Source organism: Algibacter sp. L4_22 (genome assembly GCF_023473045.1).
GTDB lineage: Bacteria > Bacteroidota > Bacteroidia > Flavobacteriales > Flavobacteriaceae > Algibacter.
Genome location: NZ_JAMCOK010000005.1, coordinates 346,030 through 403,700 on the forward strand (window position 1 = coordinate 346,030; position 57,671 = coordinate 403,700).

Below are 57,671 nucleotides of genomic sequence, written 5' to 3' on the forward strand. Positions count from 1 at the left end.
TTCGTTTACAATGTTTCTAGCTTGTTCTACAATTTTTAGCCCAATATCGGTAAGTTCAATAGGTTTTTTACTTCTATCAAAAATTAGAATATCGAGTTGATCTTCTAATTTCTGAATTTGCATGCTTAAAGTAGGTTGCGTAACAAAACATTTTTCCGCCGCTTTTGTGAAATTTTGGTTTTCAGCAACAGCTAAAACATAGGATAATTGGGTAATCGTCATAGATATCAATTTTGACTATAAAAATATAACATCTATCAATAAAACTTATGATAAAAAAGCTTTTTTATAGATTAAATTTGTGTGAACAAAAAAACACATCAAAATGACTTTAAATACAATAGGATTAGACACAGTAAAAACACATGAGATAGCAAATGATTTAAACCATCTTTTAGCTAATTTTCAAATATATTATCAAAACTTAAGAGGTATTCACTGGAATATTAAAGGAAAACGTTTTTTCGATTTACACGTTAAATTTGAAGAATTATACACCGATGCTAATACAAAAGTGGACGAAATTGCAGAACGTATTTTAACTTTAGGAGCTACACCTTTACATACTTTTGAAGATTATGCAGCAAAAGCACAGGTGCCAGTAGGTAAAAATATTTCGCAAGATGATTTAGCTGTAAGATTGATAGTGGATTCTTTAGCTCAATTATTGAAAATTGAAAGAGAAATACTTGAAAAAGCTGGTGATGCTAGTGATGAAGGTACAGGTTCTATGATGAGCGATTTTATTACCGAACAAGAAAAAACAGTTTGGATGATGAAAGCTTGGTTGAATGAAACGGTTTAAATTAAAACATTTATTAGTAAAAAGAAGACGGTCTGAAAAGATCGTCTTCTTTGTTTTACACGACTATTTTAAAGTATAATGTTCATTTCTAAATCGGTATTTGTAACCTCAAATTTTGCATTAGCAAATTGAGGAGGGCCAAAACTCATTGAGTTGTTAGATGTTCCAAAGGCTTCTTTTGGTCTGCCTGTTTCTCCAAAATCCATTTTATTATTGTCGTTAGTATCATGAAGTACTAAAATGGCGTATGTTCCAGGAGTTACACCTTCAAATTGCACATCAACTTTGCCATCAATAATTTCAGCTTTAATATTTTTTAAACCAGCACCCTTCATAAAGGTTTGTTCATTGTGTAGTGTTAAAATAACATGGCCATCATGAGATGGTAATTTGTCTATTTTTACATTAATAAGTTGGGTTTTTTTAGCGCTTTCAGTGTTTTGAGCATTGGTGAAAGTTATAGAAAATAATAGAACGAAAATAAATAAAAAAGTCTTCATAGTAGTATGTGTTTATTTGATTAATACTTCAAATATCTAAAACAAACACAGAATTTAATAATACAGTTTACCGAAATGTAGAATTATAATGATGAACTGTAATAACACTTTAAAATATTACTTTATAGACTTCTTTTCGGCACGTTCTACAATAGTAATTGCGGCAATTAAATCATTGATTTTCATTTCTTCAAAATCCTCATCAACAATAAAAGGAGCTAGTTTATCTGTATTAAAGTTATAAATTTTCCAACGTTTAAACTGGTATTCCAAAGCCGTAAAATTTTCAACCCAATCTCCAGAGTTTAAGTACATGGTTCTCCCGTGTTTGTTTTCAATATACTCCATTTTAGGTTGGTGTATATGCCCACAAATTACATAGTCGTAACCTTTTTCTATCGCAAGTTCCGCAATTACTTTTTCGAAATCATTAATATATTTTACAGCACCCTTAACGCCATTTTTTACTTTTTTAGAAAGTGAATAGCGTTCTTTTCCACGTTTATCTAAATACCAATTTACACCGCGATTAATTAGCGTTAATACATCATAACCATAACCGCCCAATTTAGCCAGCCATTTAGCATTTTGTATAGAAACATCAAAAACATCACCATGAAAAAACCATGCTTTTTGTCCGTCTAAATCCAAAACAGCTTTATCTACAATAGAAATATTACCGATGGTTGTATCGCTAAATTTTCTAAGCATTTCATCATGGTTTCCAGTAATGTAAATAACTTCGACACCATTCGATGCCATCGTCATTATTTTTTTTATAACCTTTAAATGCGATTTCGGAAAATAACGTTTACTAAATTGCCAAATATCAATAATATCGCCATTTAAAATTAATTTTTTAGGGTCAATACTATTTAAATAGGTAAGTAAATGCTTGGCGTGGCATCCATACGTACCCAAATGTACATCAGATATAACAGCTATTTCTATTTTACGTTTTATTTTCAAAAGGAGCAGTGTTGTTTTTTGTAAATCTCTATTAATTAAGTCAGATTTATATTACTTAAAGTTTACCATATAATTAACTAATTATGAGGTAATTGTTAAGTCAATGTTACGCTGTTGTTAGAGCTTTTATTGGCTAGTAAAGCAATTCAAGGTAATCAAAATAACAGATTCCGTTAAATACGATTTATTAATAGAAACAGATTTTTTACTGAAAATAAACATTAATATATTTTTAATTTCAGGACTAAACCTTCTATAAACTTTTGTTTAACAAATTCAATATAATTTGTGAAATTCATGATAATCTATGTTTTCAGTAAAGATTTTATTCAACTAAATTCGTCAAATTCATGGCTATAGTTTAATTTAGCAAAAAATTGAAATCATGGCAGGTAACACCTTCGGAAAACTATTTACTTTAGCAACTTATGGCGAATCGCACGGTCCAGCATTAGGCGGTGTTATAGATGGCTGTCCATCAGGGATTGAGTTAGATTTAGATGAAATTCAAAACGAATTAAACCGAAGAAAGCCAGGCCAATCTGCTATCGTTACACAACGTAAAGAACCCGATACCGTAAAATTTCATTCAGGTATTTTCGAGGGTGTAACTACAGGAACATCTATTGGTTTTGTTATCGAAAACACCAACCAAAAATCTCACGATTATAGTCATATAAAAGACAGTTACCGTCCCAGTCATGCCGATTATACTTACGATAAAAAATACGGAGTTCGCGATTATCGTGGTGGTGGTCGTAGTTCGGCACGTGAAACTGCATGTCGTGTAGTTGCTGGTGCCATAGCTAAACAAATGCTAAAAGGAATCGAAATTACAGCCTACGTTTCTGGCGTTGGTACCATGAAATTAGATAAACCATATAACGAGTTAGATCTTACGCTAGTAGAATCTAATATTGTACGTTGTCCAGACAAAGAGATGGCAGCAAACATGGAAACTTATATTAAGGAAGTACGTGGAAAAGGGGATACCGTTGGTGGAATTGTAAGCTGTGTCATTAAAAATGTACCTGTTGGTTTAGGTGAGCCGGTTTTCGATAAGTTACATGCCGAACTTGGTAAAGCCATGCTATCCATTAACGCTGTAAAAGGTTTTGAATATGGTAGCGGATTCCATGGTAGCACCATGTATGGAAGTGATCATAACGATGCTTTTAATAGTGATGGAACTACTAAAACAAACTATTCTGGTGGAATTCAAGGAGGTATAAGCAACGGTATGGATATCTATTTCAACGTCGCTTTCAAACCTGTAGCCACACTAATTCAAAAATACGAAACCATCGATAAAGATGGTAATTATGTAGAAATGCAAGGTAAGGGCCGTCACGATCCATGTGTTGTACCACGCGCCGTACCAATTGTAGAGGCTATGGCAGCACTTGTTTTAGCAGATTTTAAATTAATAAATAAGCTTTATAATTAAATTTATTATTAGAAGCTATTTCCCGCTTTCAGCTATATCTTTTTATGTGCCGAACTTGTTTCTGTATTTAATAAGGATATAGCTTAATCAACCATTTTTACTAGTTTAATAACTTATAGGCTAAATACATAAAAAGGATGCCGCTTCAATCAGGGCTAACCTATTTGCCAACTTCTGTACTTTTATAAGTGTGCCATTTTACTTGTTTCTGCGGATGCTTTTATTATTAAAAAACACATTTAATTCACTTTTCGTTCGTTTATTCTGTAGAAATGTTCGAATTCGTAATTAAAAACTCAATAAAACTTCTTTTTTTTACAGTAAACTCATAGCGAATCTGCTTTTTTTCATACTAAAAATACTTATATTGTGTCAAAATTTTAAACACTTAAAAAGTATCCCTAGCTTATATGAAGAAACTTGCAATGCACTGGAAGATTATAATAGGAATGGTTCTCGGAATCATTTTTGGTTTTATTATGAATAACGTAACTGGTGGTCGTGGTTTTGTTGGCGACTGGATTGCACCTTTCGGGAAAATATTCATCAATCTTCTAAAACTTATTGCAGTTCCTTTAATATTGGCGTCTTTAATAAAAGGAGTCACCGATTTAAAAGATATTTCGAAAATAAAAAATATGGGTTTGCGTACCATTGGTATTTATGTAGCAACTACCGTTGTTGCTATTATTATTGGTTTAAGCATTGTAAATATTGTAAAGCCTGGGGTTGGAATGCCCGAGGAAACCATTGAAAAAATTAAATTAAGATACGCTAACGATGCAGGTGTTGCCGATAAATTAATGAAAGCATCTGCTCAAAAAGATGCCGGGCCACTGCAATCCTTAGTCGATATTTTTCCAAGTAATATATTTCAATCCTTTGTAGAAGCATCGATGTTACAAGTTATCTTTTTTGCGCTTTTTGTTGGTATCTGTTTACTTTTAATTGGCGAGAAAAAAGCAAAACCATTAATAGATTTCTTCGATTCTTTAAACGAGGTTGTTATGAAAATGGTAGATTTAATAATGCTTTTTGCACCATATGCCGTGTTTGCATTATTAGCTAATGTTATTATCGCTTTCGATGATACCGAAATTTTAATAAAATTATTATACTATGCGTTTTGTGTAGTTGGAGGCTTAATTTTAATGATTGGCTTCTACATGATTTTAGTAAGCGTTTATACCAAAAAATCACCATTATGGTTTTTAAAGCAAATAAGTCCGGCGCAATTATTAGCCTTTTCTACAAGTAGTAGTGCAGCAACCTTGCCAGTAACTATGGAGCGTGTAGAAGAACACTTAGGTGTAGATGGAGAAGTTGCAGGTTTTGTTTTGCCAGTTGGAGCTACAGTAAATATGGATGGTACAAGTCTTTACCAAGGTATTGCTGCGGTTTTTATAATGCAGGTTATTTGGCCCGAAGGCTTAACGTTTACAAACCAATTGGTTATTGTGGCAACCGCTTTATTGGCATCAATTGGTAGTGCTGCCGTGCCAAGTGCAGGTATGGTGATGCTGGTTATTGTTTTAGAATCCATCGGTTTCCCAGCCGAATTATTACCTATTGGGCTCGCATTAATTTTTGCAGTAGATAGACCTTTAGATATGTGTAGAACTGTTGTAAACGTAACAGGAGATGCTACGGTTGCAATGATTGTTGCAAAATCTTTAGGTAAGCTACATGATCCTAAACCTAAAGAATGGGACGATAATTATGAGGAAGTAAAATAAAAGTTTTTTATATGAAAGCTAACATATCTATAACAGATCCAATAGTTTCAGTAGAGTGGCTGGAGTCTCATCGGAATTCTGAAAATCTCATTATTTTAGATGGTACAATAAATAAAGTATTTGATGCTGCTTTAAAGCAAATTCCAAACACAAGACTTTTTGATATAAAAAAGAAGTTTAGTGATCTGTCTAACGAATTTCCGAGTGCTTTTCCTTCTGAAGAGCAATTTCAAAAAGAAGCTCAAAATTTAGGAATAAATAATAATAGTGCTATTGTGGTTTACGACGATAAAGGCATTTATTCTAGTGCACGCGTTTGGTGGTTATTCAAAGCTTTTGGATATACAAACGTGGCGGTGTTAAATGGCGGGTTTCCAGCTTGGTTAAAGGCAGAATTACCAACCGAGACTATGACGAATTATACAGGTGAAAAAGGTGATTTCACAGCTAAGCTTCAACCTGATTTTATGCAATTTTTTAATGATGTAAAAGCAGCTTCGAAAAACAAAACACATACTATTATTGATGCACGTTCGGCAGGGCGTTATAATTGCGAAGTTCCAGAACCTCGCGAAGGTTTGCGTATGGGGACTATTCCTAATTCTGTTAATTTACCTTTTACAGATTTATTAATCGATGGCGTTTTAAAACCTAGAGTAGAGCTAGAAAAAGCTTTTTATATGCTAGCAGAAAAAGATGATGCTATTATCTTTTCTTGTGGATCTGGTTTAACAGCGTGTGTCTTAGCTTTAGGAGCCGAAATTTCTGGATATAAAAACCTATCAGTTTATGATGGTTCTTGGACAGAGTGGGGGAGTTTGGTAGAAGCGTAGAACGTTTTAACTTAGTACTTACATTTATAGAGTGAAAAGTGAATTCTTTCCCTTTTTATTTATTTCTTTTAAAAGAAATAAATAGCTTATTCTCGAATTTAATATCCAAGTAACCTTAATTTAAAACGTGTTTTTTAAGATAAAGGTCTAAATGAAATATTAAACCTTGAATATTTAGAAGAAGCTCAAAGAGATTTTATGAGAGATAAATGATGTAACAAAATTTAATTAAGGTAGTTACTCATAATTTATAAAAAAAATATAGGCTTGTGTACTCAATCCAAGGTTCTATTTTTTATAAAATCAGCTAAATATAAAATACGGGATTTAAGAGATAAACAAACTCAAAATATTTATATTTAGCTAAGTTTTAAACTGGAATTTAGTGCCTATTATCTGTTCTGTATTTATTATGCTAAACGGTTTATCGCATTACAAAAAAAACTTGTCTAAAAAATAAAATATAGAAAAAATATGTTCGGAATTAAACACATAAAATTTGACTCAATGACTTATGTATTTCATTTTAAAAATGGAAACATAAAACGTGAAGGAAGAGGTCTTTCTTTTTTCTATTTTGCACCAAATAGTTCTATTGCAGCCATTCCAATGGGAAGTAATGATTTACCTTTTGTATTTAATGAATCTACTAACGATTATCAAACGGTAACTATTCAAGGACAAATTAGTTATAAAATAAATGACCCAAAAATTTTAGCCGATGTTTTAGACTTCACAGTTCAAGATAACGGACAATATAAAAGAAATGATATTGAAAAATTAAACCAAAGAATAATTAACGAAGCTCAAACAGCAACTTCTGCATATATTCATGGAATAAAATTGAAAGAAGCTATTCGTTCTGCCAAAGCAATAGAGCAAAATATTACGGAAGGGCTAAAATCTTCTTCGGCAATTAGAATGTTAGGTATTGAAATTCTTGGAGCAAATATTCTTGCAATTCAAGCAACTCCTGAAATGGCAAGAGCATTAGAAACAGAAACTCGTGAAAAACTGAAGCAAGAAGCAGATCTAGCAGTTTATGAAAGAAGAAATTTTGCAGTAGAACAGGAACGAATAATTAAAGAATCTGAACTTAACACTGAGATTGCTGTTGAAGAAAAACAAAAGCAAATTGCTGAAAAGAAAATGGAATCCGATGTTCAAAAGGCTGATAACCAAAGAAAATTGAGAGAAATGAAGTTAGAAGCAGATATTTCGGTTGAAAATCAACGTAAATCTCTAATTGAACAAAAAACTGAGAACGACAAAAAAGAAGCTGAAACAAAAGGTTATGTTTTAGAAACCACATTAAAACCGTATCGTGATATGGATTGGAAAACCTTAACGGCTTTAAATAATAATTCAGATCCAAGATTCAATATCTCTCTTGCCTTTAGAGAATTAGCTGATAATGCTGATAAAATAGGGAACTTAAATATTAGTCCTGATTTATTAGATTCAATATTAAACGAAAAAGGAAAAACTAGATAATGAGTTTCGAGTATGCTATAATTGTAAAAAATAAAACTCGACTTGAATCGCTTATTGAAAGATTTAACACTAAGGCTCAGGCAAAGTTTTACATTGAAAGACTTGGAGGGAACTTTGAAGAATATGAAATCGAAGATGAAATATTTAGACATTCGTTGAATTCTCTGCAAACTCAATTGTCAAAAGTTATAAAAAATAAAACGATTGATAGACAATTTGTTTCTTCCTATATTTTCTCAGCTAAGAACATAATTATTGTAATAGGGCAAGATGGACTTGTAGCTAATACTGCTAAGTATTCTGTTAACTTACCCATTATAGCTGTAAATCCAGATACTGATAGGTATGATGGAATATTGTTGCCATTTAATATTTCAAACTTTATCCAAGGTGTAGAAAATGTATTAACAAATAAATACAACTCTAAAATTATGAATTTTGCAGAAGCAAAATTAAATGATGGGCAAAGATTATTAGCTTTTAATGATTTATTTATAGGAGCTTCTTCTCACGTTTCAGCAAGATATAAATTAACTTTTAATAACAAGACCGAGCAACATTCTTCAAGTGGAATTATAGTATCTACTCCAGCAGGAGCAACAGGGTGGTTGAGTTCAATTTTTAATATGGCTTATGGTGTTGCAAATTTGTTTGAGAAAAACTTAACCATAAAACACCCTAAACTAAAAGATAAAGATTTACTTTTTGCTGTAAGAGAACCTTTTAAAAGTATTCGAACTCAAACGGAAATATCCGCAGGAGTAATACGTAACAATACTTTAACAATAGAATCTTTTATGCCAAATAATGGAATAATATTTAGTGACGGTGTTGAAAAAGATTTTTTGAATTTTAATAGTGGTTCTATAGCAACAATTGGAATAGCTAAAGAAACCGCAAACATTGTGCAGAAATAATGTTATACAAAAAGTATTAAATCTAAATTCGGTATGTGTTTACAAAGTGATTACATTAAATGCAAAAGTAAGTGTGTTTTACCTTGTAAAGGCTATAGTTAAAAGCATGATAAAAATATTAAAAAAACTTAGCTGGTTAATTATTTATTTACTGTTCAATGCAGTTATATTTTTTATCGAAATACATGTATTATTTAAAAAGAATGATACAAACTATAGCAGTAATAGTGGGTTTAGCTTATTAGATCAATTCTTTAATATTCTTGAAGGATTTGCAATAGTTGGTTTTGTATATGCAGCTGTAGGTTTAACTATAGTATCATTTATGCTATTTATACCATTACAGATTTATTATATAGAAGTAAAATACAAAAACAATAAGAACAAATTTTGGTTTAGCTTATTAGCATCTTTCTCTGTAGTAATCATTTTAAAATTGATTTTACATTGTTGGAGGTTTGTTGATTTAAATTATTTATAGAGCTGTTTCCTTAAACGGAATAAATATTATCAAGATTTTAAATAGGAAAGATATTTTAATCGTATTTAAATCCTATTTTCGTTAAAATATCACCTATTTATCAATAAAGTTTAATCCCCAAATTACTTTAACCAAATGAAAAACAGAATTACAATTTTGAATAAGAAGATTATAGTATCAATGTCTTTTATCTTCTTATTTACAAGTATCAATGCATTTTCTCAAGAAGAAATTTATGTAGACAATCAATTAAGCTCCCCTTGTTTAGGAACATATTCAATTAGTAATCGCGATTGTACGGGTAGCGACGGTAATGCTTATAATACATTAGCAGGTGCCGCAGCAGTTGCTTCTGCAGGCGATACTGTTTTTATTCGTGAAGGTGTTTTTACCTCTCAGTTAAAGCCTATAAATTCTGGTACAGCTATAGATAGAATAATTTATAAAAACTATGAAAACGAAGAAGTTTTGATTACAGGAGTATCGCTTTCACCTGCAGTTTTTATTTATGAAGTCGATTATATTACAATAGAAGGCTTAAATATTGAGAATGTGAGAAGATGGTTAAATGTCTTAGGAGCCAACAATATTATATTAAAAAATAATACATTTAAAGATGCTTTAGATTCTGGTGGTAGTTCTAAAACAGGATTATTTTTTCAAAACTCAGATTATAATAGAATTACAAATAATGTAATAGATAATTCAACTCAGGATAATATAGGGTTAGTTCAATCTAATTATAATTTAATTGATAATAATACAATAACTCGAGCTGAACACGTTTTATGGACTATTAAGTGTAGTAATTATAATGTAATTAGAGAAAATTATTTTCATAATGAACTACAGAAAATAGGAGAAGTTTACGATTGCGATAATGTCGGGTATGGCGATTTTTCATATAATAAAATATCATCACTCGACGATACAAAGCATAATATAATAGAGCATAATATATTTGCATTTACCACTTCGCCTGTTAATGCATCACCTTATTCAGGCATTCAATATGCTGGTCAAAACGGTATTATAAGAAATAATGTATTTTACGATTGTCAAGGCCCTCCAATATCGTTAACCTTATATTCTGATGAAGCTACTTTTAATTATGGAAATAGAATCTATAATAATGATTTTTATAACAATGAATTTGGTGCAATAGACATATCTGGGTCAACATCTTACACATTCAGTGATCAGGAAATAAAAAACAATATTCTTTTTAAGAACAAGTTTATTCAGAGAGATACCCGTTGGTCATGGTATACAGAACTTAATAATAAGCCCGTTCAGGTTTTTACTGGTAGAACTACAGATGTAATATTAGATAATAATAATATCTTTAATTCGGAAATAGATGAATTATATACCATAGCGTATGGTAGTCGTAATTCTTCGTCTAACCCAGATTCTAAATCTTTAACTTGGTGGGAAACCAATTATCCACAGTTATTTTTAAATAGTCTTCAAGTTAATCCAAACTTTGTAGATGCATCGGTTTATAATTTTAATTTATCAGAAGGTAGCCCAATGATTGATGCTGGTGGTTTTCTTACTGTAACTTCTTCATCAGGAAGTGGCAAAACAATGGTAGTTGCAGATGCTTCTTATTTTGTTGATGATTTTGGTATTGCCGATTTTATTGGAGATACAATACAATTAGAAGGTCAAAATGAAAGGGCTGTTATAACGAGCATAAATTATGGAACTAACACGCTAACGTTAGATGTTGCGTTAACTTGGAGTTCTGGTCAGAAATTAAGTAGATCGTATAGCGGAACTGCTCCTGATGTTGGTGCATTTGAATATGATAACGGAAGTTCTTTAGGTATAGAATTAGAATATGATGATTCGAATTTTAAAATGTATCCTAATCCAACAACGTCTATAGTTACAGTAGAATTAAGTACTATCGGAAGTAGTAATATTACTAGTTTATCTATTCTTAATTTATTAGGCGCTACACTTTATAATAGTTCTATAGATAATAAAAAAGTTGTTGAGTTTGATATGAAGGATTTACCTAATGGTGTTTATTTATTAAAAATTAATACAGAAAGTAAACAGATGATAAAAAGAATTGTGAAAAACTAAACTAATCGATTGGTATTCTTAATTTTTATTAAATAAAGATGTCGATAACTAATTTTAGTGATAGTACATTTTACAAATAAAAACCAATAAATATCTCCAGCAAATAATGCTCAAAAATGCAAATACCATATTTTTGAGCATTATTCTTATAGAATATTTAGAGGAATTGAATTTATATTAAAATAGTTTTTTTTTAATGTATTAGGTCATTAATAAAAGTTAGTTTTCAAATAAAAAAAAATCAGAATAATTATCCTTTTGCATAAATTTTTGGCAATGAAATTTTGAATTTCACAGCTAATAATCTTGTTATTGCGACCACAACACCAGAAATAACAAATACCCAATTATCCTGAATAGGGAATTCACTTAGAACGAAATAAGTAATGCCTCCTAAAATACAGGCTGTAGCATAAATTTCTTCTCTAAAAATCACTGGAATTTCGTTGCATAAAATATCACGCATTACTCCACCAAAACTAGCTGTCATGGTACCTAATGAAATACAAATAAAGGGGTGAAGTCCGGCTTCCATTCCTTTTTGTATACCAACAAGAGTGTAAATACTTATGCCAATAGTATCGAATAAAAATAAAGATGTACGCAGATAATTAATTTTAGTTCTAAGAATAATAGCCACTACTGAAGACGCTAAAATAATATAGGTATATGTAATGTTTTGCATCCAGGTTACTGGAGTGTTTCCAATAAGTAAATCGCGAAGTGTACCTCCACCTACAGCGGTTACGAAAGCAATAATTAAAATGCCAAATAAGTCCATTTTTTTATTAATGGCAATTAATACTCCAGAAATGGAAAAGGCAATAACTCCTAAGATATCGATGATGTATATCATAATTACTAATTATAAGTTAAGCCTAATTTCGCGTTAGGGATTAAGGCATTGTTGAAGCTCTTTTTGTGTTGTTGCACCTATGCAACATAAAAAAGCGACTGCCGAAAGCCCGACCCTTGTGGTAACGCCAAAAAAGGTTTGCAAAATTAGTCTATTTTAGAACTTTAATGGTGTTTGATTTTGATATTTTTCGACTTTAAATAAATGATTTTTACTGCTAGTCTCCTATAATAAATTATCAATCTACATGTTTTGAGTATAATAATTATAATCTTTCATGATAACATCTATAAACTCCATGTCGGTTTTTTGTTTCACTTCTTTTATATCGACTACTTCAATAAGTTTTTTACGCAGTTTTATTAAAGTTGGATAATCATGAGATGCTTTTGCGGTGGTGAATGTTTCTTTTATAATTCGTGCATCATTATCCGATAATTTTATCACGTTCGGGTAGGTGGGTTTATAATCGTCGGATAAGTTTTCGAGTATGGTATGGCTAATATTTACCTTATTACTAAGTGTGATAACCGATGTTCCTGCTGTAATATCGCCCAATCTTTGGTTTTTGTTACTCGAGATTATGGATATTAATGCTACAACACCGCTGAGCATATTTAAATCGATAATGCGAAAAAACCAACGGATTAAAAAATCGGCCAGTGTTGCCTGGTAACCATCAATTTTTACTACTTTTATTTTTAAAATACGTTTGCCAAGTGTTTGTCCGTCGAGAAGAGTTTCAAAAACTAAAGTGTACAAAATTACTGGTAAATAGCATGTTACGTAAATGGCACCTTTAGACCAATTATCCATGTCTTGAATTAAATCGGGGACATTAAATAGATTAAAAAGGAGTTGATAAACTACAATAATGTAGGCTATTTTTATAATCCAATCGATACCATATGCCAAGATGCGCTCACCAACGCTGGCAGCTGTAAAATTTATATTAACATTTTGTGTGGTATTTATTTGTAACTCTACCATGAATTGTTTTAATTTGGTTAACAATGAGAGAAGTTGCATTTATCAAACAAAACAAAGAAAAGTGGCTGGATTTTGAAAAAGCTATTTTTGGAAAAACTTTAAAGAACCCAGATGAATTAGCATCTCTTTATATTCATTTGGTAAACGATCTATCTTACGCTCAAACCTATTATCCCAAAAGTAAAACAATTCTTTATTTAAACAACTTAGCAGCCAAAGCTTTTCAGAAAATTTATAAAACAAAACGCGAAGACACCAATAGATTCGTACAGTTTTGGAAGGTTGAAGTGCCTTTAATTGTTTACGAAAATAGGCGATATGTGCTTTATGCCTTCGCAATCTTTTTAACTTTTGTGGGTATTGGAGCATTATCTGCTGCTTTTGATGATTCTTTTGTGCGCCTCATTTTAGGCGATCATTATGTAAATATGACTCTCGAAAATATTGAAAAAGGCGATCCTGTGGCTGTTTACAAAAGCGGTAGTAACTGGGGAAGTTTTATTGGCATTACGCTCAATAATTTATATGTAGGTATTAAGTCTTTTATATTTGGTGTTTTTGGAGGTATTGGCACGGGATATATATTGCTAAGCAACGGTATTATGTTGGGGGCTTTTCAGTTTATGTTTCAAAAGCATGGCGTATTATGGGAAAGTGTTCGTGGTATTTGGATTCATGGCGCTATGGAAATTTTTGCCATTGTTATAGAAGGTGCAGCTGGTTTAATTTTAGGAGCAAGTATTTTATTTCCAAAAACATATTCTAGAGTTACGAGCTTTAAAATGGGTATGAAGGATGGGGTCAAAATTTTAATTAGCACCTTTCCGTTTACTATTGCAGCTGGATTTCTAGAAGGTTTTGTAACACGATATTCTAATATAATGCCCAATTGGTTATCGGTTGGTATTATTTTAATTACACTAAGTATTATTTCTTTTTACTATTTAATTTACCCATTTATTTTGAATAAAAAATTTAGAAAAGCACATGGAATTATATAGATCACGAGGTTTTAGCGAGTTTTTTCAAGATACTTTTTCGTTTATTAAACAAAACGGGAAACATTTTTTTAGAGAATATTTTATTGTAAACGGTATCTTTTTGTTGGTTTTGGCAGTTTTAGGCTATTTCTTTACAAAATTTTATACCGATTTTATTTTTGGAAATATTTTAAACAACAAAAGTACCACGGCTTTAGATGATTATATGAACGATAATTTCGTTTTGTTTTTAGCCATTTTAGCGATATTCTTAATAGTTGCTATGGTTGCAGGTATTGTATCTTACGCTTTTCCGTTTATTTATTTGAAATTATATAACCACAAGGGAGGAACAAATTTTGAAACACGAGATATTTTGCGTAGTTATAAAAGCAATATTAGTAAATTATTTATTTTTATTCTTTGCTGTATAGCCATTTCAATACCCATGTTAATCTTATTTGTAATTGGAGCCTTCGTTTTAACAATTACCATTATAGGTATTATGGCAATTCCTCTTTTAGTTGGTGCTTTCATGCTATTTTATGGCATGGCTTTAATGGAGTATTTAGAAGGTGATAAAGGTATTTGGGATTGTTTTGCTTATTCATGGGATTTATTAAAATCTAAGTTTTGGGCGGCCGTTGGTAGCGTTGGTTTGTTTTATTTAATAATTTACATAATCCAAAATATAATCTCCATTATTCCTTATTTTTTTGGAATGGCAAGTATGTTTACTACCGTTCAAGACGGAAGTGCTAATGCGCAAGATGTTGGAGCAACCATGACGGTTGTTATGCTTATCGTCTTCTTTCTAACCTTTTTTGTGAGTGCTATTTTAGGAAATGTTGTGCAACTTAATCAAGGTGTTGTTTTTTATAGTTTGAAAGAAGAAAAAGAGAACATAAACACCAAAAGTGTTATAGATCAAATTGGTTCGGGTGAGTAGAAAGCAATATTTACATATCGTTTTGTTAGTATTCGGACTGTTTTTTTATTCTGAAACTATTTCGGCCAAGAGCATCAGAACTTTTGAGACGGTTTTAGTAGAACAGGATAGTTTGCAAATTGATACAGCATCTGTTGAAAAACGACATTTCGAAAATTTAAAAACTCTTTATACAGGTGAAGATTATGTTTACGATCGTACGGTTGAAAGTTCTGGCTGGTGGACACGATTTAAACAATGGTTGAGTGAGTTTCTTAGAGATTTCTTTAAAATGAAAGGCGAAAAGCAATCGTCTGCATTTACCGATATTGCCCTTAAAATAGGAGCTGTTGTAGTTATACTATTAGTGATTTTCTTCATTTTTAAAGCAGTCATGAATAGTGAAGGTAAATGGGTTTTCGGGAAAGGTTCCGATAAAAACATTATCCCTGTTAGCGATATTGAAGCCAATATTCATGCTACAGATTTTAAAACCCTTATCGCTTCCGCGGAAGCAGAACATAATTACAGATTAGCAATTCGATATTACTATTTGTGGCTTTTAAAGGATTTAACTAATGCTGAAATTATTGAATACGATGTTGAAAAAACAAACAGCGATTATCAAAATGAAATATCTACAAAGTCTTTAAAAGATGGTTTTTCATATACATCATATTTGTACAATTATATTTGGTATGGCGAGTTTGACGTTAATGAAAACGAGTTCAACAAAGCTAAAGATGCTTTTATTCAATTTTTAAAATCGATAAAAGCATGAACAAAACGGTAAAAATATATATAGTTTTGCTCATCCTTCTTTTTGCAGGAGCAACAGCCATTGAGTTTTCTAGGGAAAAGCCAATTAATTGGGACCGAACGTTTAATGAAACTCATAAAATACCATACGGTACATTTATTTTTTACGATCAGCTTAAAAATTTATTTCCCGAAAGTATTGTAAAAACTATAAAAACGACACCTTACGAGTATTTCGATGCACTTTATAATTTTCAAGATAGCATATATGAAACAAGCGGAACTTATATGGTTATTAATAATTATGGTGGCCTTGATGATGTATCGGCACAAGAATTATTAGATTTTGCAGCACACGGAAATGATGTGTTTATGTCCTCGCATTTTCCATCTCAAAATATTCAAGACTCATTAGGCGTCGATGTAGAAAGTGATTATAATTTTAAAGGAAAAGCTAATTTAAGTTTTGCAAATAGCGAGTTTAAAAACGATTCTATTAACATCGAAAAGGGTTTAGGGAATTATTACTTTAAGGAGTTAGATTCTGTTTCAACTACGGTTTTAGGCTATCAAAAATTCGATTCTATTCAGCATATAAATTATGTAAAGGTTGAATACGGTGCGGGTAATTTCTATTTGCATCTTCAGCCAATCGTGTTTACCAATTATCATTTGTTAAAAAAGGATAATAAAAAATATGCCGAAGCTGCACTTTCTTATGTTTCTAACGATACTATTCATTTCGATTCTGTAAACAAAATTGGTAAAGATTTAGGGAGCTCCCCATTACGTTTTATTCTAAAAACTCCTGCGTTGCGTTGGGCGTGGTTTTTGGCAATATTCACATTAATTTGCTTTATGATTTTTAATGCTAAGCGTCGTCAGCGTATTGTAAAGACTATAAAACCGAACGAAAATACAACAGTTGCTTTTACAAAAACGATTGGTAATTTGTATTATGAAACTAAGGAACACGACACTATTATTGATAAAAAAATCACATACTTTTTAGAATATTTAAGGCGTGAGTATTTTTTAGATACGCAGCTTCTAGACGAAAAATTTATTAAGAATTTAAGTCTGAAATCGAATAAGAAACAAGATACTATAAAACGATTAATTAATTTAATTTTACAATTGAAAGCCAAACGACATTTAGAAGAGGCCGATTTGTTAAGGTTAAACAAAGCTATTGAAGCTTTTTATAATAAATAATTATGGACGAAAACATCACGCCAAACAATGATAATTTAGATTTAGGAAACCAGCAGCAAGATTTTGAAAATACCCTTTCGGGGAATGAAGCTGCACCCGAATCTAATTTGGATTTTAAAAACCGTATCGATTTAAGCGAATTGCAACGAGGTATTGCACTTATCAAGGACGAAATAGGTAAAGTTATTGTAGGGCAAAAAGGAATGATAGATATGCTTATTGCATCCATTCTTGCAAACGGACATTCTTTAATAGAAGGTGTACCTGGTGTTGCAAAAACTATTTCGGCTAAGTTGTTAGCTAAATCTTTAGATGTTGGCTTTAGTCGTATTCAATTTACACCAGATTTAATGCCAAGTGATATTTTGGGAACATCGATTTTCGATATGAAATCTTCGGAATTTCAATTTAAAAAAGGACCTATTTTCTCTAATATGATTTTAATAGATGAAATAAATCGTGCACCAGCAAAAACGCAAGCCGCTTTATTCGAGGTGATGGAAGAACGTCAAATTACCATCGATGGAAATAAATTCATTATGGATTTACCATTTATTGTTTTAGCTACACAAAACCCTATAGAGCAGGAAGGGACTTACCGTTTACCCGAAGCACAGTTAGACCGCTTTCTTTTTAAAATCGATATCGATTATCCAAATTTAGAAGAAGAAATAGAAATTATAAACAGAGAGCAAGCCTTACAAGGTGGATCGAAGACCGATAAAATTACAGCCCATTTAAGTAAAGCTGATATTTCTAAATTTCAAGTTTTGGTTAGTCAAATTATAATCGAAACACATTTGGTAAAATACATAGCCGATATTATTGTGAATACACGAAGCAATCCGTTTTTATATTTAGGAGCTTCACCACGTGCATCAATTGCAATTTTAAAAGCCAGTAAAGCCTTTGCAGCCATGAACGGACGTGATTTTGTGACACCAGAAGATATTAAGCAAGCAGCTATTCCTGTGTTGCAACACCGTGTTATTGTAACTCCAGAACGCGAAATGGAAGGTGTAACATCGAAACAGATTATTAAACAAATTATAGAAGCTGTAGAGATTCCTAGGTAGAGGTTTTTAAGTATTTAATTTGCAGTGAATAAGTATTTGGTACTCAGTATTCAGTAAAAAAAGCAAGCAATATCCAGTAACTAACAACGAATATCTATAAATCAATAACAAAAACATTGAAACGCATTAAACCTTTTTACATACAAAATAGATTTTTCTACGCATGCTTAGCTATCATGGTTTTGTTTGTTTTAAGCTTTTTAGAGCCGAGATTGTTTAATTTGGTAAAGCTGTTATTACTAGGGCTTTTTGCGCTAACTATTTTGGATACTATATTACTGTTTGTAGCTAAAAAGGGAATAAAAGGAACTAGGAAGTTGCCTGAGAAATTCTCAAATGGTGATCAAAATCCAATAGGTATTTCAGTTGAAAATTTCTATACATTTCCTGTTTATATTCAAATTATTGATGAAATCCCCATACAGTTTCAAGTTCGTGATTTTAAAATTGATAGAAAATTAGATGCTTCCAGCTTAACGGAATTGGAGTATGAACTACGCCCAACAGAGCGTGGCGAATATCAATTCGGGAAACTTAATATTTATGTGTCTTCTGTTTTTGGGTTAATTTCTAGACGTTTTTGGTTTGATGATGATGTGATGATACCAACGTATCCTAGTTTTATTCAATTAAGAAAATATAACCTGCTTGCTATAAGTAATAATTTATTACAATATGGTATTAAAAAAGTTAGAAAACTTGGGCATACCATGGAATTCGAACAAATTAAAGATTATGTTTTAGGAGATGATTTACGGACTATAAATTGGAAAGCGACAGCTAAGAAAAATCAATTAATGGTAAATCAATTTCAAGACGAAAAATCTCAACCCGTATATTCTGTAATAGATAAAGGGCGCGTTATGAAAATGCCATTCGATGGATTAACATTACTTGATTATGCCATAAATGCTTCGTTAGTAATATCGAATGTTGCTTTAAAAAAACAAGATAAAGCAGGGATTTTTGCGTTTTCTAAGAAAGTTGAAAATAGAGTAGTAGCAGAGCGCAGAACGTCGCAAATGAATTTGATTTTAGAAGCGCTTTATAATGTTAATACAGATTTTTATGAAAGTGATTTTGGACGATTATATGCCGATGTAAAAAGAAATATAACACAAAGAAGTCTTGTTTTATTATACACCAATTTTGAAACCTTAGATGGTTTACATCGCCAGTTGCCTTATTTAAAAGGGATTGCTAAAAGCCATTTATTGGTGGTTATTTTTTTTAAGAATACAGAATTGGATGGTTTAATTTCGGATAAGGCTGAAACTGTTCAGCAAGCTTATGATAAAGTGATTGCTGAAAAATTTGCTTTTGAAAAACGACTAATTGTTAATGAATTGAAGAAGTATGGTATTTATTCTATTCTAACAACTCCCGAAAACTTAACAATTGATACCATAAATAAGTATCTCGAAATAAAAGCAAGAGGTTTGCTTTAGTTTTGTGTGTTTTAGAAATACCAAAGCATCGTGATAGTTTAAGGTTCTTAAATAGAAAAGTTCGTAATTCCTTTAATGAGAAATATTTCATTTAGAAGAATTACGAACCTTATTTTTTATTGCTCTCAAATATTAATGAGACTCATTTATTTTTTCTCAGCTGTAATCTCTGCAATTTTACAAATTACTTCAGTCGCTTTAATAATACTTTCAACAGGAACATACTCGTAGCGTCCGTGAAAGTTATGTCCGCCAGCAAAAATATTCGGACAAGGTAAACCCATATAGCTCAATTGTGAGCCATCTGTTCCTCCACGAATAGCTTTAATTAGAGGTTCTATATCTAAAGCTTTCATCGCTTTTTCGGCAATATCAACAATATGCATTACAGGTTCAATTTTTTCACGCATATTAAAATACTGATCTTTAATTTCGGTAGTAATCACTTCGTTTCCGTATTGTGAATTTAATTCAGCGGTTAACTTTTGCATCACTTCTTTTCTAGCTTCAAAATGATTGCTGTTGTGGTCTCGAATTATATATTTTAAAGTGGTTTCTTCAACATCACCTTCCATATTATGTAAATGGAAAAAACCTTGGTAACCTGTTGTGTGTTCTGGAGTTTCCATGCGTGGCAAAGAATTGATGAATTCAGTAGCAATGTACATAGAGTTTATCATTTTGCCTTTAGCATAACCTGGATGCACAATTTTACCCTTAATTTTTACAACGGCACCAGCAGCATTAAAGTTTTCATATTCTAATTCCCCAATCTGGCTACCGTCCATGGTATATGCCCATTCGGCTCCAAATTTTTCAACATCAAATTTATGAGCACCTCTTCCTATTTCTTCATCTGGAGTGAAACCAACGCGAATTTTTCCGTGTTTAATTTCTGGATGATTCACTAAATATTCCATAGCCGAAACAATTTCGCAAATTCCAGCTTTATCATCAGCGCCTAAAAGTGTGGTTCCGTCTGTAGTAATTAATGTTTGACCTTTATATTGAAGTAAATCTTCAAAATAATCGGGAGAAAGAATAATATCTTGCTCTTTATTTAAAACAATATCTTTTCCATCGTAATTTTCAATAATTTGAGGTTTTACATCCTTTCCTGTAAAATCTGGAGATGTATCAAAATGAGAAATAAATCCAATAGTTGGCACGTCGTGATCAACATTACTTGGCAAGGTTGCCATGATATATGCGTTCTCGTCAATAGTAACATCTTGTAAACCAATTTGCTTAAGTTCTTCGGCAAGTTTGTTAGCTAAATCCCATTGCTTTTCTGTGCTTGGCGTAGTTTCCGATGCTGGATCAGATTCGGTATCAACAGTTACGTAACCTACAAAGCGTTTTATGATGTGTTCTTTTGAAATCATTTTAGAAAATTTTTATTGTATTTGAAGAAAAAAATGCTCTTATTTTAATACTTCAAAAGTACGAATTTTAGTAATCAATGCACGAAAGTTTTGAGCAAAAATGATGCGATATAAATTGTATGAATTATTCTAATTTCTATTCAAAACCTTGTTAGTGTTACTATTTTTACTAGTTTATGAAGTTGGAATTGGGTTAGGCGTGATGAACATATTTAAATTTTTCAGTCTTTAGAATTGTTCAATTTTTTAATTAGACCTATTTTTGCACAAATAATCCTGATGTACAAACAATTACTACGCCCGATATTTTTTTCTTTCGATCCTGAAAAAATTCACCATTTCACCTTTTCATTAGTAAAATTCACTTCTAAAATCCCTGGTTTTAAATCTATATATAGAAGTTTATATGTTTTAGAAGATGTTAAATTGGAACGAAAATTATTCGGATTAACTTTTAAAAACCCAGTAGGATTAGCGGCAGGTTTTGATAAAAATGCTGTTCTGTATAATGAATTAGCAAATTTTGGATTCGGTTTTATAGAAATAGGTACAGTAACTCCAAAAGCGCAAGAGGGAAACCCTAAAAAGCGTTTATTCCGTTTAAAGGATGATCAAGGAATTATTAACCGGATGGGTTTTAATAATGAAGGTTTACAGGCGGCTATTGAACAACTTAAAAAGAATAAAGGTAAATTAATTATTGGTGGTAATATTGGGAAAAATACCCAAACAAAACCAGAAGATTATACTAAAGATTACTTGGAATGTTTTAACGCATTGCATCCTTATGTAGATTATTTTGTGTTGAATGTGAGTTGCCCGAATGTAGGATCGCACGCTAAATTAAACGATAAAGATTATTTAGAAGAATTGATTGGGGCAGTACAAAATGCAAATGCAACTTTTGAAACTCAAAAACCTATCCTTTTAAAAATTGCTCCAGATTTAAATCATGCACAACTAGACGAAATTATAGAATTGGTTAGAGATACAAAGCTAGACGGTGTAATTGCAAGTAATACTTCAATGTATAGAAGTGGTTTAAAGGCTTCTAAGGAACGTTTAGAAAGTATTGGTAATGGAGGTTTAAGCGGTCGGCCGGTAAAGGAAAAAAGTACAGCGGTTATTAAATATTTATCTGAAAAGAGTAATAAAGCCTTTCCTATTATTGGTGTTGGAGGTGTACATTCAGCTAAAGATGCATTAGAAAAAATCGATGCAGGAGCAGATTTGGTTCAAATTTATACAGGCTTTATTTATGAAGGTCCTAGTTTGGTGAAACAAATCAATAAGGCAATTCTTAATAATAGAAAGTAGCTATTTTATAAATCTTCTTGTAACGTTAGAACTTCCATTTTGGAGTTGTAAAATATAACTTCCAGCCGGTAAGTTGTTCACATTAATTTCATTGTTTTGAACATAACCATTTGCTAAGGCTTGGCCTTGAGGGTTAATAATTCTAAAACTTATTGATGTATCTATATCATTAGACGATAGATAAATATTACCATTCTGCACCGGATTAGGGAAAAGCTTTACTGCCGTTAAACTTTCTTTATCAAATTCCTCTTCTTCTATAACAATTTCAGGAATAACTCCGGGTTGGGTAAATCTGTTTATCTCTAATGTAAAATAAGTATACATACGAATAATTTGTTCTGCAGAAAAATGAGTTCTACATGCTTTCAAAGAGTAAGACATAATGTTACCTGTATCTGGAGTGAATTGATCTCCATTTGCATCGGTAGCATTTCCTGTATAATTACAAAAGGAATCAACGTTTTGATAAGATAATCCTGGATCTGCAGGTGTATCGCAAATACCATCACCATCAGTATCGCAGTTACTGCCGTCTACTAATTCTGTTGTTAGTTGCGAGTTATCAATACCATGCGTGTGCACAAGAGAAAAGATATGCCCAATTTCGTGTATTAAAGTAGAATCGTTTATAGAACAGTTATTTTTTACAACAACAATATCTTTATTGTCGCCGTTTTCACTATAACCACAAATTGAAGATTTAGATGCGTTTGTTAAATATTGAGCAAAATAGATATTTAAAATACCAGAAGTATAATGGTCGATTTCTAGTGTTTTTTCATCTCCTTTTGAAAAGTTCATTAAATCGTTATCGTCAATAAAATCGATATCTTCATATATTGAGAAGTTTATATTAATAGCTTTAAAAATATTATTTAAGTTTTCAAATGTGTTTTCTAACTCAGCGGTGTTAAGACCACCAGTACCATTAGAATATCTTAAAACATGAATTTTTATTGGAATATCTTGTATTGATTGAACATCTCCTTTAGAATTTGTAGATCGGTTCTGAGTAAAAGCTTTTTTAGCTATTTCTAATTCTTCAGCATGTTTTTTAAAATAGTTCAAAGAAACCTCAGAGCTAGTTGTTTGACATACTTGTGCTAATTCATTTTGGCCATAGCTAATGCAGCTAATTAACAAAAGAGCTAGCGAAGTAATAAAAAGATTAGTATTTTTTGAGAAAACATTCATTTTGGGGCAAATATTTTATCAAATGTATATTTTCTTTTAAAGGATTAAGAATAAAAACGTTGTAGAGAAAGATATACTCGGTAATAGTATAAAGTGCTCTTTTTTCAGGATTAAAAGCACTATTTTTTATTAGTTATCCTTTGTTTGTTGGGATTCAACGGCTGTTTTTTTCAAATAATTAATGCAAATAAGTCCGTTTATTCGGTTTAAAACTTAAAATTCTTGATATAAACTCTAGCGTAACTAAAAACATCAGTTTATATCTATTTTCTTTTAGAAAAATAATAGTATTTTTAACAACTATATTTTTAATTGTTTATGCAAAAACCCGTAAAAATTATTGAGTGCCCTCGTGATGCTATGCAAGGTATAAGAGCTTTTATTCCAACGGAAAAAAAGGTGCAATACATTCAGTCTTTATTACGTGTAGGTTTTGATACTATTGATGTGGGGAGTTTTGTGTCGCCCAAAGCCATTCCACAAATGGTAGATACTTCAGAGGTGTTATCACAATTAGATTTAAGTAAAACAACAAGTAAATTACTTGCTATTATTGCCAATACAAGAGGCGCTGAAGATGCTTGCAAACATGAAGTTATCGATTATTTGGGTTACCCATTTTCTATTTCTGAGAATTTTCAAATGCGAAATACGCATAAAACTATTGCGGAATCTGTGGTTACACTTTCTGAAATTTTAGAACATGCAGATAAAGCAGGTAAAGAGGTTGTTGTTTATATTTCTATGGGTTTTGGAAATCCTTATGGAGATCCTTGGAATGTGGATATAGTAGGTGAGTGGACCGAAAAACTGGCCAATATGGGTGTTAAAATATTGTCATTGAGCGATACCGTTGGTACATCAAATCCGGAAAGTATTAACTACTTGTTTTCACATTTAATTCCTAAATATCCAGAAATTGAGTTTGGAGCACATTTACATACCACGCCAACCAGTTGGTTTGAAAAGGTAGATGCCGCTTATAAAGCGGGATGTTTTCGTTTCGATGGTGCTATACAAGGTTTTGGTGGTTGCCCGATGGCAAAAGACGAGCTGACAGGAAATATGCCAACTGAGAAATTACTTTCCTATTTTACTTCAGAAAAAAACAATCCTTTAAATGCGATTAGTTTTGAGAGTGCTTACAATGAAGCTTCAAAAATCTTTAAAATTTATCATTAATTCTGTTTTTCATATTTCAAATAGTGCAAGTAATTTTAAGAGTTACCTTTTAAAATGGGCTATGTATTATGCGAATTATTGCTGATTTCATAGAAATTAGAGCATTTTTTAAAATTAGTTTAATCTTTGTCAAGTTACGTTATACATAGGTTAATAGGTGTTTTTCCAAAATCATTTCCTCCTTTATTTTAATTTGTTCTAAATAAACTTTGCTAAAGTTATTATGTGTTTTATATTTGCAACTTCAAATTAAAAATTATTTGTAATAAGTCTAAATAAAACAATAACTTATAATGAAAAAAATAATATTCAGTCTTTTTGTAGCATCGGCATTATTTCAATCTTGTTCAAGTGATGATGATGGAGATGGAAGCTCTCAAGTAGAAGCACCAACAACATATACCTTTTTAAGAGATGGGAATTCGTCGGTAAGTTATAGCGGACAAACCACAAGAATTTTAATGGCAGAAGAATTAGTTTCTGGATTAAAAGTTGAAACAAATACAGTAGAAGTTTTAGATGCTATGTTTGCTCATATAGAAGGAGCAAGTGATTTTAGTGATGCAGATTTAAACGCATCAGATAAAAGTGTACGTAGTAAAGTAGCTGCTTCAACAGATTTTTTCTCAGCAAACACTACAGAAGCTAACGAAATTAAAGCTGATTTTGACGGATGGATTGCTTCTCAAGTTGATGATGTTTTTCCTAACTGGAGTTTTACGGCATCTGCAGGAGTAGCTGGGGCTTTACAACAAGCTGGTGGTGGTACAACACGTTACTTAAACGAAAACGGATTAGAATATAATCAAGCTTTTGCTAAAGGTTTAATTGGTGGATTAATGATCGATCAAATCCTTAACAACTATTTAAGCCCTGCAGTTTTAGATGCAGGTACAAATATTGCAGATAATGATAGTGTGGTTTTAGAAGAAGGTAAAACATACACTTCTATGGAACATAAATGGGATGAAGCTTTTGGATATTTATACGGTAGCGAAGCAGATGCTGCTAATCCTGTTTTAGATGTAGATCAGTTTTTAAGTGAATATTTAGATCGTGTTGAAGCAGACGAAGATTTTGCAGGTATAGCTTCTAAAATATACAATGCTTTTATATTAGGTCGTGCTGCAATTGTTGCTAACAACTATACAGTTCGTGATACTCAAGCAGAGATTATTAAAGAAAATATTTCAGTAATACCAGCAGTTAGAGCGGTATACTATTTACAATCTGGAAAAAATAATTTAGGTGTAGATAATGCATCTGCATTTCATGGTTTATCTGAGGCTTACGGATTTATTTATAGCCTTCAATTTACAAGACAACCAAATTCAAGTTTACCTTATTTAACAAAAACAGAAGTAGATGCTTATTTAGCAGAGCTTATGGAAGGTAATGGTTTCTGGGATGTTACGACTAATACTTTAGATGAAATTTCAGATGAGATTTCTGCTAAATTTGGTTTCACAACAGAAGAAGCATCTAACTAAGAACTTTAGTTTTTAGAAGCCCTTTTAGAATTAAAACAATATGTAGTATGATTAAAAATATTTTTTTAGCAGTAATAGCCTTAACATTTATAGTGGCATGTAGCTCATCATCATCAGATGATAGTCCATCGGTAAGTCCCGATAATTTTGATAGAGGCGCCTTATTAACCAATTTGGCAGATAATATCATTATTCCTGCGTATCAAGATTTATCTACTAAATTAGAAACTTTAACGGCAGATAAAGATGCTTTTATAGCGGATGCAAATCAAACTAATTTAGATAACTTAAGAGCATCTTGGTTAGAAGCTTATAAAGTTTGGCAACATGTTGAAATGTTCAATATTGGTAAAGCTGAAGAGTTAACCTATAGTTTTCAAATGAATATCTATCCGGTTTCTACAACAGATGTTGAAGCTAATATTTCTGCTGGAAATGCCGATTTAACGCACGTTAATAATAACGATGCCGTTGGTTTCCCTGCTGTAGATTATATGCTTTACGGTGTTGCAGATAGTGATGCTGCTATTTTAACTAAATATGAAGATGATAAGTATAAAGCTTATTTATCAGATTTAGTAAACCAAATGGAAAGCTTAACCGAAACAGTTTTAACAGATTGGACTTCTAGCTACCGTGCAACTTTTGTTAGCTCGACATCCAATACAGTAACGAGTTCTTTAAATAAGTTTGTAAACGATTATGTAAATTATTATGAAAGTGGTTTACGCTCAAGAAAAATTGGTATTCCTGCCGGAATATTTTCAGGAGGTAATTTGTTCCCAGATAAAGTAGAAGGATATTACAGTCAAGAATTTTCTATGGTTTTGGCTTTAGAAGCTCTTAAAGCAGTTCAAGATACTTTCAACGGAACAGGTTATAATAACTCAACTTCCGATAATAGTTTAAAATCTTATTTAGATTATCTAAATGTAGATGAGGATGGAGATGATCTGGCTTCTTTAATAAATAGTCAATTAGATTTATCTCGTAGTAAAATTAAAGTTTTAGACGATAGTTTTTCTGATCAAATTGAAACTGATAATACAAAAATGACTTTAGCTTACGATGATTTACAAAGAGCGGTTGTTCTATTTAAAGTTGATATGATGGGAGCTTTACAAATAGGTCTCGATGCTGGTTATATAGATAACGACGGCGATTAAAAACATATAAACATTACTAAAAAGGTTGTCTATTAAAAAAGACAACCTTTTTTGCGTATCACTAAATTCAAAAGGCATACTTTTTAATGAAATTGAACATAAGCACATATCTAAATAAAACTACAAGCGCAGCCCCATTGGCTGTGTTTCGTGTTTTCTTTGGTATCATGATGTGCTTAAGTATTGTGCGGTTTTGGTATAACGATTGGATCGATTTACTGTATATACAACCCAAGTTTCACTTTACGTATTTCGGATTTGAATTTATAAAACCACTAGGCGTTTATACCTATGTGTTGTTTGCAATTTGCGGTATCGCAGCCATTTTTGTGGCTTTGGGTTTTAAATATAGAATAGCCATTATTACATTCTTTTTAAGCTTTACTTACATTGAATTAATGGATAAAACCACGTATTTAAATCATTACTATTTTATTACTTTATTGAGTTTTATAATGATTTTTCTTCCTGCTAATGCGCATTTTTCTGTAGATAATATATTCCGAAGAAAAACATATCAAAGCATACCAAATTGGACTATTGATAGCATAAAACTTCTATTAGGTATTGTTTATTTTTATGCAGGTTTGGCAAAGCTTAATAGCGATTGGTTATTTAAAGCCATGCCTTTAAAAATTTGGTTGCCTTCAAAACACGATTTACCGCTTATTGGCGAAAACCTCATGCAGCAAAATTGGTTTCATTTCGCGATGAGCTGGAGTGGTATGCTTTACGATTTATGTATTCCGTTTTTATTATTGTACAAAAAAACACGCTGGTTTGCCTTTATTTTGGTAGTTGTTTTTCATGTGTTTACTCGGGTTTTATTTCCTATTGGTATGTTCCCGTTTATCATGATTGTGTCAACTTTAATATTTTTCGATGCTAGTTTTCATCAGAATATTATAAGGCTTTTAAAACGCCTATTAAACGCGTTATCTCTCCGAAAATCGACATTAAGAGCGAGTAAATTAAGTGTTTATTCTCAATTTCAGCTTAAGCGTAAACCATTAATTATTCCATTGTTTGTGCTGTTTTTTACTATTCAATTGGTGTTTCCTTTTCGTTATTTAGTATACCCAAACGAGTTGTTTTGGACCGAAGAAGGGTATCGTTTTTCATGGCGCGTTATGCTTATGGAAAAAATGGGTATTGCAACGTTTAAGATTGTAGATGCCGATACAGGACGCTTTTTTTACGTAAACAATAAAGATTTTTTAACCCCTTTTCAGGAAAAACAAATGAGTTTTCAACCGGATTTTATTCTGGAATACGCACATTATTTAGGCGATCACTTTACAGAGCAAGGACACAAAAATGTTCAGGTTTTTGTTGAAAGCTACGTCGCATTAAACGGCAGATTAAGTGCTCCATATATCAATAAAACCGTAGATTTGTACGCGGAAAAAGAATCATTTAAACCAAAACATTGGATTTTACCATTTAAGGATGACATTAAAGGACTTTAAAATTATACTAGCACTTTTAATTAGTGCGTTAGGTTTTGCACAGCACAACGTTTCAGGAACGGTTACTTTTTCAAAAACAAATACACCAGTGGCCGATGTAAAAGTTTACGATAAAACATCGGGAGTTCTTGCAACTACTGATAATTCTGGGTTTTTCAAGTTTGAAACTGCTAAAAAAGAATTAACCTTGGTGTTTTTCTCTTTTGAATATGCAGTGGAAGAAGTTACCATTCAAACCGAAAACGCTTCAATCTTAAATATTACTTTAAAAGATTTAACTCAGAATTTATCTGAAGTTGAAATTACAGCACGTAAGCAACGCATTTTCGAATTAAAACGTTTAAATGATGTTGAGGGTACTGCTATCTATGCCGGTAAAAAAACGGAAGTGGTATTGGTAGAGCAGTCTATGGCGAATTTAGCATCTAATAATGCTAGACAAATTTATAGTCAAGTAGCAGGTTTAAATATTTACCAGAATGACGATGCTGGATTGCAGTTAAATATTGGTGGTCGTGGTTTAGACCCAAACCGTACAGCCAACTTTAATACCAGACAAAATGGTTACGATATTAGTGCTGATGTTTTAGGTTATCCAGAAAGTTATTACACACCGGCCTCAGAGGGTTTGTCAGAAATTCAGGTGATTCGAGGTGCGGCTTCATTACAATACGGAACGCAGTTTGGAGGCTTAATTAATTTTAAAATGAAAGAACCAAACCGCAATAAGCCACTAGAAGTGATTACGAGAAATACTTTGGGGAGTTATGGGTTGTATACCAATTTCACAAGTGTTAGCGGTACCAAAAACAAATGGAGTTATTATAGTTATTTCAACTATAAGAAAGGCGATGGATTTCGTCCAAATTCCGAGTTTGAGTCTAAAAATGTATTCGCTCATTTAGGGTATAAATTTAACGAAAAAACAAAGTTAACAGGCGAGGTAACCTATATGCGTTATTTAGCCCAACAAGCTGGCGGATTAGCGGATGCTATGTTTAACGAAGATCCGTACCAAAGTAACCGTGCTCGAAACTGGTTTCAGGTCGATTGGTTGCTTTATAATCTGAAATTAGATCATAAATTTTCTGATAAAACAAATTTTACATTTAACTTTTTTGGATTGAATGCTTCTCGTGATGCTTTAGGTTTTAGAACCAACCGAGTGAGTCAAGTAGATTCTAACCAAGAACGCGATTTAATTAAAGGTGATTTTAAAAACTTTGGTTTTGAGTCGCGTTTGCTTACCAAATACAAAGCGTTTAATAAAGATGCTACATTTTTAATTGGTTCTAAATTTTACAAAGCCGATAACTATCAAGAACAAGGTCCGGCTAGTGATGGTATTGGTCCAGATTTTGATTTTGCCAACGATGATTATCCTAATTATCCAAACCAATCTCAATTCGATTTACCTAATTTAAACGTTTCTGTTTTTGGTGAAAACATTTTTTATGTATCCGATAAGTTTTCGGTAACACCAGGTTTTAGGTTTGAATATATAAAAACCCAAAGTGAAGGATTTTATAAAAACATAAATACCGATGCTGCTGGGAATGTTATTTTTGAAGAAACGGTTGAAGATAACCAAAACTTTGAGCGTTCGTTTATTTTATTAGGCTTGGGGCTTAGTTATAAGCCTAATACAAACTTTGAAGCTTATGGAAATGTATCCCAAAATTATCGTTCGGTGACATTTTCTGATATAAATATTGATAATCCTGCGTTTTTAATTAGTCCAGATATTACCGACGAAGAAGGGTTTACAACCGATTTAGGTATTCGTGGAAATTTCAATAATATAGTGTCTTACGATTTGGGTGTTTTTGGACTGTTCTATAAAAAACGAATAGGTTTTGTTACAATAGTCGATACCGATGGAAGTATTAAAAACGAACGTGGAAATATTGGAGATGCTGTAATGTATGGAGTAGAATCTTTATTCGATTTTAATTTGAAGAAAATTTTCAACTTAAATAATAATGTTAAGCTTAATTATTTTATAAATACATCAGTTATTAATTCTGAATATACCAATTCTGAAAAAGCAGGTGTTAAAGGAAATAAAGTAGAGTTTGTTCCCGATTTAAACTTAAAAATGGGACTTAACGGTGGTTATAAAAACCTATTGGCTAATATTCAATATAGTTATTTAGGAAGCCAGTTTACCGATGCTACAAACTCTGTAACAGCTAGTGAAAGCGGTGTTGTAGGTGAAATTCCTGAGTACGATATTTTAGATGTATCGCTTTCTTACAGCTATAAAAATTTCAAACTAGAAACAGGAATAAATAATGTTTTAGATAACGCATATTTTACGCGCAGAGCTACTGGTTATCCTGGACCTGGAATTATTCCTTCATCACCAAGAAATTGGTATACCACATTACAGATTAAATTTTAACATTTTTTTATAATTTGAGGACTAAACCTTCGAATATTGAGTAAGTCTAAGTTTCACACTAATAAACCAATCAGTTTGAAACATTCATTTCTATTACTTTTTTTAGCTTGTAGTACCTCGCTATTTGCTCAACGTTTTACTTTAGAAGGCCAAGTAAAAGATCCAGACGCCATAACTTTAGAGGGCGCCACAGTTTATGTACAAAGCCTTAAAGACAGTATTACCATGGCTTATGGTATTACTAATAAAACAGGGCAATTCTCAATAAATATTAATGCGGAAGAAGAAACAAAACTTTTATTTAATGTTGCTTATTTGGGTTACCAACCGTATTCTAAAGATATTGATGTGCCTACGGAAAATAAATTTGATATGGGTACCGTTACCTTATCCGATCAAATAGAACAATTAAATGTTATTTCTATTATAGGTAAAGCACCACCAATTGTTATTAAAAAAGATACTATTGAATATAATGCCGATAGTTTTAAAACATTGGCTAATGATCGTGCTGAAGATTTACTAAAAAAACTGCCAGGCGTAGAGTTTGATATAGACGGAAATATTACTGTAAACGGTGTGGCTGTAGAAGCTATTAACGTAGATGGTATGGAGTTTTTTGGTGAGAAAATGGGAGATATTGCTCTTAAAAATTTACCAAGTAACGTAATTAGTAAAGTTCAGGTTACCGATTATAAAACCAATTTACAAAAGTTTACAGGTGAAGAGTCCGACTCGGGAACAAAAGAGATCAACATTAAAATTAAAAAAGGCAAGAATACAGCCTTTTTTGGCGATTTAAATGGAGGAGTAGGGACCGATGATAAGTATCAAGCTAATGCTAATTTGTTTCAAATGATAGATGGTAAACAAATTGGGTTTATCTCCGGAACCAATAATATAAATATGCGTCGTGGTTTTACCGCCTTACCCGATGCCAAATCGAGTACCGGTTATGTCGAATCCGATTTTATAGGTGCTAATTATTCAAAAGGAAAATGGGACGAAACACGCGTTAATGCAAATTACAAATACAGCGCAAGTAATGTAGATAATAGCAGTTTCCGTTTTCGAGATTACTTTTTACCAAACTTAAATTACACGACAGAAACGGTAAGTAACAGCACTACAGATAGTGACAACCATAGTGGCGATTTGGACTTAAAATTTATAATTCCTTCAAAAAACAAATCGTCTAATAAAATACAACTCTCTAACGATCTTAAATTTAATCGTGATACCAGCGATTCTTTTTCACAATCTACAACAGAGTCAAATTCTAAAGATGGAAGTGCTATAAGTGATTATAATGCTAATAGTGAATCTTCTTCAGTAGGGAACAGCATTGATAATGAAATAAGTGCTATTGTAAGAACGGGAAAAGGGCGCGATTTTTTCAATTTTAAATTAAGTACAGATTTTGATAATTCGGATACGGATTCTAAAAATTATTCTGAGAATATATTGTTTCAAAAGGGGACTACGCAAATTCAAGATCAGATTCGAAGTACTGAAAATACAACTTCAAATATTAATTTTAATGGATATTGGTTTAAAGAATTGTTTACTAATTTCAGAATTACACCAAAGTATAGTGCTACTATTTACCATAATAAAAATGAGAAAAACGTTTTTGATTTTAATGAAACCGATAACGATTATACAGATTTTAATGCGCAACAAAGTTTTGATAGTAAATACGTAACTACAACACTAAAGCCTGCATTAAGATTTAGATATGAGTATAAAGATTTTAGATTTGAAGTAGAAGGAGCGTATACCAATACCTTTAGAAAATATACCGATGATTTAATTACTGAAAGAAATTTTAATGCAGAATTCGATTACATAACCTATTCAAGTAGAATTCGTTATCGAGATGAAAAAGGCTATAAAAATATATCTTTAAATTATAATCAAAATGTAGATTTGCCTTCATCAACACAATTACAACCTGTTGCCGATGTGAGTAACCAAACGCATATTTATACTGGTAATCCAGATTTAGAACCAGGTTTAAGTCATAATTTAAGATTCCGTTATCAAAACAATATTGCTTTTAATAACATTACTATTAATGCTGAAACGAAAGCAGTGTTTGTGGAAGATAAAATTATTAACTCGACCATTACAGATGCCGATTTAATTAAGTACACCACTTATGATAACATAAATGGCGATTATTCACTTAGTGGTAATGCCTCTATTTCTAAATCGTATTTCAGTCAAAACACAAATATTAATATGAGTGCTAAGTTTGCGGCATCATACGATAACAATATTTCTATTCAAAATGGGGTTAAATTTTCAGGTAAAAATACAGTTTATAAGCCTTCTGTAGGTTTTAAATATTCTTACAATAATAAATTCGATTTCGGAATTAATTACAGCTACTCTGTAAATGAAACTTTATATGATACGGACGCTTTTAACGATAACGAATATTTTGTTCAAAATTTAAAATTCGACAGCTCTATTTTCTTTTTAAAGAATGTATTCTTCTCTAATAAAGTTGCCTATACTTATAATAGTAGAGTAGGAGACGAATTTGATGGTGATGCTGTATTTTGGAATGCAGGATTGGGTGTGCAACTTTGGGATAATAAGGGAACATTAACCTTGGTAGGGTATGATATTTTGGGGAAAAATAATGGCTATCGTCGTTCGGTTACAGAAACCTACATTCAAGATATAGAAAATAAAATTTTAGAACAATATTTTATGGTAACCTTCTCGTATAAGTTTGGTAGAATTGCGGGACAAAACATGAATGTTAGACCTAGTCGTAGCGGTGGTGGTGGACGTACCGGAGGCGGCGGACGAGGTCGATAAAACAGCCAGTTTTTAGTTTTTGTTTTACAATACGTGCTAAATGTTAATAATTAGATTTATTAAGGATTTCATTTTAATAAATCTAATTTAAACCGAATAAAATGCTTAGATTTGCACGCAATTATAACAGTAATTGCGACATGACTGCACACGAAAATAAAATAGTAGGAGAAGGGCTTACTTACGACGACGTCCTTTTAGTTCCGGCTTTCTCTGAAGTACTTCCAAGAGAGGTAAATATTCAAACAAAATTCACTCGAAACATAACCATTAACGTGCCAATAATTTCGGCAGCAATGGATACCGTTACCGAAAGTAAAATGGCAATTGCTATGGCTCAAGAAGGAGGTATTGGTGTGTTGCACAAAAACATGACTATAGAGGCACAAGCCTTAAAAGTACGTCGTGTAAAACGTGCAGAAAGTGGAATGATTATCGATCCAGTAACTTTACCCTTAACAGCAAAAGTTAGCGATGCCAAACAATACATGTCAGAATATGGTATTGGTGGTATTCCAATTGTTGCAGAAGATGGTACCTTAAAAGGTATTGTAACTAATCGTGATTTACGTTTTGAGCACGAAAATAAAAGAGCTATAACCGAGGTAATGACTAAGGAAAACTTAGTAACTGCTGCTGTTGGAACTTCTTTACAAGATGCCGAAGCTATTCTACAAGAACATAAAATTGAAAAACTTCTAATTGTTGACGATAACTTTAAATTATCGGGATTAATCACTTTTAGAGATATAACAAAACTGAGCCAAAAACCAAATGCAAATAAAGATCAATACGGTCGTTTACGTGTTGCTGCGGCAATTGGTGTTACTGCCGATGCCGTTCAAAGAGCCGAAGCACTTGTTAATGCAGGCGTTGATGCTGTAGTTATTGATACGGCACACGGGCATACAAAAGGTGTCGTTTTGGTATTAAAAGAAATTAAAGCAAAATTTCCAGCACTAGATGTTATTGTAGGTAATATTGCCACTGGCGCAGCCGCTAAATATTTAGTAGAAGCAGGAGCAGATGCCGTAAAAGTTGGTATTGGTCCGGGATCCATTTGTACTACACGCGTAGTTGCAGGTGTTGGGTTTCCACAATTCTCTGCAGTATTAGAAGTTGCAGCAGCTATTAAAGGTAGTGGTGTTCCAGTAATTGCTGATGGTGGAATTCGCTACACAGGCGATATACCAAAAGCCATTGCAGCAGGAGCCGATACCGTAATGTTAGGTTCGCTTTTAGCAGGAACCAAAGAATCTCCTGGAGAAACCATTATATACGAAGGACGTAAGTTTAAGTCTTACCGTGGTATGGGATCTGTAGAGGCTATGAAGGAAGGAAGTAAAGATCGCTACTTTCAAGATGTGGAAGATGATATTAAAAAGCTTGTACCAGAAGGTATTGTTGGGCGTGTACCATACAAAGGCGATTTATTCGAAAGCATTCACCAATTTATCGGTGGTTTACGTGCCGGAATGGGATACTGTGGAGCCAAAGATGTAGAAACATTAAAAGAAACTGGACAGTTCGTAAAAATCACTGCAAGTGGAATTAACGAAAGTCATCCGCATGATGTAACCATTACCAAAGAATCTCCAAACTATTCAAGGTAGTTAGTTTGTAACTCATATAATATGAAAGTTCAACTGAAAGGTTGAACTTTTTTTTTGTCATTTATTTTGGGTGTTACCCGAAAAGGGTCGGGCTTTCCGCTATATCTTTTTTTTGGTGGGCTTGTTTAAACAATTTATACTCAAAAAATTAAGGCTTGTTTTCTTTATAGTTTTTTAGCCCGAAATAAAAAAAGGATGCCGCATCAATCCCTAACGCGGGCAGGTTTGTGAGGTGATTTTTTAGGGGGAATCATTCGAAACGTCGGCAATTATTCTTATAAGTTGTTCGTATTTCGTTTCTACTATTTCAGATTATTTCAATCTAAATCAAGATATTCCATAATAGAGTTAGCGTAGATTTTAGGAATTATTTTTTAACAAATTTTTAAAATACTTTAGAGCTCGACTGGTTTTATTGGGTAAAATATGTTTTAGTATTTTTTACCAAAAATTATTGATAGTAATCGCAAAGGCAAGATGTAAAATAAGAGTTGTAAATATTCCGAAGAGTATATATTATGGAATAAAAAAATGATCACCACAATAAGAGAATAAATTAAAGCACCATAAATTAATTTTAACCAAAAGAAAAGTTTTAATTCTCTTAAGTTGCAATCTTATATTAAAGAAGTCAAACATACTGTTCTATTACTATTTCTGGTGCACGCTAAGTTTTAGCGATAGGTAGAAGTCATTATTTTTATCGACTTCTAGCTATCACAAAACAAAACAGTAAATGTTTTAAGAATTGTTGGTGAAAGTTTTAGTTTCTTGTCATGTTCGACCAAGAAAATCCTCCGCAGCCATTCTCTAAATCACTTGAATCTGAAGGTTCTTCCGTGCTTTCAATTTCCAATTGAGATTCAGCATCATAAAATGATTGACAATAATTAAAAGTATCTGCTGTTATATTTGTGAATACAAATTTGCTATATAAATTTGGGTTATAAGTATTATCGGCATCGTTTTGACAAATCACATAATTATCACCTACAGCCACGATAGTATAAGTACTATAAGGCGATTCTATAGTTTCATCAGTAAAGATATAAACTTCGTCATAATTAGATGTCCAAGTTCCTGATATTTCACTAATTAAGTCACTATTATCTCCATTATCATCATCCGAGTCACAAGAGGTTACTAGTGAGAAACTCAATAGCATTGTTAAATAAATTAATTTTTTTAGTTTCATTTTTTTTGTAATATTAAATTGATTTATAGTTATTTAAATATGTAATGGGCCAAGTTATCAATTTTATATAATATAGACAAGAAGTACTTTTATTTCATTTACTTGATACGTATTCAGAGATAAAATATATATTGGTTTTCTTTAAAAAAAAAGGAGGGAATTGAAGTCCCTATTTTCCAATCCCATAAATTAATATTATCAATAAATTTTTTTTATCTTTTATCAAGAGTTTTTATATTAAAATATTCCATAGCCATAATTTGTAATAAACTTGAAATAAGAGTTTTGTATAGAGAAATCTACTGTTTTCTTTATTGAGTCAATATCAGTGAAAATGCTTTATCCAATAATGTTAAAGTTAGAATACGTTTTTTTAAATTCCCACTAATTTTGGGGTATAAAATTGCTTTAATATTTTATATCGTGGATTAAATGATTTTTTATTTTCATAGGTGTAATTAATTATTGGTTTTGGAGACTAAAGTAATATTGTTTAAATTTTTTGTATCGTAGGTTAAATAAACTTATTTAATATTTTAAGAGAGACAAACATGCTTTTTATTATAATAAAAGCTTGAGATAGAGGTGTAATTAGGAATATTATATTTTAGTTTTTTATTCGATATAATGTTTTTAATGATTAGTTAACAGGTAGTTATATTAAGAGAGTTAATCTAATTAACCATAAAATTTATGAACATACTAAATAAGCTTAGAAATGTTGCTTTTTGGACAATAGATTCAATGAAAGGTGGTGGTGTAAAAAAAGATTTTAAAGACCTTGAGCAAATATTTAGTAATTCCTCTTTTTCATCATTACAAAAACATCAAGAACCTATCTTAGATAAATTGTTGCAAATGGCCGTATATAACTCTGATTATTACTCGAGCTATAAAAACTTTAAAAGTCTAAAAGATTTCCCTGTGGTTAATAAATTAATTATAAAAGATAATTTTAATAAAATGACCTTTTATGATGAAGATAAAGCGTTTATACCTGTTAAAACTAGTGGGTCTACTGGAGCTCCATTTAAAATTTATCAAACTAAAAGAAAAAAAATAAGAAATACTGCAGATACCCTATATTTTGCAAAACTAGCAGGTTTTACGCTTGGTGAAAAACTATTATACTTAAGGCTATGGGCAGCATATTATAAAAAATCAAAAATTATATCATGGTTTCAAAACACAGAGCAATTAGATGTTAGTGACTTAAATGATAACTATACAAAAACCTTACTTGATAGGTTACAAAAGGATAAATTTGTTAAAGGGTGGATTGGGTACCCGTCTGGTTTTGAGGTTATTTGTAATTATCTTGATAGAGTTAATGCCAAACCGTTAGAATGTAATATTAAATCTATTATTGCTATTGCGGAAGGGCTTAGTCCTGAAATAAAATCTAAAATGGAATATTATTTTAAGACAACAACCGTATCTAGATATTCTAACGTTGAAAATGGAATTATAGCACAGCAAATGCCAGATGATGATTGTTTTAGAATAAATTGGGGAAGTTATATTGTCGAAATTTTAGATTTAGAAAAAGATATTCCCGTTAAAGATGGAGAAATTGGCCGTATTATAGTTACAGATCTCTATAATTTAGCAACACCAATGATTCGTTATGATACTGGTGATATTGGTGCCTTTGAGAATAATACAAATACTCCAAATAGCATCCCGAAACTAAAGAGTATTCAAGGTAGAAAAATGGACGCTTTATACAAAACAAATGGAGATATGCTAAATCCTTTTACCATGCACGCCTATGTTTACGATTTTCCTGAAATAAAACAATTACAATTTATACAGCACGAGGAGAAAAAATATGAAATAAAAGTTAATACCGATGTAAAGTTTGTAAACGAAGCGGCATTAACAGATAAGTTTAGGAACGATATAGGAAAAGATGCACTTATTGAAATAAGTTATGTAAATGAAATTCCTAGCCTTAAATCTGGAAAAAGAAAAATATCAATCAATCTGTGTAAAAAATAATAAATGGAGCGAATAAATATATTATTTACATGTGCAGGGAGAAGAAATTACCTTATTAATTATTTTAAGGAAGCCTTACAAGGAAACGGAATTGTTATTGCTACAGATATGCAAGCAAATGCACCTGCTTTAGTGGATGCGGATATATCTGTAACTGTTCCTAGTATATTTTCAGATAACTACATCTCTTCATTAAAAAATATATGTATTGCCCACAAAGTAGATGCCATTATATCCTTAAACGATTTAGAGTTGCCTATTTTATCTAAACATAAGAATGAGTTTAAAAAGATAGGAACTAAAATTATAATATCTGATGAATTAGTTATCGATATTGCTTTTGATAAATGGAAAACGTATCAATTTTTAACTTCAAATAAGTTATTATCACCTAAGACATATATTGACCTAAGCGAAACTCTTAAAGACTTAGAAGCGAATAAAATAAATTTCCCTTTAGTTTTAAAGCCAAGATGGGGAAGCGCATCTATAGGTGTTGACGTTGTCGAAAATAAAGAAGAACTTATGCTTTCTTATAAATTACTAGAAATTAAACTTTCTCGATCGATATTAAATAGCGCAAGTTTTGTAGATATTAATAGCGCTATTTTAATTCAAGAAAAAGTAGGAGGAAAGGAGTTTGGAATGGATATTTTGAATGATTTTGATGGAAATTATTATGGTTCTTTTATAAGAGAAAAGCTTTCAATGAGATGTGGAGAAACCGATAAAGCCAAATCTATAATAAGCACTGAAATTAGTAAAATTGGTGAAGTTGTTTCAGAAAATTTACGACATATTGGCACCTTGGATTGTGATGTTTTTGTTGACGGTAATAAAATTTATGTTTTAGAGTTTAATCCTAGGTTTGGCGGTGGTTATCCATTCTCTCATGAGGCAGGTATAAATACTGCAGCAATATATGTGGAATGGATTAAAGGAGGTAATAATATTGATAAGTTTAATAATTATAGAGATAATATAGTGTTTTCTAAGTGTGATAGATTAATAAGTGTTTCTTAATAAAACTTGTTCTTCTATTGATTTTTTGTTTATGAAGCTTAATCTTTCAAGGTTTCATGTTTATATGAATTTGTTATGTTATTTTGAAACAATATATCTAGATTAATAAATAGCACAAAACGACTAAAATAAGTTATTGCTTAATGTATTCAATTTCTAATCTTTTTTGATAAAATTTGTTATTCCTAAAAAAATATTAACTCTCAGTTTTTCTTGCTTTCCCAAGGTATAATACCAAATTTCAACTTTGATATCTTTCACTTTAAAAAATAGTATCTTAGCTTTATAGATGAAATAAAAAGAATTAATCAATGACTACTAAAAATAATAATGAGCAATTTAGCAGACAGTAAACTTAGATTAAGTGGAGTGTCCTAGATTTTCTTTGGTAGGTATTGATAATCAGTATAAAAATATAATATGATAACCTTCATACTAAATAACAAAACCATTAAAACATCGGAACATTCCGGAATGACCTTATTGGATTTTGTGCGTTATCAACAGCGTCTCACAGGAACCAAAATTGGTTGTCGTGAAGGTGATTGTGGTGCTTGCACTCTTTTAGTTGGAACGTTAACAAACAATACAATAACATACCAAAGTATTACGTCATGTATTTCTCCATTAGGAAATGCTCACGGCAAACATATTGTAACAGTTGAAGGTACTAATCTTAAAAATAAATTAACCACAGCTCAAGAAGCCATGAAAGCAAATTACGCCACACAATGCGGATTTTGTACACCTGGTTTTGTGGTTTCTTTAACTGGTTTTGCTTTGTCAAATTCTGAAAACAATTGCAGTAATGCAATAGATGCCATTAGCGGAAATATTTGTAGATGTACAGGCTATAAATCGATTGAAAAAGCCGCACATCAAGTAGTTAAAAAACTAGAGGGTAAAGAAAAAAAATCTTTTAAATGGCTTATTGAAAATGAATTTATTCCTGAATATTTTGAAAGTATTCCACAGCGTTTAAAAGATATCGAGGCTAAAGATTTAAATCAACCAAAAGGAAAATATGTTTCTGGGGGAACGGATTTATATGTGCAACAAGCGGATCATTTAGCAGATAAGGCTATTCACCTTATTGCCGAAAAAGACTATTTAAAAGGTGTTATTATTGATAATGGTATTTGCACAATTGGTGTAAATACTACCGTTTCCGATTTATGGAATCATAAAGCATTAAACACCAGTTTGCCAAACTTAAAAAAGCATTTGAAATTGGTGTCTTCAGAACAAATTAGAAATATGGCTTCCTTAGGTGGGAATTTAGTTAATGCATCTCCAATTGGTGACATGACTATTTTCTTTTTGGCTCTTAATAGTAATATTACTATTCTAGATTCTGAAGAAAAAGAACGTACAATCCGACTTAAAAACTTCTATCAAGGTTATAAAACATATGATTTAAAAGATAACGAACTGCTTAAAACTATTAGCTTTAAGTTACCAGCAAAACATTCTTTTTTTAATTTTGAAAAAGTCTGCAAACGAACGCATTTAGATATTGCGAGTGTTAATTCTGCAATACATCTTTCAGTAGAAAATGAAAAAATTAAGGAAGCACACATATCTATTGGTGGCGTTGCTGCTATCCCGAAGTATTTAAATGGCACTTCTGCTTTCTTAACAGGGAAATCATTAACATCGGAAACGATATTAGAAGCTAATGAAATACTTCAAAAAGAGATCGCTCCTATTAGTGATGTTCGTGGCACAACAGACTACAAACGTTTACTAGCGAGACAATTATTTTTTGCGCATTTCACAGAGTTATTTCCAAGTAATTTCACTTTAAACGATTTTGTTCAGCATGCATAAAAATAAAGAAAATAAAATCTTAGAGTCTAAATTAAATAAAGTTTCAATCGCTTTAAAACAGAGCATTAAAAACTTAGATTCTTATACACATGTCCGTGGTGAATCGCTATATGTAGATGATATAAATATAAGGCAAGGTACCTTTCATGGCGTTGTTTTTGACTCACCAAAAGCTCACGGAAAAATAAAAAGTATTGATTATTCTAAAGCGGAAGCTTTGGAAGGTGTAGAACGAATTTTTACATATAAAGATATTCCTGGAAAAAATGAAATTGGAGGTATAATCGCTGATGAACCGTTATTCGCTGAAGATGAAGTCCATTTCTGGGGAATGCCAATCGCATTAATTGTTGCAGAATCAGAGTTTATTGCAAGAAAAGCAAGAGGTTTAATCGAAATTAACATTGAAGATTTACCAGTAATTACCACAGCAAAAGAAGCAAAAGCAAAAGGTAGTTTTATTAATGCTCCAAGATTTTTTAGTTTAGGAGATACTGAAAAAGCATTTCAGGAATGCGAATATGTTTTTGAAGGCGAAACGTTTTCAAACGGTCAGGAACATTTATATATCGAAGCACAGGGCGCTTACGCGGAGCCTTTAGAAAATGGTAATATAAAAATAACATCGTCTACGCAAGGACCAACTTCTGTACAGAAAACAATTGCGCAAGTTTTGGGAGTTGCGATGCATAAAATTGAAGTAGACGTAACGCGTCTTGGTGGTGGTTTTGGAGGTAAAGAAGACCAAGCAACACCATGGGCTGTAATGGCTGCTTTAGCAACGTATCATTTAAGCCAATCTGTAAAATTGATATTGAATCGTCATGACGATTTACGCATGACGGGAAAACGTCATCCTTATGAAAGCACGTATAAAATCGGACTTTCAAAAGGCTTAAAAATTCTAGCCTACCAAACGGAATTTTTACAAAATTCTGGAGCAGCAGCAGATTTATCTCCTGCAATTGCAGAACGTACATTATTTCATGCTACCAATAGTTATTATGTGCCAAATGTGACCACAAAAGTATTGAGTTGTAAAACTAATTTACCTCCAAACACAGCGTTTCGTGGTTTTGGTGGACCACAAGGTATGTTTGTTATTGAGTCTGCTATTGCAAAAGCAGCACATGAAATTGGTGTGAGCGCAAAACAAATTCAAGAAATTAATTTATTAGATGAAGATGATACCTTTTCTTATGGACAAATTGCTGAAAAAGTAGAAGCAAAAAACACATGGAATTCTGCTAAAAATATATTTAGTAGTGATGCTTTAGAACAAGAGGTTGCAGAATTCAACAGAAACAATAGGTCATTCAAAAAAGGCTTATCGTTTATGCCAATTACTTTTGGTATTTCTTTTACCAATACACCAATGAATCACGCTCGTGCTTTGGTTCATATTTATTTAGATGGAAGCATAGGTATTAGTACTGCTGCTGTAGAAATGGGTCAAGGTGTCAACACCAAAATGATGCAAATTGCTGCGGATGTATTTTCCGTTTCTATTGAAAAAATAAAGATTGAAACCACTAATACAACTAGAGTTGCAAATACCTCACCTTCTGCCGCGAGTTCTACTGCAGATTTAAACGGAAAAGCAACTTTAATGGCTTGTAATTCACTTTTAGAACGATTGAAAATAGTAGTTTCCGAAGATTTAGATGTTTCCGAAGAAGATAATATTACTTTAAAAGAGGAAGTTGTTTTTGTTAATGGACAGAAATCTGAATTATCATGGACTGAGCTCATCAGTAGTGCCATGATAAAACGTGTGGCCTTAACGGAAAATGCACATTATGCAACACCAGAAATTCACTTTGATAAAACAAAAGAAAAAGGACATCCTTTTGCCTATCATGTTTATGGAACAGCTATTACTACGGTAACTATAGATTGTACTCGTGGCACTTACGAATTTGATTCGGTTAAAATTGTTCACGATTACGGAAAAAGCATGAGTGAAGGTATTGATTTAGGCCAGGTAGAAGGTGCATTAATACAAGGTATTGGCTGGATGACTATGGAAGAAATCGCATACAATGAAGATGGTAAACTATTGTCTAATGCGTTATCGACTTATAAAATTCCGGATATCTTTTCTGTACCAAAAACAGTAGAAGTTATTCCTGTTGAAACTGAAGGAAATGACATGGCCATTTTAAAATCTAAAGCAGTTGGAGAGCCACCTTTAATGTATGGAATTGGCGCTTATTTTGCACTTCAAAATGCTATAAAAGCTTTTAATCCAAATTACGATTTACAATTTCACGCACCAATGACACCAGAGAAAGTGTTAATGAGTTTATATAAAAATTAAAACGTTTAGATGAGTATAGAAACAAAAATCAATACACGTATTTTTGAAACATTTCCTAAATTAGAAAGCGAAAGACTATGTTTTAGAGCCTATAAAAAAAGTGATGCAGAAACTCTTTTAAATATTAGAAGCCACAAAGCGGTTTCTAAGTATATGGATACCACAATCCCAAAACATACTGATGATACAGAAAAGAGAATTGAAGGGTATCATAAAGCATTCAAGAATACCAAAGGAATTACTTGGGCTATTATAGAAAAAAGTAGCAACACACTTATTGGTGATTTCGGAATTTCGCATATTGATAAACAAAATTCAAGAGGTGAAATTGGTTATATTTTACATCCAGATTCTTGGGGGAAAGGCTATATGACTGAAACTTTAAATATATTAATAGGTTTTGGGTTTAAAAATTTAAACCTTCATAGTTTTTCAGCAAACGTTAATCTTGAAAATGAAAACTCTAAAGCGCTTTTACTTAAATTTGGATTTAGATTAGAAGCTGTTTTTAGAGAAAACTTTTATTATGATGGTCAATTTTTGGATAGCGAAATTTATTGCTTAATACAATCAGATTTAAACTAAACGCCTTATCGCACTACATTATAAAAAGCAGAATATCCTTAAAGGAGCACTTATTTATAGCGCCGGAGATTCTATTGCAGCATTATTGTTAGATGAATTTTCTTGGTATCGTATATTAGGAATGATGATGATTGGCGCAACATTTTATGCTTTTGAAATCCCAAACTATTTTGATTGGATTGTAAAAAAGACGCAGTTTTTAAAAGGTATTAAAGCAACAGTAACCAAAACTGTTTTGGCTATCGCATATTTTAACCCGTTATGGATTGCTAGACACTTATTATTTATTAAGTTGTTTTCTGGCCAGTTTGAAACGATTGGTTTTAATCTTTTAGAGATTGCCTTTTGGTCATTTTTGGTTAATATTCCTATATCTTTTACAGCAAATTATATTATTCAAAATAGATTTAAACTGAAATGGCGTTTTATGGGATCTGCTATTTTCTCAGCTATTATGGCGATTTATTATGCTTTAAGTGAGACTTTGTTTAGTTAATATTAATAGATAGCACGATCTTTTTACATTTTATAATGTACTTGTAGTAACTGTGCAACAACACTAATAGCTATTTCTTTAGGCGTATTTCCTCCTATTTCTAAACCTATAGGGCAAACTACATTGCTCATGCCTGCTTCAATATTCATTTCATTAATGAGCATATTATTAAAACGAACTTTCTTGGTTTTGCTACCTATTAATCCTAGAAATTTGGTTTCGTTCTGTAAAGCCATTGTTATAATATCAAAATCGATATTATGATTATGAGTTAGAACCAAAACATAACAATTATCCCCCCATTTAATGGCATCTTTAAAGGTTTTAAAATTAGTTTCATTGGTTTGATGTATGGTAGTGCTTTCATCTAATTCTATGTTAGAAAACCAATTATCGCGAGAATCTAAAAGATTTACCTTAAAAGGTGTATCGACTAACAGCTTAGATATTTCTATACCAATATGCCCTGCTCCGAATAAAAATAATTCTGGTGATAGATTCATGGGTTCAATAATAAGTTCTACTTTTCCTCCACAGCATTGTTCAAATTCTGGACCTAAAGTATAAAAGGATTCGATAATTCTGTTTTCCTTTAAAGCAATAATAGCTTCATCTATTATGTTAAATTCTAGTTTTCCGCCTCCTATGGTTCCGTGAATTTCTTTATTTTTAGTGACTAGCATTCGAGAGCCAATTGTGCACGGAGTAGAGCCTAAACATTTGGTAACAGTTATTAAAGCAACTGGTGTTTGCTTTTGTTTAAACTTAGCTAAAAGGTTAATCCAATTTTGCATAAAATTATTTAATCTCTAACTTTTGAAAGATAATTTATTTATAAACCAATCGGTTATCATTTATTTTTGGAATTAAACGAAATTATCAAAAAAAATCAAGACCAAATGTGTTCTTGATAAAATAATGAGCTTAATGATAGCTTTGATTGAATTAGTCGTTATCTTCTTGAAGATTGACATAATTATGAATTGAAAAAAGGGCTTTTTAAATTATTTGTTACTTTTAGTGAAGTTATTGAATAGCTGCACCATAATAATTGGTTTATTAAAAAAAGAAAGCTTTATGAAACATGTTTCATAAAGCTTTCTTTTTTTATGATTATAAGTTAAGTCTTATAACTCAAAATCTAGTATTAAACTAAAATTACTCTTTAAAAAGGCCATCAATAGAAAGGTAGCGTTCTCCGGTATCATAATTCATAGTTAATATCGTTTTTTCACCATCTATAGTTTCTAACTGTTTTCTAACAGCGGCCAAAGATGCTCCTGTAGAAATACCAACTAAAATCCCTTCGGTTTTTGCGATATTTTGAACTTCGGTAAATGCTTCTTCTTTTGTAACTTTAATGGCTCCATCAATTGAGTCGGTGTTGAATACTTCGGGGAAAAAACCTGGTCCGATACCTTGTAAAGCGTGTGGCCCTGGTTCTCCTCCGGAAATTATTGGAGAATCATTTGGTTCTACAGCAAACACTTTTAAATTCGAGAATTTTTCCTTTAAAACTTCAGACATACCGGTGATATGACCACCTGTACCAACACCTGTAATTAAATAATCTATGCCTTCAGGAAAATCGGCTGCGATTTCTAATGCAGTTGTTTTTCTATGTATCTCTGGGTTGGCTTGGTTTGTAAATTGCGACGGCATCCACGCATTTTTATTGTTTTCAACTAATTCTGTAGCTTTTGCAATAGTACCTTTTAATCCTAATTCTTTAGGAGTTAGTACAAGATTAGCTCCGTAAGCTGCCATTAGAGCTCTGCGCTCTACAGACATAGATTCTGGCATAACTAGCGTGAGTTTATAATTTTTAACTGCTGCCACCATGGCTAAGCCAATACCTGTGTTTCCAGATGTAGGCTCAATAATTTCGGTATCTTTAGTTAAAATATTTCTTTTTTCCGCATCCTCAATCATCGATAATGCAATTCTGTCTTTTATACTTCCTCCTGGATTAGATTTTTCAAGTTTCATCCAAACATTTGCATTTGGAAATAATTTACTCAATTTAACTACTGGAGTGTTACCAATACCTTCTAAAATATTATTGATTTTCATATTGTTTAAATCTTTTATGTTTAATGGTTTTTAATGGAGTATAACGCAAAAAATTGTGAGTTTTAAAACCGCAATTTTCAGGTGTATAAAATTAATGAATTTTATGTAGTAATTATTATATATCGGCTATTTCTTAATAGCCTTTTCCTATTCTAAAATTTATTTATTCATCTTAAAAACTATAAGCAAAAAGAGGTGCTTAAGTCTAGTTTAAATGAAATTATTTAAGTTAAAAGAATTATTTAGTTTTGGATAAAAGTTATTTGACAGCTAATTTTTTAATCAGCTTACCAACCGTCATTCCTTGGAATAATATTGAAAAGACAACGACTACATAGGTAATTACTAAAAACAAATCACGTTCCATAACTTGAGTAAGACCTAAAGCTAGTGCAATAGAAATTCCGCCACGCAACCCTCCCCAAGTCATAATTAAATTAGTTTTTGGTACAAAGTCTAATTTCCTCTCAAAGAATTTTATAGGTATTAATAATGAAATATATCTGCACAATAAGATTAAAGGTATTGCTATTAAGCCAGCAATTAAATATTCCATTTTAAAAGTTAACACAAGCATTTCCATTCCTATCAAAACGAATAGGATGGTATTTAAAAGAATATCGATTAGCTCCCAAAACTTATCCACATAGATTTCGGTGGTTTCAGACATAGCATTATCTCTTACAGTATCATTACCTACCACTAACCCTGCTGTAACCATTGCTAAAGGTGCCGAAATATGTAGTTTTTGTGCTAAAACTGTTCCTGCCATTACTGCTGCTAATGTGATAATAACTTCAATATCATAATCGTCTATAGATTTCATTAATCTATAAGTAATCCATCCTAAAATTAAACCTAAAGCGATGCCGCCAATAACTTCTAATCCAAATAATTCTATAACCTCTAAAGTAGTAACATTTTCAATTCCTAAGTTCGCTATTTTATAAATGGTTAAAAATATTACAACACCAACACCATCGTTAAATAAAGATTCTCCTACTATCTTGGTTTCTAGCATTTTTGGTGCTCCAGCTTTTTTTAATATTCCAAGAACAGCAATAGGATCTGTAGGTGATATTAAGGCTCCAAATAATAAGCAGTACACAAAATCTACATGTAATCCAACAATTGGCAATGCATAAAACATCATTAAACCAACCAAAAATGTTGAGATTAAAACACCAAATGTCGCAAATGCTAAAACTGGCCAACGTTGTATTTTAAGCTGTTCAAAATTAGTGTGCAAGGCTCCAGCAAAAAGTAAAAAGCTCAACATTACATCTAATAGCACGGACTTAAAATCGATTTGTGTAATTATAAAGAGTTCTGCATTTAACAGGGTATCGTCAAAATAGCTTAGTGCAAACACAGCAAGTGTAAATACAATGGTGATTAACATTAAGCCAATAGTGTTAGGCATTTTTAAAAAACGCACGTTTATATAACCAAAAATGGCAGATATAAGTACTAGTACAGAAACAATTACAAAATAATCCATAGGAAAATAAATTTATTGCTAAATTAAAAATTTATATCTTTTAACTATCATTAATTTCATATTATGAAAAACTATAATAGTTATTTTTAAGATCTAAAGTTTGAGGACGAATACTAACCGTAATTAAATATTTTGGCTATAACAATTTGTATTATAATACAGAATGTTTACTCGTTTTTATAACTTAGAGTAAAATATAGTGCAATCTATAGTCATTAGAATAATAATTAGTATTATGCCAGCTATTGAAGATACTCGTGTATTTTAAATGGGATTATTTTAGATGAAAAAAAACATTTTTTTCTTTAGCTTATATTGGCTTTATATTTAGTAGAATACGTTTTCACATTAGGCTATAACAAATTATTAGCCTATTTTAAAATCGGATATATTATTACTTATTCTTTTAAAAACTTTTTAGAAGAAACGTTATTAATTTTCAATAAGTACAAGCCATTTTTTAGGTTTTGAATATTAATGGTTTCATTTTCTGCAATGAGACCTTTTGCTACTTGCTTTCCTAAAATATTATAAATGCGATATTGTTCAATTTTATTTAATCCTGAGATTTGAATAAAGTGAGTTGAAGGGTTTGGAGATATATTTATACCTTTTTTAGCAGTTAAATTATTTTGAAGAGAAAGAGCAGAAGAGTTAGATTCTGAAATATTATCGGCTTTATGGCCTTCAGTAGTTCCGTCTTTCTTTTTAAGCAAAACGCTAGATGAACTTTCCTGTCCAGTTACAACGTTGGATGTTTGTGCGTCTAGATTGAGGAAATTAAAGAATATAATAATCGTTAAAATGTAAATTTGCCTCATAAAATAAAATTTGTGTAGTATAATTTAAGCAAATTTATTGAATTTTTGCGAAATAGACCTTTGGTTTTATAAAAATAAGTTTTTTTAACGGTATTATTTACCGTTTACCTGTTTTTTAGAAGTGCTTTAATCTGTTTTTGTAAGAAATTAATCTGTATGTTCTTCTTGTTTTGTTATACTACATAAGTTTATGCATGAGCATTAGCGGATTTTAGAAATTAATTTTTATCATTAATTCATCCGCTATTGCTTACACATATTTTTGGTTAATACTTTTATTCTTTAACCTTCAACAAATTATTAATTATTTTATTCCATTTGTCTATCGATTGTAATTCTTCGCCAAGTTGATAACTTACTTCAGCATTATAAAACTCTAGCATAATATCTGGTTTGGTTTTATCAATAAAGCTAAGTTTTAAGTAGAGTTCATCAATTTGTTTTCCACTTTTACCTCTTGATTTACTAATGTTAACTATTTTACAACGACTAATAGTAGAGAGGTTAATAAATTGCTCCTTAACCGCCTCTTCATCTTTAGATATAAAGGATATGGAGTTATTAAATTCATCTATGCCAATGGCATAATAGCTGTAAATATCATGTTGGGTTATTTCGCAGTTATGTTGTTTAGCTAAATCTTTAAGCGCAATTAATTGGTTTTTTACTATTTTTTTTCTACTTCTGTTTGTTAATACAAATGGCATTGCACATATTGCAACGCATATAATTCCTATAAGGGTTGTTCCTAATTCCATTTTATAAATTTTAAAAATTTGATATACTAATTTCTGTATGAAACGGTAACCCGCAACATATCAATAACTTAATTTTAACTACGCATGGCGTAGTTTCTAATTAAAAAGGATTACCAAAAATTATGGAAAGGAAAGATTAGATCAGACTTTCTGTGCCTAATCAGTATGGTTTTTAAGAGATCTTTAGATTGTTTAAACTTGGCATTAAATAGTAAATCGTTAGAGCAAATAAGCGCCCAAAAACTGAAATAAGGTAGTTTAAAATTAGGAAAAGAATAGTTAGCTAAATCAGAAAATAAATTTTCAAATTGTTGCGTATGGGCATAGAGAACCTTCGTGCTAGTTGTTAAACGTTCTTTTTTATTATTACTTTGTTCAATTGTCTGTGTGTTAGAACTCGGTAATGTGTTTGTCGGAACATAAATGCCAAAACAATAAACGGCAACGAGGAGAAGAACTTTTAATATGTTATTCCAATTTTTCATTCTAAGCTATTGACGTTTTAGAAAGTATTTCATTAACTTCTTTTAAACTATCTTCATTGTCTAACAAAAGAACCAATGTATCGTTGGCCTCAATTATTGTAGCACCTCCTGGGCGTACAAATTTTTTATTTCGCTTAATCATTACGATAAAAGCCGAACGTGGAAAATGTAAGTCTATAATTCGTTTTTTAACAGCATAACTTCCTGGTGCTATTGTTATTTCTTCCATTTCCGATTTTGGTAAATTCAGAATATACCTATCATTTTCAGCAATAGGTTTAACCTCTTCTGGTAATGCAACATTTAGCCATTTAGCAATAATAGATAAGGTTGTACCTTGGATTAAAATGGATGTTACCGAAATAAAGAATACAATATTAAAAATCATATTTGCTTTGTCAATACCTGCTAAAAGCGGATAGGTTGCAAATACAATAGGAGCTGCACCACGCAAGCCAACCCATGAAATATAAAAGCGTCTTCTAAGTTTCATTTTAAAAAATATTAAACTTATAAATACACCTATTGGTCGCGCCACGAGAATTAGGAATACAGAAATAAGTAGACCAATACCCATATAAGGGATAATTTGCGAAGGAAAAACAAGTAAACCTAAAGTTAGGAATAGTACAATTTGCATGAGCCATGCAATACCATCGAACATTTTTAAAATGGTAGATTTATGTATTAAATCTTGATTGCCTAAATAAACGGAGCAAATGTAAATGGCAAGGAATCCATTTCCTCCAAAAAGATCTGTTGCCGAAAAAGTTATAAACATTAAAGCTATAACTAGAACGGGGTAAAGGCCTTCGAACCCAAGTTTAATTTTATTAATAATTACTTTGCTCAACTTTCCGAAAACGAAACCAGCTACGGCTCCTAAAATCATTTGTTGCAAAAACATTAAAATAATTCTCGTAATACTTTGGTCTTGATTAATAACTAATGTTAAAAAAGTAAGTGTTAGCACATAAGCCATAGGGTCGTTACTTCCGCTTTCTAACTCCAAAGTAGGTCTTAGATTGGTTTTTAAGGCTAGGTTTTTTGAGCGTAAAATAGAAAACACAGCAGCTGCATCTGTAGACGAAACAATGGAACCTAAAAGCATACTTTCAAAGATGGTAAAGTCTGTAACAAACCAAACAAATGTACCTAAAGAAACTGCTGTAAGTAAAACACCAAGGGTAGATAAAACGAGACCTTCTTTTAGAATGGGTTTTACGGCTTTCCAGTTAGTATCGAGACCACCAGAAAACAAAATAAAGTTAAGTGAAACGATACCGACGAACTGAGCCATTTTAGAATCGTCAAAACGTATACCTCCAATACCATCAGAACCTGCAAGCATTCCAATAGTTAAAAAAAGTATTAAAGTTGGAACTCCAAATTTATAAGAGGTTTTACCCACAATAATACTTATAAAAAGTAATAGAGAGCCAACTAATAGTATGTTTTCAATGGTTAGATTCATTATTTTTATGTCTTAATAAGACGTGACAAAATTAGTTTTTTATTAATAAAAACAACGAAATATTTTATTTGTTTTAACAAAAAATATTATAGCTATTACTGTTGTTTATTAGTTGTTTATAATGGAGTATTTATTAGTAAATAAATTGAATTCGTACAGTTAATAGGTGAGACTTATTAGTCGATGTATTTTGAAGAGCTCTAAATTAAAGATTAAAAAAAGAAATAGGGGGACAAGTACTGTTAATTTATTTATAGAATTATAATTTTAGAAATTTAATTGATCAATCTTGGCTTGTAAACGTTGAATTAATATGAAGATATTAGATAAGCTAGTCGCATCTTTTTTACGGACAGACCCAGTGAAAATTAAAGTGCTTCCATTAAGTGCAATAGAACTGTTTTTACTTGCCATTAATTTCCCTGTTTCGGGACTTTCTAAAAGTAATTTGGAGTATTTACTTTTTTCTCCATAAAAATTAAAAGAATCACTCCTAGTAAGGAAACTTAAAAAAGAAGCTTGAGTTAATGAGCAAGAATTGAAATTGGGTTTTAAATCCGATTTCTGCGATTTAATGGTAGTTAATAACCATTTTCGCCCCCATTGAGCTTCAACTTTAATAGTCCAAAAATTATTTTGTTCAACAAACTTAACCTCTCCTTTAAGAAGCGTATTCATTGATTTAATTATAGAACTTGCGTAATGGTGATTTTCTTGCAATGACTTTATTAAATAACTCGATTTTTATTTTTGATTACTGAATTAATTCCAATGTTCATCAAAGTCTAGATCTTCATAATCATCAATATCTAACTCATCATCAAATTCACCAAAACCGTCTTCTTTATCAGCTTCAAAAACTTTATCTGGAGCGGTATCAGGAACTTGCCCTTGCACAAACATTAAGTTTGGGTAATCGAAACCTTCGGTCTCTTCTACAATTTCAGCTAATTCAACATAAAAAGTCCACATGCTTAAAAAATCATAAACATAAATAAGCTTCGTTTGCATTTCGAAAGCAACGTCGTTAATAGCTGTTTCGTTCATTAAACGGGCAGATTCATCGTCGCTTAAATCGAAAAGAGATATTTCTTCACCTTGATTCCATTGGTCATCACTTCTGTAAAAAGATGCCATTTCACTACCATCAAAACCAAAAGATTGCGTAATAATGTTATGTAAATCCTCTAGGGTGTCATCCTCTTGAATTTCTAAATCGCGAAAAACATCTTCGTCTTTTTTATCGTTATCTAAAATTACTCTAAATCTGTAAATCATCAATGAAAAATTTAATGCGTAAAGGTATACTATTTAAACTATTTGGTAAAACGATGTAATGTAAAAGTTATGCTTGTTAGCAAGAAAAATGCACCCACTTGATGTGCAACACCTAACCATAACGGAACTTGATAAATTAACGTTAAGACACCCAATAAAAATTGTAATAATACTAAAATTAGTAATGAATTAATACCTTGTTTTTGAAGTATTGTTAAAGTGCTTTTTTTAGATTTTTTCCATATGATAAATATTAGAAACACGACAATATAAGCTAAAATGCGATGTACAAATTGAATACCGCTTGGGTTTTCAATAAGGTTTTTATAAAAGGGGTCTAAAACATAAACAGTATGATGCATAAAGGCTCCTTCATTCATTAAAGGCCAATGGTTGTGTAGTAAACCGGCTTTTAAACCTGCGATAAACGCGCCATATATAATTTGAATAATAATAACCACATAGCTTCCAAAAATTAGATTTCGCATGGGTTTATTAGCAGGTTTTCTATTTGGGTAAATGAGATCTAAAGCCACCCAGAGCGTTGCTGCAAAGGTTATAAATGCGGTAACTAAATGGGCTGCAAGTCTGTAATGACTAACGTCTGGCATATCTATTAAACCACTTTTAACCATGTACCAACCTAAAAAACCTTGAAAAGCGCCAAGACTTAATAAAACTAAGCATTTTTTTATAGTACTTTTTGTGAGTTGTTTGCGTATTAAAAAATATAAAAACGGAATTATAAAAACCATTCCAATCGAGCGACCAATAACGCGATGCAACCATTCCCAAAAGTAAATGCTTTTAAAATCTTCAATGTTGAAATGATTGTTATACGCGTTAAATTCAGGGTGTTTTTTGTATAAATCGAAAGCTTCTTGCCATTCTAGATCTCCAATTGGCGGAATGGTTCCTGTGATTAATCGGTAGTTAGAAATTGATAAACCAGAATCGGTTAGCCTAGTAATGCCTCCAATAACAACCATTATAAAAATAAGGAAGCCTCCTGTTAATAACCAATAAATTACTGCTTTGTTGTCTTTTTTCATTTTTATACTCCTAAAATTACGTGTCCTACTTTATTGAATATCTATTATTTTTTTATGAAAGGAGAGAATATTAGTTTTTCAAACCTAAATCTTTACCTTTTTTTAGCATGAGTTGATAAGCAGCATCGTATTCATTAGGAATTTCACCTTCAAGAATAGCTTCTTTTATAAAATCTTTTATAACTCCAATTTCGCGGGATGGTTTCATGTTGAAAGCTTTCATAATTTCTTCACCAGAAACTGGTGGTTGAAAATTACGTACTTGATCTCGTTCTTCAACTTCAACAATTTTATCTCTAACAATTTTAAAGTTGTTATGATATTTATTGAATTTTTTAGGGTTTTTTGTAGTAATGTCGGCTTCGCAAAGGGTCATTAAATCTTCTACATAATCTCCGGCATCAAAAACCAAACGGCGCACAGCAGAGTCTGTAACTTCTTGGGCTAACACAATTGGGCGAGAGCTCATAAATACCATTTTCTGGACAAACTTCATTTTATCATTCAATGGCATTTTTAACCTTTTAAATAAATGGTAAACCATTTTTGATCCCTCAAATTCATGGGCATGAAAAGTCCACCCCACTTTTTTACTAAAGCGCTTGGTTGGCGCTTTACCTATATCGTGTAAAAGGGCAGCCCAACGTAACCAAACATTATTGGTGTGTTTCGCTATATTATCTACAACTTCTAAAGTATGATAAAAGTTGTCTTTATGGCGTTGTCCTTCAACTTCATCAATCCCTTTTAGAGCAGTTATTTCTGGTAAAATATATTGCAATAATTTTGTTTTTTCGAGTAATAAAAAACCAATAGATGGTGTTTTGCTTTCTAAAATTTTATTCAATTCGGTAACAATGCGTTCTTTGGTAATTATTTTTATTCTATCACTGTTTTTAGTTATAGATTGAAGAGATTCTTCTTCAATAGTAAAATTTAATTGTGTTGCAAACCTAATAGCACGCATCATCCTTAAAGGATCGTCACTGTAAGTAATGTCTGGATTTAAAGGCGTACGGATTATTTGTTTTTTCAAATCATCAACACCTCCAAACGGATCTAATAAATCTCCAAAACTGGTGTCGTTTAAATTTAAAGCAAGGGCGTTAATGGTGAAATCACGACGGTTTTGATCATCTTGTAAAGTACCATTTTCAACCGATGGATTTCTGCTGTCTTCAGTGTATGATTCCTTACGAGCTCCAACAAATTCAATCTCAATATCTTCATAACGAAGCATGGCTGTTCCGTATGTTTTAAACACCTGTACTTTAGGTTTGTTTGGTAAGTTTTTAGCAACCTGTTTAGCTAGTTTTATACCATCGCCAATGGCAACCACATCGATATCTTTGGCGGAGCCACGTTTTAAAATAAAATCGCGTACAAAGCCACCAATCACGTAACTATCCAAATTTAATTCTTTGGCAGATTGTGAGATGATTTTGAAAATTGGGTTTGTTAATGCTTCTTTATAATTCATACTATATTATGACCACTAATTTGCGAATGGTTTTTATTCTAATTTTTCGAAAACCAATAGTTTTGTATTGTAAACAATCAATTTTTTTAAATAATTAATGAGCTTGTGATTGAAATTTATTTCCGTATAATTTTCACCACACCACTGTTACTCAGTTTTATAATAGACGATGGGTTTGCGCATATTTTTTCGCGTTGCAAATTTACAACATAGTCCACACCTTTTAAAACCTTAGGAGCTATTTCTTTAAAGGATTTGGGCGTCGGAAAGCCGGTAATGTTTGCAGAAGTAGAAACTAATGCGCCATTTAACCTTCGGCTTAGTTGATAACAGAATTCATCGTCAGGAATTCTAATAGCAATCGAGCCATCTTCGGCAATTAAATTAGGAGCTAAATTTTGTGCGTCGTCGTAAATAATAGTGGTTGGTTTATCTGTAACATCCATTATGCTTAAGGCTGCTTCTGGAATATTTTTAACGTATTTTTTCAGCATTCTATCATCGGTAACCAAGCAAATTAGAGCTTTACTATCTTCGCGTTGCTTTAATTTGTATACTTTTTTTACCGCTTCTGGGTTTGTGGCATCGCAGCCAATTCCCCAAACGGTATCGGTAGGGTAGAGTATAAGGCCACCTTGTTTTAATACTTGTATCGCCTTATTTATTTCTTCATTCATATTTTGAACCTTATATTTGCAGTCGTGCAAATTTACAACAGAAATTCAAATTGATATCAAGTTGGTTTATTTTATAAAATGAAGGAAATAAAAGTATTTACTAAAAGTTCAGAAAGTGAGTTCAATACAAAGCTCACGAAACTCGTTCATGATTTTGATAATTTAAAAGACGGCGTAGGCAAAAGAAACATAATTAAAATTGTTGAAGTTGATGGGGTTAATTTGAATATTAAAGCTTTTAAAATTCCTAATGTAATAAATCAAATAGTTTATAATTTTTTTAGAAAAAGTAAGGCGCAACGCTCATTCGAATATGCTAAGAAGTTAACAGAAATGAATGTTGGTACGCCAAAACCGTTAGCTTACTTCGAATTTAAAAAATCTTTATTATTTAATAAAAGTTTTTATATCAGTGAGCAATTGGATTGTGATTTAACTTATCGAGAGCTTCTCCATGATTTTAACTACCCCGATTACGATAACATTCTTAGAGCATTTACGAGGTTTACATATAGTTTACATGAAAAAGGTATTCAGTTTTTAGATCATTCTCCAGGAAATACTTTAATTAAGAAAAATGGTGATAATTATGACTTTTATTTGGTAGATTTAAATCGAATGAATTTTGGGACTTTAGATTTTGATACACGTATGCAAAACTTTGCAAGACTTTCTAAATACAAAGAAATGGTTGAAGTAATGAGTGATGAATATGCTAAATGTAGTAATGAAGATTATGATAAGGTTTTTACTGCTATGTGGATAGAAGTTCAAAATTTTCGTGCAAAATTAGAACGAAAAAAAGAGTTGAAAAAGAAGTTAAAGTTTTGAGTTTTTCCAAAGTTTTTTAAGTTCGCGATAACGGTAGTTTACACCATACGCGCTTAAATAACAGATTTTAAAACCTTCTTTGCCATCTAAAATACCTAACCTAATAATATAATTAGTTATAAACTTAAAAGCAGGCCTTAAATATAAATGATAAGCATTTGTTTTTTTTCCTTTATTAAAACATTCCAATGCTTTCAGCTTTGCA

At 31.5% G+C, this 57,671-nt stretch carries 49 protein-coding genes (2 of these 49 only partly in view); 29 read left to right on the plus strand and 20 right to left on the minus strand.

Annotation, left to right across the window (positions count from 1 at the left end):
- Positions 1 to 222 carry the beginning of a LysR substrate-binding domain-containing protein gene (locus M4I23_RS14900; protein WP_249754943.1) on the minus strand. 717 nt of this gene lie to the left of the window's left edge, so only the first 222 of its 939 coding nucleotides appear in the window; the start codon lies at positions 220 to 222; its stop codon lies off the left edge, out of view.
- 103 nt (positions 223 to 325) lie between these two features.
- On the opposite strand from M4I23_RS14900, the gene M4I23_RS14905 reads away from it, so the two are divergent.
- A complete protein-coding gene (locus M4I23_RS14905) occupies positions 326 to 805 on the plus strand; it encodes a Dps family protein (protein ID WP_158848776.1) in 480 nt (159 codons plus the stop codon).
- 68 nt (positions 806 to 873) lie between these two features.
- On the opposite strand, the gene M4I23_RS14910 is transcribed toward M4I23_RS14905, so the two are convergent.
- Together M4I23_RS14910 and M4I23_RS14915 are read right to left on the minus strand one after the other, a co-directional pair.
- Positions 874 to 1,305, minus strand: a complete 432-nt coding sequence (locus M4I23_RS14910; RefSeq protein ID WP_249754944.1) for a DUF2141 domain-containing protein — start codon at positions 1,303 to 1,305, stop codon at positions 874 to 876.
- A gap of 117 nt (positions 1,306 to 1,422) precedes the next feature.
- Entirely contained in the window at positions 1,423 to 2,274 is an 852-nt protein-coding gene (locus tag M4I23_RS14915; RefSeq protein WP_158848780.1) for a UDP-2,3-diacylglucosamine diphosphatase, read from the minus strand.
- Between the two features lie 385 nt (positions 2,275 to 2,659).
- Between M4I23_RS14915 and aroC the strand changes: the two genes are divergently transcribed.
- The 7 genes from aroC (at position 2,660) to M4I23_RS14950 (ending at position 11,279) form a co-directional block, all read left to right on the plus strand.
- A complete protein-coding gene (gene aroC / locus M4I23_RS14920) occupies positions 2,660 to 3,721 on the plus strand; it encodes a chorismate synthase (RefSeq protein ID WP_158848782.1) in 1,062 nt (353 codons plus the stop codon).
- A 410-nt stretch (positions 3,722 to 4,131) separates the two neighbouring features.
- On the plus strand, positions 4,132 to 5,457 hold the full coding sequence (locus tag M4I23_RS14925; RefSeq protein ID WP_158848784.1) for a dicarboxylate/amino acid:cation symporter: 1,326 nt from the start codon (positions 4,132 to 4,134) through the stop codon (positions 5,455 to 5,457).
- Positions 5,458 to 5,468: 11 nt separating this feature from the next.
- Positions 5,469 to 6,290: a sulfurtransferase gene (locus tag M4I23_RS14930; RefSeq protein WP_249754945.1), complete on the plus strand. Its 822-nt coding sequence runs from the start codon at positions 5,469 to 5,471 to the stop codon at positions 6,288 to 6,290.
- A 507-nt stretch (positions 6,291 to 6,797) separates the two neighbouring features.
- Positions 6,798 to 7,784: an SPFH domain-containing protein gene (locus M4I23_RS14935; RefSeq protein WP_249754946.1), complete on the plus strand. Its 987-nt coding sequence runs from the start codon at positions 6,798 to 6,800 to the stop codon at positions 7,782 to 7,784.
- Positions 7,784 to 8,701, plus strand: coding sequence for a sugar kinase (locus M4I23_RS14940; RefSeq protein WP_249754947.1), 918 nt, complete (start codon positions 7,784 to 7,786; stop codon positions 8,699 to 8,701). The genes M4I23_RS14935 and M4I23_RS14940 overlap by 1 nt, the downstream gene beginning before the upstream one ends.
- Positions 8,702 to 8,807: 106 nt before the next feature.
- Positions 8,808 to 9,182, plus strand: a complete 375-nt coding sequence (locus M4I23_RS14945; protein ID WP_249754948.1) for a hypothetical protein — start codon at positions 8,808 to 8,810, stop codon at positions 9,180 to 9,182.
- A 135-nt stretch (positions 9,183 to 9,317) separates the two neighbouring features.
- Positions 9,318 to 11,279, plus strand: coding sequence for a T9SS type A sorting domain-containing protein (locus M4I23_RS14950; RefSeq protein ID WP_249754949.1), 1,962 nt, complete (start codon positions 9,318 to 9,320; stop codon positions 11,277 to 11,279).
- A 250-nt stretch (positions 11,280 to 11,529) separates the two neighbouring features.
- Here M4I23_RS14950 and M4I23_RS14955 read toward each other — a convergent pair whose 3' ends face one another.
- Together M4I23_RS14955 and M4I23_RS14960 are read right to left on the minus strand one after the other, a co-directional pair.
- A complete protein-coding gene (locus tag M4I23_RS14955; protein WP_158848795.1) occupies positions 11,530 to 12,135 on the minus strand; it encodes a trimeric intracellular cation channel family protein in 606 nt (201 codons plus the stop codon).
- 243 nt (positions 12,136 to 12,378) lie between these two features.
- The gene (locus tag M4I23_RS14960) at positions 12,379 to 13,125 is read right to left on the minus strand and encodes an RDD family protein (protein WP_158848798.1); all 747 of its coding nucleotides are present in this window, start codon (positions 13,123 to 13,125) and stop codon (positions 12,379 to 12,381) included.
- Positions 13,126 to 13,148: 23 nt separating this feature from the next.
- Between M4I23_RS14960 and M4I23_RS14965 the strand changes: the two genes are divergently transcribed.
- The 6 genes from M4I23_RS14965 (at position 13,149) to M4I23_RS14990 (ending at position 19,531) form a co-directional block, all read left to right on the plus strand.
- Positions 13,149 to 14,126: a stage II sporulation protein M gene (locus tag M4I23_RS14965; RefSeq protein WP_158848800.1), complete on the plus strand. Its 978-nt coding sequence runs from the start codon at positions 13,149 to 13,151 to the stop codon at positions 14,124 to 14,126.
- The gene (locus tag M4I23_RS14970) at positions 14,113 to 15,054 is read left to right on the plus strand and encodes a hypothetical protein (RefSeq protein WP_158848802.1); all 942 of its coding nucleotides are present in this window, start codon (positions 14,113 to 14,115) and stop codon (positions 15,052 to 15,054) included. The genes M4I23_RS14965 and M4I23_RS14970 overlap by 14 nt, the downstream gene beginning before the upstream one ends.
- Positions 15,047 to 15,814 carry a DUF4129 domain-containing protein gene (locus M4I23_RS14975; protein WP_249754950.1) on the plus strand — a complete coding sequence of 256 codons (768 nt, stop codon included), beginning with the start codon at positions 15,047 to 15,049 and terminating at the stop codon, positions 15,812 to 15,814. The genes M4I23_RS14970 and M4I23_RS14975 overlap by 8 nt, the downstream gene beginning before the upstream one ends.
- Positions 15,811 to 17,007, plus strand: coding sequence for a DUF4350 domain-containing protein (locus M4I23_RS14980; RefSeq protein WP_249754951.1), 1,197 nt, complete (start codon positions 15,811 to 15,813; stop codon positions 17,005 to 17,007). Before M4I23_RS14975 ends, M4I23_RS14980 begins: the two co-directional genes overlap by 4 nt.
- A 2-nt stretch (positions 17,008 to 17,009) precedes the next feature.
- The gene (locus M4I23_RS14985; RefSeq protein ID WP_249754952.1) at positions 17,010 to 18,083 is read left to right on the plus strand and encodes a MoxR family ATPase; all 1,074 of its coding nucleotides are present in this window, start codon (positions 17,010 to 17,012) and stop codon (positions 18,081 to 18,083) included.
- 116 nt (positions 18,084 to 18,199) lie between these two features.
- Positions 18,200 to 19,531 carry a DUF58 domain-containing protein gene (locus tag M4I23_RS14990; RefSeq protein WP_233267535.1) on the plus strand — a complete coding sequence of 444 codons (1,332 nt, stop codon included), beginning with the start codon at positions 18,200 to 18,202 and terminating at the stop codon, positions 19,529 to 19,531.
- A gap of 146 nt (positions 19,532 to 19,677) precedes the next feature.
- Here M4I23_RS14990 and pepT read toward each other — a convergent pair whose 3' ends face one another.
- Positions 19,678 to 20,916 (minus strand): peptidase T, encoded by a 1,239-nt coding sequence (gene pepT / locus M4I23_RS14995; RefSeq protein ID WP_249754953.1) that lies wholly within the window; start codon positions 20,914 to 20,916, stop codon positions 19,678 to 19,680.
- A gap of 279 nt (positions 20,917 to 21,195) precedes the next feature.
- On the opposite strand from pepT, the gene M4I23_RS15000 reads away from it, so the two are divergent.
- Positions 21,196 to 22,233 carry a quinone-dependent dihydroorotate dehydrogenase gene (locus M4I23_RS15000; RefSeq protein WP_249754954.1) on the plus strand — a complete coding sequence of 346 codons (1,038 nt, stop codon included), beginning with the start codon at positions 21,196 to 21,198 and terminating at the stop codon, positions 22,231 to 22,233.
- On the opposite strand, the gene M4I23_RS15005 is transcribed toward M4I23_RS15000, so the two are convergent.
- Positions 22,234 to 23,430: a zinc-dependent metalloprotease gene (locus tag M4I23_RS15005; protein ID WP_249754955.1), complete on the minus strand. Its 1,197-nt coding sequence runs from the start codon at positions 23,428 to 23,430 to the stop codon at positions 22,234 to 22,236.
- Between the two features lie 318 nt (positions 23,431 to 23,748).
- On the opposite strand from M4I23_RS15005, the gene M4I23_RS15010 reads away from it, so the two are divergent.
- From M4I23_RS15010 to guaB, 7 genes are all read left to right on the plus strand, one after another.
- The gene (locus M4I23_RS15010) at positions 23,749 to 24,612 is read left to right on the plus strand and encodes a hydroxymethylglutaryl-CoA lyase (RefSeq protein WP_249754956.1); all 864 of its coding nucleotides are present in this window, start codon (positions 23,749 to 23,751) and stop codon (positions 24,610 to 24,612) included.
- A gap of 293 nt (positions 24,613 to 24,905) precedes the next feature.
- Positions 24,906 to 26,102, plus strand: coding sequence for a DUF4856 domain-containing protein (locus M4I23_RS15015; RefSeq protein WP_249754957.1), 1,197 nt, complete (start codon positions 24,906 to 24,908; stop codon positions 26,100 to 26,102).
- Between the two features lie 47 nt (positions 26,103 to 26,149).
- A complete protein-coding gene (locus M4I23_RS15020; RefSeq protein WP_249754958.1) occupies positions 26,150 to 27,268 on the plus strand; it encodes an imelysin family protein in 1,119 nt (372 codons plus the stop codon).
- 86 nt (positions 27,269 to 27,354) lie between these two features.
- A complete protein-coding gene (locus M4I23_RS15025) occupies positions 27,355 to 28,737 on the plus strand; it encodes an HTTM domain-containing protein (RefSeq protein WP_249754959.1) in 1,383 nt (460 codons plus the stop codon).
- Positions 28,718 to 31,141: a TonB-dependent receptor gene (locus tag M4I23_RS15030; RefSeq protein WP_249754960.1), complete on the plus strand. Its 2,424-nt coding sequence runs from the start codon at positions 28,718 to 28,720 to the stop codon at positions 31,139 to 31,141. The genes M4I23_RS15025 and M4I23_RS15030 overlap by 20 nt, the downstream gene beginning before the upstream one ends.
- Positions 31,142 to 31,216: 75 nt before the next feature.
- Positions 31,217 to 33,973: an outer membrane beta-barrel protein gene (locus M4I23_RS15035; protein ID WP_249754961.1), complete on the plus strand. Its 2,757-nt coding sequence runs from the start codon at positions 31,217 to 31,219 to the stop codon at positions 33,971 to 33,973.
- A gap of 140 nt (positions 33,974 to 34,113) precedes the next feature.
- Entirely contained in the window at positions 34,114 to 35,586 is a 1,473-nt protein-coding gene (gene guaB, locus M4I23_RS15040; protein WP_158851793.1) for an IMP dehydrogenase, read from the plus strand.
- 763 nt (positions 35,587 to 36,349) lie between these two features.
- Here the strand turns inward: guaB and M4I23_RS15045 are convergent.
- Positions 36,350 to 36,781 (minus strand): hypothetical protein, encoded by a 432-nt coding sequence (locus tag M4I23_RS15045; protein ID WP_249754962.1) that lies wholly within the window; start codon positions 36,779 to 36,781, stop codon positions 36,350 to 36,352.
- Positions 36,782 to 37,474: 693 nt separating this feature from the next.
- Between M4I23_RS15045 and M4I23_RS15050 the strand changes: the two genes are divergently transcribed.
- The 6 genes from M4I23_RS15050 (at position 37,475) to M4I23_RS15075 (ending at position 45,036) form a co-directional block, all read left to right on the plus strand.
- Positions 37,475 to 38,782 (plus strand): CoF synthetase, encoded by a 1,308-nt coding sequence (locus M4I23_RS15050; protein ID WP_249754963.1) that lies wholly within the window; start codon positions 37,475 to 37,477, stop codon positions 38,780 to 38,782.
- A gap of 3 nt (positions 38,783 to 38,785) precedes the next feature.
- A complete protein-coding gene (locus tag M4I23_RS15055; RefSeq protein ID WP_249754964.1) occupies positions 38,786 to 39,805 on the plus strand; it encodes an ATP-grasp domain-containing protein in 1,020 nt (339 codons plus the stop codon).
- 420 nt (positions 39,806 to 40,225) lie between these two features.
- Positions 40,226 to 41,635 (plus strand): FAD binding domain-containing protein, encoded by a 1,410-nt coding sequence (locus tag M4I23_RS15060; RefSeq protein WP_249754965.1) that lies wholly within the window; start codon positions 40,226 to 40,228, stop codon positions 41,633 to 41,635.
- Positions 41,628 to 43,955, plus strand: coding sequence for a xanthine dehydrogenase molybdopterin binding subunit (locus M4I23_RS15065; protein WP_249754966.1), 2,328 nt, complete (start codon positions 41,628 to 41,630; stop codon positions 43,953 to 43,955). The genes M4I23_RS15060 and M4I23_RS15065 overlap by 8 nt, the downstream gene beginning before the upstream one ends.
- Before the next feature lie 9 nt (positions 43,956 to 43,964).
- Positions 43,965 to 44,540 (plus strand): GNAT family N-acetyltransferase, encoded by a 576-nt coding sequence (locus M4I23_RS15070; protein ID WP_249754967.1) that lies wholly within the window; start codon positions 43,965 to 43,967, stop codon positions 44,538 to 44,540.
- An 85-nt stretch (positions 44,541 to 44,625) separates the two neighbouring features.
- Positions 44,626 to 45,036 carry a hypothetical protein gene (locus tag M4I23_RS15075; RefSeq protein WP_199269851.1) on the plus strand — a complete coding sequence of 137 codons (411 nt, stop codon included), beginning with the start codon at positions 44,626 to 44,628 and terminating at the stop codon, positions 45,034 to 45,036.
- Positions 45,037 to 45,059: 23 nt separating this feature from the next.
- Here the strand turns inward: M4I23_RS15075 and xdhC are convergent, their stop codons facing one another.
- The 11 genes from xdhC to M4I23_RS15130 all read right to left on the minus strand — a co-directional run bounded on the left by xdhC (position 45,060) and on the right by M4I23_RS15130 (position 56,635).
- The gene (gene xdhC / locus M4I23_RS15080) at positions 45,060 to 45,830 is read right to left on the minus strand and encodes a xanthine dehydrogenase accessory protein XdhC (protein ID WP_249754968.1); all 771 of its coding nucleotides are present in this window, start codon (positions 45,828 to 45,830) and stop codon (positions 45,060 to 45,062) included.
- 364 nt (positions 45,831 to 46,194) lie between these two features.
- On the minus strand, positions 46,195 to 47,109 hold the full coding sequence (gene cysK / locus M4I23_RS15085) for a cysteine synthase A (protein ID WP_249754969.1): 915 nt from the start codon (positions 47,107 to 47,109) through the stop codon (positions 46,195 to 46,197).
- Positions 47,110 to 47,368: 259 nt separating this feature from the next.
- Positions 47,369 to 48,610: a sodium:proton antiporter gene (locus tag M4I23_RS15090; RefSeq protein WP_158848850.1), complete on the minus strand. Its 1,242-nt coding sequence runs from the start codon at positions 48,608 to 48,610 to the stop codon at positions 47,369 to 47,371.
- Between the two features lie 398 nt (positions 48,611 to 49,008).
- Positions 49,009 to 49,431 (minus strand): T9SS type A sorting domain-containing protein, encoded by a 423-nt coding sequence (locus M4I23_RS15095; protein WP_158848852.1) that lies wholly within the window; start codon positions 49,429 to 49,431, stop codon positions 49,009 to 49,011.
- Between the two features lie 275 nt (positions 49,432 to 49,706).
- Entirely contained in the window at positions 49,707 to 50,189 is a 483-nt protein-coding gene (locus tag M4I23_RS15100; protein ID WP_249754970.1) for a hypothetical protein, read from the minus strand.
- 486 nt (positions 50,190 to 50,675) lie between these two features.
- Positions 50,676 to 52,148 carry a potassium/proton antiporter gene (locus tag M4I23_RS15105; protein WP_249754971.1) on the minus strand — a complete coding sequence of 491 codons (1,473 nt, stop codon included), beginning with the start codon at positions 52,146 to 52,148 and terminating at the stop codon, positions 50,676 to 50,678.
- A gap of 267 nt (positions 52,149 to 52,415) precedes the next feature.
- Positions 52,416 to 52,826 carry a hypothetical protein gene (locus M4I23_RS15110; protein WP_158848858.1) on the minus strand — a complete coding sequence of 137 codons (411 nt, stop codon included), beginning with the start codon at positions 52,824 to 52,826 and terminating at the stop codon, positions 52,416 to 52,418.
- A gap of 84 nt (positions 52,827 to 52,910) precedes the next feature.
- Complete coding sequence (locus M4I23_RS15115) at positions 52,911 to 53,426, minus strand: hypothetical protein (protein WP_158848860.1); 516 nt, start codon at positions 53,424 to 53,426, stop codon at positions 52,911 to 52,913.
- Between the two features lie 38 nt (positions 53,427 to 53,464).
- Positions 53,465 to 54,478, minus strand: coding sequence for a COX15/CtaA family protein (locus M4I23_RS15120; RefSeq protein WP_249754972.1), 1,014 nt, complete (start codon positions 54,476 to 54,478; stop codon positions 53,465 to 53,467).
- 70 nt (positions 54,479 to 54,548) lie between these two features.
- Positions 54,549 to 55,958, minus strand: coding sequence for a CCA tRNA nucleotidyltransferase (locus tag M4I23_RS15125; protein ID WP_158848864.1), 1,410 nt, complete (start codon positions 55,956 to 55,958; stop codon positions 54,549 to 54,551).
- Positions 55,959 to 56,074: 116 nt separating this feature from the next.
- Positions 56,075 to 56,635, minus strand: coding sequence for an L-threonylcarbamoyladenylate synthase (locus M4I23_RS15130; RefSeq protein ID WP_249754973.1), 561 nt, complete (start codon positions 56,633 to 56,635; stop codon positions 56,075 to 56,077).
- 78 nt (positions 56,636 to 56,713) lie between these two features.
- On the opposite strand from M4I23_RS15130, the gene M4I23_RS15135 reads away from it, so the two are divergent.
- The gene (locus tag M4I23_RS15135) at positions 56,714 to 57,466 is read left to right on the plus strand and encodes a lipopolysaccharide kinase InaA family protein (RefSeq protein WP_158848876.1); all 753 of its coding nucleotides are present in this window, start codon (positions 56,714 to 56,716) and stop codon (positions 57,464 to 57,466) included.
- On the opposite strand, the gene M4I23_RS15140 is transcribed toward M4I23_RS15135, so the two are convergent.
- On the minus strand, positions 57,455 to 57,671 hold the 3' end of the coding sequence (locus tag M4I23_RS15140) for a glycosyltransferase family 2 protein (protein ID WP_158848878.1). It continues 554 nt past the right edge of the window; the window shows 217 of its 771 coding nt (coding positions 555-771); its start codon lies beyond the right edge, outside the window — the gene reads right to left on this strand; it ends in the stop codon at positions 57,455 to 57,457. The two genes, M4I23_RS15135 and M4I23_RS15140, sit on opposite strands and share 12 nt — an antisense overlap.

Bases quoted from the DNA above. Each gene is read 5' to 3' on its own strand.
- M4I23_RS14905 (WP_158848776.1), top strand. From the start codon at position 326: ATGACTTTAAATACAATAGGATTAGACACAGTAAAAACACATGAGATA.
- M4I23_RS14910 (WP_249754944.1), bottom strand. From the start codon at position 1,305: ATGAAGACTTTTTTATTTATTTTCGTTCTATTATTTTCTATAACTTTC.
- aroC (WP_158848782.1), top strand. From the start codon at position 2,660: ATGGCAGGTAACACCTTCGGAAAACTATTTACTTTAGCAACTTATGGC.
- M4I23_RS14925 (WP_158848784.1), top strand. From the start codon at position 4,132: ATGAAGAAACTTGCAATGCACTGGAAGATTATAATAGGAATGGTTCTC.
- M4I23_RS14930 (WP_249754945.1), top strand. From the start codon at position 5,469: ATGAAAGCTAACATATCTATAACAGATCCAATAGTTTCAGTAGAGTGG.
- M4I23_RS14935 (WP_249754946.1), top strand. From the start codon at position 6,798: ATGACTTATGTATTTCATTTTAAAAATGGAAACATAAAACGTGAAGGA.
- M4I23_RS14940 (WP_249754947.1), top strand. From the start codon at position 7,784: ATGAGTTTCGAGTATGCTATAATTGTAAAAAATAAAACTCGACTTGAA.
- M4I23_RS14945 (WP_249754948.1), top strand. From the start codon at position 8,808: ATGATAAAAATATTAAAAAAACTTAGCTGGTTAATTATTTATTTACTG.
- M4I23_RS14950 (WP_249754949.1), top strand. From the start codon at position 9,318: ATGAAAAACAGAATTACAATTTTGAATAAGAAGATTATAGTATCAATG.
- M4I23_RS14955 (WP_158848795.1), bottom strand. From the start codon at position 12,135: ATGATATACATCATCGATATCTTAGGAGTTATTGCCTTTTCCATTTCT.
- M4I23_RS14960 (WP_158848798.1), bottom strand. From the start codon at position 13,125: ATGGTAGAGTTACAAATAAATACCACACAAAATGTTAATATAAATTTT.
- M4I23_RS14965 (WP_158848800.1), top strand. From the start codon at position 13,149: ATGAGAGAAGTTGCATTTATCAAACAAAACAAAGAAAAGTGGCTGGAT.
- M4I23_RS14970 (WP_158848802.1), top strand. From the start codon at position 14,113: ATGGAATTATATAGATCACGAGGTTTTAGCGAGTTTTTTCAAGATACT.
- M4I23_RS14980 (WP_249754951.1), top strand. From the start codon at position 15,811: ATGAACAAAACGGTAAAAATATATATAGTTTTGCTCATCCTTCTTTTT.
- M4I23_RS14985 (WP_249754952.1), top strand. From the start codon at position 17,010: ATGGACGAAAACATCACGCCAAACAATGATAATTTAGATTTAGGAAAC.
- pepT (WP_249754953.1), bottom strand. From the start codon at position 20,916: ATGATTTCAAAAGAACACATCATAAAACGCTTTGTAGGTTACGTAACT.
- M4I23_RS15000 (WP_249754954.1), top strand. From the start codon at position 21,196: ATGTACAAACAATTACTACGCCCGATATTTTTTTCTTTCGATCCTGAA.
- M4I23_RS15005 (WP_249754955.1), bottom strand. From the start codon at position 23,430: ATGAATGTTTTCTCAAAAAATACTAATCTTTTTATTACTTCGCTAGCT.
- M4I23_RS15010 (WP_249754956.1), top strand. From the start codon at position 23,749: ATGCAAAAACCCGTAAAAATTATTGAGTGCCCTCGTGATGCTATGCAA.
- M4I23_RS15015 (WP_249754957.1), top strand. From the start codon at position 24,906: ATGAAAAAAATAATATTCAGTCTTTTTGTAGCATCGGCATTATTTCAA.
- M4I23_RS15020 (WP_249754958.1), top strand. From the start codon at position 26,150: ATGATTAAAAATATTTTTTTAGCAGTAATAGCCTTAACATTTATAGTG.
- M4I23_RS15025 (WP_249754959.1), top strand. From the start codon at position 27,355: ATGAAATTGAACATAAGCACATATCTAAATAAAACTACAAGCGCAGCC.
- M4I23_RS15030 (WP_249754960.1), top strand. From the start codon at position 28,718: ATGACATTAAAGGACTTTAAAATTATACTAGCACTTTTAATTAGTGCG.
- guaB (WP_158851793.1), top strand. From the start codon at position 34,114: ATGACTGCACACGAAAATAAAATAGTAGGAGAAGGGCTTACTTACGAC.
- M4I23_RS15045 (WP_249754962.1), bottom strand. From the start codon at position 36,781: ATGAAACTAAAAAAATTAATTTATTTAACAATGCTATTGAGTTTCTCA.
- M4I23_RS15050 (WP_249754963.1), top strand. From the start codon at position 37,475: ATGAACATACTAAATAAGCTTAGAAATGTTGCTTTTTGGACAATAGAT.
- M4I23_RS15055 (WP_249754964.1), top strand. From the start codon at position 38,786: ATGGAGCGAATAAATATATTATTTACATGTGCAGGGAGAAGAAATTAC.
- M4I23_RS15060 (WP_249754965.1), top strand. From the start codon at position 40,226: ATGATAACCTTCATACTAAATAACAAAACCATTAAAACATCGGAACAT.
- M4I23_RS15065 (WP_249754966.1), top strand. From the start codon at position 41,628: ATGCATAAAAATAAAGAAAATAAAATCTTAGAGTCTAAATTAAATAAA.
- M4I23_RS15070 (WP_249754967.1), top strand. From the start codon at position 43,965: ATGAGTATAGAAACAAAAATCAATACACGTATTTTTGAAACATTTCCT.
- xdhC (WP_249754968.1), bottom strand. From the start codon at position 45,830: ATGCAAAATTGGATTAACCTTTTAGCTAAGTTTAAACAAAAGCAAACA.
- cysK (WP_249754969.1), bottom strand. From the start codon at position 47,109: ATGAAAATCAATAATATTTTAGAAGGTATTGGTAACACTCCAGTAGTT.
- M4I23_RS15090 (WP_158848850.1), bottom strand. From the start codon at position 48,610: ATGGATTATTTTGTAATTGTTTCTGTACTAGTACTTATATCTGCCATT.
- M4I23_RS15095 (WP_158848852.1), bottom strand. From the start codon at position 49,431: ATGAGGCAAATTTACATTTTAACGATTATTATATTCTTTAATTTCCTC.
- M4I23_RS15100 (WP_249754970.1), bottom strand. From the start codon at position 50,189: ATGGAATTAGGAACAACCCTTATAGGAATTATATGCGTTGCAATATGT.
- M4I23_RS15105 (WP_249754971.1), bottom strand. From the start codon at position 52,148: ATGAATCTAACCATTGAAAACATACTATTAGTTGGCTCTCTATTACTT.
- M4I23_RS15110 (WP_158848858.1), bottom strand. From the start codon at position 52,826: ATGAATACGCTTCTTAAAGGAGAGGTTAAGTTTGTTGAACAAAATAAT.
- M4I23_RS15115 (WP_158848860.1), bottom strand. From the start codon at position 53,426: ATGATTTACAGATTTAGAGTAATTTTAGATAACGATAAAAAAGACGAA.
- M4I23_RS15120 (WP_249754972.1), bottom strand. From the start codon at position 54,478: ATGAAAAAAGACAACAAAGCAGTAATTTATTGGTTATTAACAGGAGGC.
- M4I23_RS15125 (WP_158848864.1), bottom strand. From the start codon at position 55,958: ATGAATTATAAAGAAGCATTAACAAACCCAATTTTCAAAATCATCTCA.
- M4I23_RS15130 (WP_249754973.1), bottom strand. From the start codon at position 56,635: ATGAATGAAGAAATAAATAAGGCGATACAAGTATTAAAACAAGGTGGC.
- M4I23_RS15135 (WP_158848876.1), top strand. From the start codon at position 56,714: ATGAAGGAAATAAAAGTATTTACTAAAAGTTCAGAAAGTGAGTTCAAT.